This is a genomic window from Thermococcus argininiproducens, from assembly GCF_023746595.1.
In the GTDB taxonomy this organism is placed as follows: Archaea; Methanobacteriota_B; Thermococci; order Thermococcales; family Thermococcaceae; genus Thermococcus_A; species Thermococcus_A argininiproducens.
This window is the reverse complement of record NZ_CP080572.1, coordinates 115,031-172,701: the sequence shown is the minus strand read 5'-3', so window position 1 is coordinate 172,701 and position 57,671 is coordinate 115,031. Positions and strand designations below refer to the sequence as shown.

General features: G+C 38.7%; 55 protein-coding genes and 1 pseudogene (2 of these 56 running past the window's edge). 15 read left to right on the top strand and 41 right to left on the bottom strand.

Translation table 11 applies throughout. The features are described 5' to 3' along the window. Together K1720_RS00855 and K1720_RS00850 are read left to right on the top strand one after the other, a co-directional pair. On the top strand, positions 1–137 hold the 3' portion of the coding sequence (locus K1720_RS00855; RefSeq protein WP_251949343.1) for a lipoyl domain-containing protein. The gene continues 97 nt to the left of window position 1, outside the view; only the last 137 of its 234 coding nucleotides appear in the window; its start codon lies off the left edge, out of view; it ends in the stop codon at positions 135–137. Between the two features lie 42 nt (positions 138–179). Continuing rightward, a complete protein-coding gene (locus tag K1720_RS00850; RefSeq protein ID WP_251949341.1) occupies positions 180–962 on the top strand; it encodes a lipoate--protein ligase family protein in 783 nt (260 codons plus the stop codon). Between the two features lie 2 nt (positions 963–964). Here the strand turns inward: K1720_RS00850 and K1720_RS00845 are convergent, their stop codons facing one another. Genes K1720_RS00845 through K1720_RS00830 form a run of 4 tightly spaced genes read right to left on the bottom strand, consistent with a single transcriptional unit; the run spans position 965 to position 3,389 of the window. Next, positions 965–1,945 carry an NAD(+)/NADH kinase gene (locus K1720_RS00845; protein ID WP_251949340.1) on the bottom strand — a complete coding sequence of 327 codons (981 nt, stop codon included), beginning with the start codon at positions 1,943–1,945 and terminating at the stop codon, positions 965–967. Then, positions 1,945–2,316, bottom strand: a complete 372-nt coding sequence (locus K1720_RS00840) for a Lin0512 family protein (protein ID WP_251949338.1) — start codon at positions 2,314–2,316, stop codon at positions 1,945–1,947. The genes K1720_RS00845 and K1720_RS00840 overlap by 1 nt, the downstream gene beginning before the upstream one ends. After that, the gene (locus K1720_RS00835; RefSeq protein ID WP_251949336.1) at positions 2,309–3,127 is read right to left on the bottom strand and encodes a dihydrolipoamide acetyltransferase family protein; all 819 of its coding nucleotides are present in this window, start codon (positions 3,125–3,127) and stop codon (positions 2,309–2,311) included. Before K1720_RS00835 ends, K1720_RS00840 begins: the two co-directional genes overlap by 8 nt. A gap of 1 nt (position 3,128) precedes the next feature. Next, positions 3,129–3,389: a biotin/lipoyl-containing protein gene (locus K1720_RS00830; protein ID WP_251949335.1), complete on the bottom strand. Its 261-nt coding sequence runs from the start codon at positions 3,387–3,389 to the stop codon at positions 3,129–3,131. Between the two features lie 164 nt (positions 3,390–3,553). Here K1720_RS00830 and K1720_RS00825 point away from each other — a divergent pair, with 164 nt between their 5' ends. Together K1720_RS00825 and K1720_RS00820 are read left to right on the top strand one after the other, a co-directional pair. Continuing rightward, complete coding sequence (locus K1720_RS00825) at positions 3,554–4,552, top strand: thiamine pyrophosphate-dependent dehydrogenase E1 component subunit alpha (protein ID WP_251949333.1); 999 nt, start codon at positions 3,554–3,556, stop codon at positions 4,550–4,552. Continuing rightward, on the top strand, positions 4,540–5,523 hold the full coding sequence (locus K1720_RS00820) for an alpha-ketoacid dehydrogenase subunit beta (protein ID WP_279347054.1): 984 nt from the start codon (positions 4,540–4,542) through the stop codon (positions 5,521–5,523). The genes K1720_RS00825 and K1720_RS00820 overlap by 13 nt, the downstream gene beginning before the upstream one ends. A 25-nt stretch (positions 5,524–5,548) precedes the next feature. On the opposite strand, the gene K1720_RS00815 is transcribed toward K1720_RS00820, so the two are convergent. The 3 genes from K1720_RS00815 to K1720_RS00805 all read right to left on the bottom strand — a co-directional run bounded on the left by K1720_RS00815 (position 5,549) and on the right by K1720_RS00805 (position 9,396). Beyond that, positions 5,549–5,971 (bottom strand): PPC domain-containing DNA-binding protein, encoded by a 423-nt coding sequence (locus K1720_RS00815; RefSeq protein WP_251949331.1) that lies wholly within the window; start codon positions 5,969–5,971, stop codon positions 5,549–5,551. Between the two features lie 49 nt (positions 5,972–6,020). Continuing rightward, a complete protein-coding gene (locus K1720_RS00810) occupies positions 6,021–7,850 on the bottom strand; it encodes a PEP-utilizing enzyme (RefSeq protein ID WP_251949329.1) in 1,830 nt (609 codons plus the stop codon). A gap of 112 nt (positions 7,851–7,962) precedes the next feature. After that, positions 7,963–9,396 (bottom strand): Tm-1-like ATP-binding domain-containing protein, encoded by a 1,434-nt coding sequence (locus tag K1720_RS00805; protein WP_251949328.1) that lies wholly within the window; start codon positions 9,394–9,396, stop codon positions 7,963–7,965. A 110-nt stretch (positions 9,397–9,506) separates the two neighbouring features. On the opposite strand from K1720_RS00805, the gene K1720_RS00800 reads away from it, so the two are divergent. Further along, a complete protein-coding gene (locus K1720_RS00800) occupies positions 9,507–10,394 on the top strand; it encodes a malate dehydrogenase (protein WP_251949327.1) in 888 nt (295 codons plus the stop codon). Positions 10,395–10,410: 16 nt separating this feature from the next. Here K1720_RS00800 and K1720_RS00795 read toward each other — a convergent pair whose 3' ends face one another. The 12 genes from K1720_RS00795 to K1720_RS00740 form a co-directional block, all read right to left on the bottom strand. Beyond that, on the bottom strand, positions 10,411–10,809 hold the full coding sequence (locus K1720_RS00795) for a cupin domain-containing protein (RefSeq protein ID WP_251949325.1): 399 nt from the start codon (positions 10,807–10,809) through the stop codon (positions 10,411–10,413). A gap of 14 nt (positions 10,810–10,823) precedes the next feature. Beyond that, entirely contained in the window at positions 10,824–11,714 is an 891-nt protein-coding gene (locus K1720_RS00790) for a hypothetical protein (RefSeq protein WP_251949324.1), read from the bottom strand. Beyond that, positions 11,715–12,956: a LeuA family protein gene (locus K1720_RS00785; protein WP_251949323.1), complete on the bottom strand. Its 1,242-nt coding sequence runs from the start codon at positions 12,954–12,956 to the stop codon at positions 11,715–11,717. Positions 12,957–12,980: 24 nt separating this feature from the next. After that, positions 12,981–13,751, bottom strand: a complete 771-nt coding sequence (locus K1720_RS00780; protein WP_251949322.1) for a DUF169 domain-containing protein — start codon at positions 13,749–13,751, stop codon at positions 12,981–12,983. 23 nt (positions 13,752–13,774) lie between these two features. Continuing rightward, the gene (locus K1720_RS00775) at positions 13,775–15,580 is read right to left on the bottom strand and encodes an aldehyde ferredoxin oxidoreductase family protein (RefSeq protein ID WP_251949321.1); all 1,806 of its coding nucleotides are present in this window, start codon (positions 15,578–15,580) and stop codon (positions 13,775–13,777) included. A 39-nt stretch (positions 15,581–15,619) separates the two neighbouring features. Continuing rightward, positions 15,620–16,102: a 4Fe-4S dicluster domain-containing protein gene (locus K1720_RS00770; protein WP_251949319.1), complete on the bottom strand. Its 483-nt coding sequence runs from the start codon at positions 16,100–16,102 to the stop codon at positions 15,620–15,622. Next, positions 16,099–18,045, bottom strand: a complete 1,947-nt coding sequence (locus tag K1720_RS00765; RefSeq protein WP_251949318.1) for an aldehyde ferredoxin oxidoreductase family protein — start codon at positions 18,043–18,045, stop codon at positions 16,099–16,101. Before K1720_RS00765 ends, K1720_RS00770 begins: the two co-directional genes overlap by 4 nt. Positions 18,046–18,199: 154 nt before the next feature. Next, a complete protein-coding gene (locus K1720_RS00760; RefSeq protein ID WP_251949317.1) occupies positions 18,200–19,009 on the bottom strand; it encodes a cyclase family protein in 810 nt (269 codons plus the stop codon). Positions 19,010–19,237: 228 nt separating this feature from the next. Next, a complete protein-coding gene (locus K1720_RS00755) occupies positions 19,238–19,531 on the bottom strand; it encodes a MoaD/ThiS family protein (RefSeq protein ID WP_251949316.1) in 294 nt (97 codons plus the stop codon). Between the two features lie 15 nt (positions 19,532–19,546). Continuing rightward, entirely contained in the window at positions 19,547–20,596 is a 1,050-nt protein-coding gene (locus tag K1720_RS00750; RefSeq protein WP_251949315.1) for a PEP/pyruvate-binding domain-containing protein, read from the bottom strand. Between the two features lie 200 nt (positions 20,597–20,796). Next, a complete protein-coding gene (locus K1720_RS00745) occupies positions 20,797–21,324 on the bottom strand; it encodes a DUF1097 family protein (protein ID WP_251949314.1) in 528 nt (175 codons plus the stop codon). Between the two features lie 265 nt (positions 21,325–21,589). Next, positions 21,590–22,891: an acetamidase/formamidase family protein gene (locus K1720_RS00740; RefSeq protein WP_251949313.1), complete on the bottom strand. Its 1,302-nt coding sequence runs from the start codon at positions 22,889–22,891 to the stop codon at positions 21,590–21,592. Positions 22,892–23,039: 148 nt separating this feature from the next. Here K1720_RS00740 and K1720_RS00735 point away from each other — a divergent pair, with 148 nt between their 5' ends. From K1720_RS00735 to K1720_RS00725, 3 genes are all read left to right on the top strand, one after another. After that, positions 23,040–23,564 carry a class I SAM-dependent methyltransferase gene (locus K1720_RS00735; protein WP_251949312.1) on the top strand — a complete coding sequence of 175 codons (525 nt, stop codon included), beginning with the start codon at positions 23,040–23,042 and terminating at the stop codon, positions 23,562–23,564. A gap of 84 nt (positions 23,565–23,648) precedes the next feature. Next, on the top strand, positions 23,649–24,833 hold the full coding sequence (locus K1720_RS00730; protein WP_251949311.1) for a CGP-CTERM-anchored Cys-rich protein: 1,185 nt from the start codon (positions 23,649–23,651) through the stop codon (positions 24,831–24,833). A 493-nt stretch (positions 24,834–25,326) separates the two neighbouring features. Beyond that, complete coding sequence (locus K1720_RS00725; protein ID WP_251950424.1) at positions 25,327–26,631, top strand: TrpB-like pyridoxal phosphate-dependent enzyme; 1,305 nt, start codon at positions 25,327–25,329, stop codon at positions 26,629–26,631. Between the two features lie 7 nt (positions 26,632–26,638). On the opposite strand, the pseudogene K1720_RS00720 reads toward K1720_RS00725, so the two are convergent. Next, positions 26,639–26,776 (bottom strand): annotated as a pseudogene (locus tag K1720_RS00720) (EVE domain-containing protein); the annotation flags it as partial. 114 nt (positions 26,777–26,890) lie between these two features. Here K1720_RS00720 and K1720_RS00715 point away from each other — a divergent pair. After that, positions 26,891–27,340 (top strand): plasmid mobilization protein, encoded by a 450-nt coding sequence (locus tag K1720_RS00715; protein WP_251949310.1) that lies wholly within the window; start codon positions 26,891–26,893, stop codon positions 27,338–27,340. A 194-nt stretch (positions 27,341–27,534) separates the two neighbouring features. Further along, positions 27,535–28,551: a DNA adenine methylase gene (locus K1720_RS00710; RefSeq protein WP_251949309.1), complete on the top strand. Its 1,017-nt coding sequence runs from the start codon at positions 27,535–27,537 to the stop codon at positions 28,549–28,551. 15 nt (positions 28,552–28,566) lie between these two features. On the opposite strand, the gene K1720_RS00705 is transcribed toward K1720_RS00710, so the two are convergent. The 7 genes from K1720_RS00705 to K1720_RS00675 all read right to left on the bottom strand — a co-directional run bounded on the left by K1720_RS00705 (position 28,567) and on the right by K1720_RS00675 (position 38,564). Beyond that, the gene (locus K1720_RS00705) at positions 28,567–29,472 is read right to left on the bottom strand and encodes a DpnII family type II restriction endonuclease (RefSeq protein WP_251949308.1); all 906 of its coding nucleotides are present in this window, start codon (positions 29,470–29,472) and stop codon (positions 28,567–28,569) included. Positions 29,473–29,477: 5 nt separating this feature from the next. Beyond that, positions 29,478–30,728 (bottom strand): hypothetical protein, encoded by a 1,251-nt coding sequence (locus K1720_RS00700; RefSeq protein ID WP_251949307.1) that lies wholly within the window; start codon positions 30,726–30,728, stop codon positions 29,478–29,480. A gap of 130 nt (positions 30,729–30,858) precedes the next feature. Next, positions 30,859–35,661 carry a DEAD/DEAH box helicase gene (locus K1720_RS00695; RefSeq protein ID WP_251949306.1) on the bottom strand — a complete coding sequence of 1,601 codons (4,803 nt, stop codon included), beginning with the start codon at positions 35,659–35,661 and terminating at the stop codon, positions 30,859–30,861. A 107-nt stretch (positions 35,662–35,768) separates the two neighbouring features. Beyond that, positions 35,769–36,761 (bottom strand): TRM11 family SAM-dependent methyltransferase, encoded by a 993-nt coding sequence (locus K1720_RS00690; protein ID WP_251949305.1) that lies wholly within the window; start codon positions 36,759–36,761, stop codon positions 35,769–35,771. Positions 36,762–36,807: 46 nt separating this feature from the next. Beyond that, positions 36,808–37,269 carry a hypothetical protein gene (locus K1720_RS00685; protein WP_251949304.1) on the bottom strand — a complete coding sequence of 154 codons (462 nt, stop codon included), beginning with the start codon at positions 37,267–37,269 and terminating at the stop codon, positions 36,808–36,810. A 37-nt stretch (positions 37,270–37,306) separates the two neighbouring features. Next, a complete protein-coding gene (locus K1720_RS00680; RefSeq protein WP_251949303.1) occupies positions 37,307–37,744 on the bottom strand; it encodes an EVE domain-containing protein in 438 nt (145 codons plus the stop codon). A gap of 172 nt (positions 37,745–37,916) precedes the next feature. Beyond that, on the bottom strand, positions 37,917–38,564 hold the full coding sequence (locus tag K1720_RS00675) for an MBL fold metallo-hydrolase (protein ID WP_251949302.1): 648 nt from the start codon (positions 38,562–38,564) through the stop codon (positions 37,917–37,919). Positions 38,565–38,698: 134 nt separating this feature from the next. Between K1720_RS00675 and phr the strand changes: the two genes are divergently transcribed. Next, positions 38,699–39,304 carry a heat shock transcription regulator gene (gene phr / locus K1720_RS00670; protein WP_251949301.1) on the top strand — a complete coding sequence of 202 codons (606 nt, stop codon included), beginning with the start codon at positions 38,699–38,701 and terminating at the stop codon, positions 39,302–39,304. Here the strand turns inward: phr and K1720_RS00665 are convergent. After that, complete coding sequence (locus K1720_RS00665; protein ID WP_251949300.1) at positions 39,301–39,504, bottom strand: 30S ribosomal protein S17e; 204 nt, start codon at positions 39,502–39,504, stop codon at positions 39,301–39,303. The two genes, phr and K1720_RS00665, sit on opposite strands and share 4 nt — an antisense overlap. 103 nt (positions 39,505–39,607) lie before the next feature. Here K1720_RS00665 and K1720_RS00660 point away from each other — a divergent pair, with 103 nt between their 5' ends. The 3 genes from K1720_RS00660 to K1720_RS00650 all read left to right on the top strand — a co-directional run bounded on the left by K1720_RS00660 (position 39,608) and on the right by K1720_RS00650 (position 41,981). After that, positions 39,608–40,033 carry a DUF371 domain-containing protein gene (locus K1720_RS00660; protein WP_251949299.1) on the top strand — a complete coding sequence of 142 codons (426 nt, stop codon included), beginning with the start codon at positions 39,608–39,610 and terminating at the stop codon, positions 40,031–40,033. Positions 40,034–40,074: 41 nt separating this feature from the next. Continuing rightward, positions 40,075–41,415: a glycerate kinase type-2 family protein gene (locus K1720_RS00655; protein ID WP_251949298.1), complete on the top strand. Its 1,341-nt coding sequence runs from the start codon at positions 40,075–40,077 to the stop codon at positions 41,413–41,415. A 230-nt stretch (positions 41,416–41,645) separates the two neighbouring features. After that, the gene (locus tag K1720_RS00650; protein ID WP_251949297.1) at positions 41,646–41,981 is read left to right on the top strand and encodes a hypothetical protein; all 336 of its coding nucleotides are present in this window, start codon (positions 41,646–41,648) and stop codon (positions 41,979–41,981) included. On the opposite strand, the gene K1720_RS00645 is transcribed toward K1720_RS00650, so the two are convergent. From K1720_RS00645 to K1720_RS00585, 13 genes are all read right to left on the bottom strand, one after another. Then, the gene (locus tag K1720_RS00645) at positions 41,978–43,252 is read right to left on the bottom strand and encodes an ATP-binding protein (RefSeq protein ID WP_251949296.1); all 1,275 of its coding nucleotides are present in this window, start codon (positions 43,250–43,252) and stop codon (positions 41,978–41,980) included. The two genes, K1720_RS00650 and K1720_RS00645, sit on opposite strands and share 4 nt — an antisense overlap. A 148-nt stretch (positions 43,253–43,400) precedes the next feature. Then, positions 43,401–44,396: a [LysW]-lysine hydrolase gene (locus K1720_RS00640; RefSeq protein WP_251949295.1), complete on the bottom strand. Its 996-nt coding sequence runs from the start codon at positions 44,394–44,396 to the stop codon at positions 43,401–43,403. Continuing rightward, complete coding sequence (locus tag K1720_RS00635; protein ID WP_251950422.1) at positions 44,389–45,471, bottom strand: acetylornithine/succinylornithine family transaminase; 1,083 nt, start codon at positions 45,469–45,471, stop codon at positions 44,389–44,391. Before K1720_RS00635 ends, K1720_RS00640 begins: the two co-directional genes overlap by 8 nt. 5 nt (positions 45,472–45,476) lie before the next feature. After that, a complete protein-coding gene (locus tag K1720_RS00630; RefSeq protein ID WP_251949294.1) occupies positions 45,477–46,199 on the bottom strand; it encodes a [LysW]-aminoadipate/[LysW]-glutamate kinase in 723 nt (240 codons plus the stop codon). Positions 46,200–46,208: 9 nt separating this feature from the next. Further along, complete coding sequence (gene argC, locus K1720_RS00625) at positions 46,209–47,201, bottom strand: N-acetyl-gamma-glutamyl-phosphate reductase (protein ID WP_251949293.1); 993 nt, start codon at positions 47,199–47,201, stop codon at positions 46,209–46,211. Then, on the bottom strand, positions 47,198–48,019 hold the full coding sequence (gene lysX / locus K1720_RS00620; protein WP_251949292.1) for a lysine biosynthesis protein LysX: 822 nt from the start codon (positions 48,017–48,019) through the stop codon (positions 47,198–47,200). The genes argC and lysX overlap by 4 nt, the downstream gene beginning before the upstream one ends. A gap of 43 nt (positions 48,020–48,062) precedes the next feature. After that, positions 48,063–48,224, bottom strand: a complete 162-nt coding sequence (gene lysW, locus K1720_RS00615; RefSeq protein ID WP_055283971.1) for a lysine biosynthesis protein LysW — start codon at positions 48,222–48,224, stop codon at positions 48,063–48,065. Positions 48,225–48,332: 108 nt separating this feature from the next. Then, positions 48,333–48,740, bottom strand: a complete 408-nt coding sequence (locus tag K1720_RS00610) for a hypothetical protein (protein WP_251949291.1) — start codon at positions 48,738–48,740, stop codon at positions 48,333–48,335. A gap of 440 nt (positions 48,741–49,180) precedes the next feature. After that, positions 49,181–52,339 (bottom strand): carbamoyl-phosphate synthase (glutamine-hydrolyzing) large subunit, encoded by a 3,159-nt coding sequence (gene carB, locus K1720_RS00605; RefSeq protein ID WP_251949290.1) that lies wholly within the window; start codon positions 52,337–52,339, stop codon positions 49,181–49,183. After that, entirely contained in the window at positions 52,320–53,480 is a 1,161-nt protein-coding gene (carA, locus tag K1720_RS00600) for a glutamine-hydrolyzing carbamoyl-phosphate synthase small subunit (RefSeq protein WP_251949289.1), read from the bottom strand. Before carA ends, carB begins: the two co-directional genes overlap by 20 nt. After that, positions 53,465–54,826 carry an argininosuccinate lyase gene (argH, locus tag K1720_RS00595; RefSeq protein WP_251949288.1) on the bottom strand — a complete coding sequence of 454 codons (1,362 nt, stop codon included), beginning with the start codon at positions 54,824–54,826 and terminating at the stop codon, positions 53,465–53,467. Before argH ends, carA begins: the two co-directional genes overlap by 16 nt. Positions 54,827–54,834: 8 nt before the next feature. Continuing rightward, positions 54,835–56,067 (bottom strand): argininosuccinate synthase, encoded by a 1,233-nt coding sequence (locus K1720_RS00590; RefSeq protein WP_251949287.1) that lies wholly within the window; start codon positions 56,065–56,067, stop codon positions 54,835–54,837. A 150-nt stretch (positions 56,068–56,217) separates the two neighbouring features. Beyond that, positions 56,218–56,901, bottom strand: a complete 684-nt coding sequence (locus tag K1720_RS00585) for an ACT domain-containing protein (RefSeq protein ID WP_251949286.1) — start codon at positions 56,899–56,901, stop codon at positions 56,218–56,220. 226 nt (positions 56,902–57,127) lie between these two features. On the opposite strand from K1720_RS00585, the gene K1720_RS00580 reads away from it, so the two are divergent. Then, positions 57,128–57,671, top strand: the 5' portion of a protein-coding gene (locus K1720_RS00580) for an aspartate kinase (RefSeq protein ID WP_251949285.1). The gene runs 512 nt beyond the window's last position; only the first 544 of its 1,056 coding nucleotides appear in the window; it begins with the start codon at positions 57,128–57,130; the stop codon falls past the right edge of the window.

Genomic DNA, 57,671 nt, shown 5'->3' with positions numbered 1-57,671 from the left:
GTGAAGAGATAGCAGAGATCATGATAGAGAAAATAACCGAAACAATAAGGGCACCAGCCAGTGGAAGACTTAAGATATTGGTTCCTGAGAACGAAGAGATCGCCCAAGGGCAAGTAATAGCCCTCATAGAGGTTTAGTTTTTTCAAAACTTTTAATTATTTTTCTTTCCAAAAATGATTATGCCGTTGAGAATCTTGATTACTGAATTTTCAGATCCATACTTGAATTTAGCATTTGAAGAAACTCTTGCAAGGGTTAGGGCAAAGGATCTAATTGGAGATACACTGAGGATATGGCGAAATGAAGAATCCGTAATCCTTGGGCGTTTTAGGAAAGTTGAAGAGGACGTTAACTTAAAAAACCTCAAGAGGTTTAAGGTTCCTCTAATAAGGCGGTTTACGGGTGGAGGAACAGTTTATCATGACAAGGGCTGTTTAAACTATTCTTTGGTAATTAAGAGGGATGTAAACTATCCATTGGAGTACCTTTACGGTGTTCTTCTGCGCGGAACTTTACTTGCTCTAAAGAAGCTCGGTTTGAGGGGTTATTTGAAGAACACTAATGATGTTGTCGTAAATGAAAGAAAAGTTTCCGGAACTGCTGCAAGTATAAGATGGGGGGTTCTTTTTCTACATGGTTCTCTGTTAATAAATTCTGATTTGTTGAGACTTTATTCTTTCCTTAAGATTCCAAAATGGCACAATTTTGATCCAGTTAAATATAGGGTTGCCAATCTTTCCACTTTTGTGAAGGGAATTAAAATGGAAGATGTTGTAAATGCATTAATATGGGGCTATTCTAGGGTGTTACTGGAAGATCTCACCTTTGATGATCCATTAAAGGAAGAATTAAAGATAGCTAAGATCCTTTATGAGGAAAGGTATTCAAAGAAGGAATGGAATTTGAACTATCCTCCCCGGGTGAATGAAAGGGAGATTAACGAGAAAATAGAAAAAGTGTAGTATTAATCACTAAAGAAGCCTCTTTCTGCTGCTATCTTCAGGGTCTTTTTGTAATCTATAACCCGAGGGCCGTTTCTCGTTATTTTTGCTGTTATTTTTCCTTTTATCTCGGTCTCCCTTTCTCCATCAAGGGCTAAAAGAGATGGAGATGTTTTTAGCTCGATTTCTTCGTTTAGTTCCAGAGTTCGTACTTCTTTGACTTTTATGCTTCTAAATACCCCTGGGGCTATAGGGGCTTTTAATGATCGCCCTTCACCAAGCTCTACATATATTCCCAAATCATCTCTTTCTGTTATCTCCATTATCATTCCCGGGATTGAACTTAGTCCAATGTTGTGGGGTGAGGAAACACTTGCCACGACTTCTTTTAAATACTCTGGCTTCCAAACAGCTTTGGAGCCTTTGAAAGAGTGCAACGTTGCAACAGCATCGATTAATGCTATGTCTCTAAGCTCCTCATTTTCATAAAGCTCAATTCTTTTTGTCTTGTATGTACCTTCTTTGGCCTTGACTGTACCAGTCGCTATGGCCGAAACAGCTGCTCCAGCTATTGTGGCCTCTATCATGTACGGAAATACGTTATTTGTCCCTGTGGATATGGGCATTAAAGGAGTCTCTCCAGAGGCCTTTGCTACTACTCTGTTGGTTCCATCTCCTCCAATTACAATTATGACGTTCACTTTATCTCTCATGAGCTCTGTGGCTTTTAAGGTGTCTCTCCAGTCTCCAAAAACCTTCATTGGAAGCAACTCCACCTCTAGAGAGAGCCGCTCCCCTACGGCATGCAATGCAGCTGGTACTATTCCAAATGTTTCGGGCATTGCTAAAACCTTCTCAACACCCAATTCTTGCATTATGAGCAGAAGTCTTTTCACTATGTTGACCTTTTCCATATTGTCAAATACACTTGCATGGGCTATCAAACGCCTTATATCCCTGCCAGATTCAGGGTTTGCTATGATTCCAACTGTAATTTTTCTCATCAGGTTCCTCTCCTTACGTAGATCGTTATAAATGCTACAGCGATTAGAATCTCATCTGTTTTATCTCCAAATTCTTTTAAAGCTATACCTGGCCCTTTCAGGCCCCCTTCGATAATATTAACATCCTTCTTGCATTCTAGAGGAATTGCAGCTTTCACCTTCTCTATCTCCACACGTTCAGGGTAAGGAACACCGATAATGCTTTCTATCCTTATGTTCTGGGGATTGAGATCAAAGAGTTCTACAAGTCCAACGGCACAGACCCTGCTTATTGCATCCTTTACTGCTTTTATCGCAGCTTTTGTTGGATCTTGTCCATGTTGATCTATCCCCATTCCCATCTCAATAACGTATCTTTTCCATTCACTCACTCTCAAACACCTTCTCTGGATTTTCCATGTAGTATTTGACTCTTCCTAAGAATCTTGCTGCAGGTGCTCCATCTATAGCCCGGTGATCAAAGGTGAGAGAAAGCATCATTGTATTTGCTATTTTGATTTCTCCATTCTTGACTATCGGTCTTTGAACTATTCTGTTAAGGCCCAGAATTCCAATTTGGGGTGGGTTAATTATGGGAGTAAAGGAATCAACTCCAAGCATTCCGAGATTTGTAATGGTGAATGTCCCTCCAACAAAATCTTTTTCCTTAAGTGCACCTTTCTTTGCTCTTTCAACAATGTCTGCATAATCTTGTAGGAGCTCCTCAAGTGACTTTTTATCGACGTCTCTGATCACTGGAGTTATTAAACCTATTGGGCTATCTACGGCCACGTTTATGTTTATGTTCTCGTAAATTACTATTCTTCCTTCTTCCATTGTTGCATTAATCTCTATAAAGTCCCTAAGGGCTTTTGCAATACATTTGAGCATTAAAACGGTATATGAGGGCTTTGTATTGAGTTTTTCAGTAAGCTTTTTTCTCATCTCGATGAGATTGTCCATCTCGGTTTCCATATTTAGGGTCACGTGAACAGCCTCTCTGTAGCTTTTTGAGAGTCTCTCTGCTATGACTTTTCTGATTCCAAACACTCTTCTTTCTTCTTTTACTTTTGGAAAGAAGTGCTCTTTTATGTATTTTTCGAGATCTTCGAGTGTAACCTCCCCATTGGGCCCCGAGCCTTGTATTTTTGAGAGATCAATGTCATATTGCTCAGCAATCATCCTAATCTCTTCCGTCACCATTTCAACTCCCCTCGGTTTCTATTATTGCTATAACCTCCCCCACAGGAACTTCCTCACCAACATCGTGAAGGATTTTTACTAAAACCCCAGAGGCTGGAGCCTTCACTTCTCCGGTTAACTTCTCAGACTCCACTATGGCAATTATTTCCTCTTTCTCTACCTTCTCTCCAACCTTCTTTTTCCATTCCACGATAGTACCTTTTTTCATAGTCATACCTAATTTTGGCATAATGATATTTACGCTTGACATATATATCACCATATCGCTATTTTAACTGAATCTTAATAAAGTTTTGGAATAAAAATAGAAAAGTATATATACTTCTTCTTTAAGAAAGTCACAATGTTTAGTTGTATTGTGGTCCAATAACCTCATCACAAAATAAGCTCTTCTTTAAATCTATAAATGATTAGAGGGGAGGCGAGATGGCTGAGATTCCAAAAGAAAAGCTGTTGTGGATATATGAAGCAATGGTTAAGATAAGAGAACATGAAGAGCGGGTTGCAGAACTTTTCGCTCAAGGCAAGATACCAGGGTTTGTTCACTTATACATTGGAGAAGAAGCAGTAGCAACGGGAGTAATGGCTCACCTAAGAAAGGACGATTTTATAACGAGTACTCACAGAGGGCATGGACACTTTATTGCAAAGGGAGGCAATATTAAGGCCTCAATGGCAGAGCTATTTGGAAAAGCTACTGGGATATGCAAAGGAAAAGGAGGATCAATGCACATAGCTGATTTGGATGTTGGCGAGCTAGGGGCAAATGGTATAGTCGGTGGTGGAATTCCCCATGCGGTAGGCGCAGCATTAGGGATAAAGCTAAATGGTTTAGACAATGTTGCTGTGGCGTTCTTTGGAGATGGAGCATCTAACCAGCAGAACTTTCACGAGGCAATAAACCTCGCCGCGATTTGGAAGCTTCCGGTTGTATTTGTATGTGAAAACAATCTCTATCAAATTTCTCTTCCATACTCAAAGCAGCAAGTGATAAAGAGTGTTGCTGAAAGGGCAGCAGCCTATGGAATTCCTGGAGTTAGTGTAGATGGCCAAGATGTTTTTGCGGTTTATGAAGTTGCTAAAGAAGCAATAGAGAGGGCTAGAAGGGGAGAAGGCCCGACTCTAATAGAGGCAAAAACCTACAGGTTCAGAGGACACTTTGAGGGGGATCCCGAAATATACAGGTCAAGAGAAGAGGTAAAGTGGTGGAGGGAGAACAAAGATCCCATAGTGATTTTTGAGAGAACAGTTTTGGAGAAAGGTCTCTTGAGCAAAGAAGAACTTGAGAAAATTAAAGAGAAAGTTAGGAATGAAATTGAAGAGTCTATAAGGTTTGCTGAGGAAAGTCCATGGCCCAAACCGGAAGAAGTTCTTGAAGATGTATTCTCAACCCCAACAAAGGGGGTGTTAGTATGGCAGTGGTAAGGGAAATAACCTTTGCAGAAGCTCTTAATGAAGCGTTAGACTACGAGATGTCCAAGGATCCAAGGGTTGTTGTGATGGGTGAAGACGTGGGAAAATATGGAGGTATCTTTGGCGTTACAAAGGGACTTATTGATAAGTATGGGGAAGAAAGAGTTAGAGACACTCCAATAGCAGAAAGCGGATTTATAGGAACGGGAGTAGGAGCCGCTGCAGCCGGTTTGTTAAGGCCTGTTGTGGAACTGATGTTCATAGACTTCCTCGGTGTTGCATATGACCAGATTTACAACCAGGCGGCTAAAATGAAGTACATGTTTGGAGGAAAGGCCAAGATTCCAATAGTGATTAGAACGGTCTCTGGAGCAGGAGCAAGCGCTGCAGCACAACACTCTCAATCATTGCATGCGCTCTTCATTCACGTTCCAGGATTAAAGGTAGTTATGCCATCCACTCCGTATGATGCCAAAGGGTTGCTAATATCTTCAATTGAGGATGACGATCCAGTGATTTTCATCGAGCATAAGATGCTTTACGGAATTAAGGGACCTGTTCCAGAGGAAGCCTACTCGATTCCTCTTGGTGAAGCAGATATTAAGAAAGAGGGAAAGGATGTCACAGTTGTAGCAACAGCTTTGATGATCCACAGAGCCCTAGAAGTTGCAAACAAACTTGAAGAAGAGGGGATAAGTGTTGAGGTCATCGATCCAAGAACTCTTGTGCCGTTAGATGCTGAAACTATTCTCAATTCCATAAAGAAAACTGGAAGGCTTGTTGTAGTGGATGAGGCCTATCCAAGGTGTGGCTTTGCTACGGATATAGCAGCCTTAGCCGTTAGTAAAGCCTTTGAGAGCTTGAAAGCTCCAGTCAGACTTGTTACAGCTCCAGCAACACCAGTTCCTTTCAGCCCAGCCTTAGAAAAAGAGTGGATGCCAAGTACGGAGAAAATTGAAAAGGCAATTCGGGAGGTTCTTTGACTCTTAATTTTATCTCATGGGCATTTTAAACCTCGTATACCTCTGTTTCCATCCTTTTTGCTTTTTCCACATAAACTCTTCTGAAGCTTAGCTTATTGCATGAAATAATTGCTATGATTGCATAGGGATCGCATTTTCCACCAAGCAAGTGCCCTCCATAGACGTTATTATTTTTATCAGCAACGCTTATGTGAATGTGAGCTCTGGGAGCAGTTTCTTGGAGATATCCCGTTATTGAGACTATTTCATAAATTCCTTCAAATTTTTTCCGCTGGTATTTAGTACCCGTGTAATATCCCATTTCTAGATCTTTTAACATTCCAATACCTGAGATAATCATCCCGGCTTTGATGTTTTCTCTTTCTGCAACTTTTGTTAATCCATTTAGAAGATCTTCATCTCTTTCTAGTTTTACTATCAAGTACTCATTATCTCTCTTAATGTACATTATAGAAGCCCCCTAAAACATAAATAAAAATAATAAAAATTCAAAAAACTCATTCTTCTTCCAAAACAGTCACTATACCATTTATTCCATCCAAACGCACTTTCATGCCGTCTTTGAGCATCCTGGTGGCTATTCTTGTGCTCACTACACAGGGGATACCAAATTCTCTTGAAACTATTGCTGGGTGAGAGGAGAGTCCTCCACTGTTTGTTATCACTCCCTTTATTTTTGGATATACTGAGATCCATGCTGGACTCGTTATGTCACAAACAAGAATGTCTCCTTCTTCAACTTTGTCGAATTCATGTGGCCCCTCTACAACTTTAACAACTCCTTCTATTACCTTTGGTGCTCCTGCTGCGAGACCTTTTAAGATTTTGGCCTTACCAGTCTTTGCAAGTTCGTATGTTTCTTTTTCTTGTTGCAGCTTCTCAAGGCTCCATCCCCATAATCCCTGTTTATATGGTTCTTCTTTGATAGACCATTCTGTAATTGTACCTACGTAAGGAGCTGGGATAATTTCTTTAGCCTTTTCTCTCTCTTCCTTCCTCTGTTTGACTAAAGCTTTGGCGTCAATTTCTGAGGGATCTGCAAATAGTGTTCTTATCTCATCATACTTCAGGTAAAGTATGTCATAGGGCTCTTCTAACAGGCCTTCTTTTACAAACTTCTTTCCTAACTCTCTAAGTACGTATTTTGCAGCTGCATTTGTTTGTTGATCGATGTAGAAGTGGTGGTTTGGTGTTAATGGTGCCATTTTAATAGCTCTCTCCATTTTTTCTTTTACTAGTTCTTTCTTATCTTCGGGTATCATTTCCATTAGTTTCTCTATTGCTTCTTTTTGGTCTGTTATGATCCACTCTTTATCTGCGTAGAAATCGTAGTCCATTGCAAGGTATGTTCTTAGCTGGGCAATGACTGTGGGTGGGTATTCCTCCCAGGTAGGAAGGTCATACTCGTATACATACAATGACTTCCTTCCATATTCTTTTAGGAATTTGACGATTCTTTCATATATTTCTTTGCCTTCCTCTAATTTTTGCAGTTCTTCCCAAACCTCTTCGTCAGTCTTTGGAGATTCAAATAGTTCTCTTACCGCAGAGTTGCCCTTAACAGCTTCCTTGATCTCATATAATATCTTTAGAGAGTCCCAATTGACGTCATCTGTGGAAACTAATATTCTCGCAAGTAAGTCTTGGACCTCGGGAGTATTGTATTTCTCATCACCAAGTATCTGGCGAACGGTTTCTCTAAAGTCTAGGAAGGATGCGAATTGAGCGAAGTTCAATATCCAGTGAAGCTTCCAATGTCTGTCGTAAATGTCTATCATCTCTTCTAAGAGCCACATAAGCTCCCCTAAGGAAGCTTCTTCGTAGGGATAGTTGAATATAAACTCCAAGTTCTTCTTGATTTCGGGGAGATACCTTTTGTCCCACTGATCTAAGAAGATATCGGCATATATTGGCAAGATTTTCATGAAATATTTTCCGGAGATTCTTAGCTCGTCAGGATCGGTTCGGGGAATTATCGTAGTATAAACATACCCATTAACTACTTTTGCTGGCCATGCTCTTCCTGTGGGAGACCAGAATCTTCTATACATGTATTCAGTGCTTTTTATAAGCTTTGAGTCCCACCAAGTGAAGAGTTCCATTATTGGTAAAGCTGGATGTGGATTGTGCAAATCGCTTCTCCACCAGTGTAGATCCTTTTCATGTTCTTTCAAAACAGTTACCCATTCGACATTTAGATCTTTGTCCCAGTTCTCACCCCACTTCACTGGAAAGTAGTCATCTCCTAGAAATTTTTCTATAACTTTGGACCCAAGTGCATACTCTTCCTTTTTCTCTTCTTCCTTTTTTCTAGAAAACAGTCCCACAATATACACCTCCAAGAGAGATTCTCATTATGCAATATGATACTTTACACTTAAATAGTTTATGGTATATAAACGTTATACACATATCAAATTCAAAATTGAACTTTATGTATCATTTTTTGTTATTTTTCATCTTAAAATAACCTTTATAATATGATACCAATGCTTGAAACTTAGGGTATGGGTCATTTATGTATAACTTATTGTTTTGGTATTTCCGCCCTTTCCATTTATCTTTTATAGTTTCTATTAGAATCTGTGTAACAAAATGTACAAGCTCTGGATCATTGATATGGGCATCCAATGGGATGATGGTTACATTTGGGTTTGTTAGGTCTATATTTTCCATTATTCCTTTCCAGAGCATCATATCAGAATGGGGATCCCACCATGGTATGGTGGTTTGTACTAATTCACAATTTTTGATTTTTTGGCAGTAAACTCCCGAGGAGTTGGGAAGAAGAGGGTCTTGGTCATAGGCACTGAACCCACGTATTGGAATTATGATTATTACAGGAGCTTCAGCATCGTTGACTCGTTCTGCAATCAATTTTCCTGATTGATACATTTCTCTTTCATTTGCTCGCATCAAGGTTACCATTCCTCTACTATGTTCGTAAAAAAGGCGTTTTCTGTATTTACGGGGAATGGTATCGGGAGGCCCAAAAACAATTTGATCCAGCCCTCCTGGAAGGATTATATGAGGGATCTTTCTTTCAATGGCAGCTCTTAGTCTTAGTTTTCCATCATGACTTGCTATTAAAATTCCACCTGCAATCTCATCTATTATCTCATGGGTTGTTAGATCATAAACTGCAACTACTCTTTCTTCACCTCTAACAAACTCTTCCATAGTATATCCACCAGAAAGTCCCACAGCATGGAAAGAAATCACTTCAAACTCATTTTCTAGGATACTTTTGCCCATCAATAAGTGTTGTGTTGTGGTTCCAAACTGGGTTGCTACAATAATTGGTTTTCTGGGAATCTCTACTGGTTTTGCTTTTAGTTCTCCCATAATAGCAGCTGCAACTTGATTAAGCACTGTTGCTTCTATAGTGTTTATTGAGTCTCCTCCAGAGATGTCTGAGACAGACCACCAGACCCTAATGTCGCTTCCAGCGATCTTGGAGGAAACTTCTTGAGGTAACGTGGTTATTAAATATTTAGGAATAAATAAGGGTAAACTTTTGAGTATCTTGATACCCATGCCTGTCCCCACTGAACCTCCAAATGCGATAACACCATCTATTTTCTTTTCCCTTAGGAGATTATTCAGTATCTTTACAGCTCCTTTGATCATAATCTCTTGGGCTTCTATTCGATTTTTCCTAGAAACTTCCTCAATTGTACTGCCCCCTTCTTGGGCCACAGTGTAGTTAGGGATATCAGGGGATACTATGGAGGAACTGTGTTTTTTGAGAGAAATGTCAATTAAAATAGGCACTCCGGCATAAAGTTTTATTCTCTCTTTCAAATACTTGGCTTCTATACCTTTTGTATCAAATGTACCAATGACACATACCCTTGTCCCACTTATTTCCATAACATTTGTCACCTCTGTAATAGAAATATATCAAAAATATGTTATTAAGAAATATTTAAATATCTTTCTTTCTATTTTAATTTTGTAAAAAATATCTTGAGGTGATTAAGGTGAAAATTGGATTTGTGGGTACAGGTAGGGTGGGCTCAACAATAGCGTTTACTTGTATTCAACAATTAGATGTGGATGAAATTGCCCTCATCGATATCGTTGAAAACTTGGCTATTGGGGAAGCTATGGATTTAAGCCATGCTGCAGCTGGTCTCGATAAATATCCAAAAATTATAGGAGGGAGTGACTATAAACTCCTTAGAGGCAGTGATATAATAGTAGTAACCGCAGGATTGGGAAGAACACCTGATATGACAAGACTTGATTTAGCTACAAAGAATGCAGGTATCATTAAAGGTGTGGCGAAGAAAATAGTGCAGAATTCTCCTAAAAGTAAAATACTGGTGATAACGAATCCTGTTGACCTAATGACATATATTATGTGGAAGGAGAGTGGAAAATCACGAAATGAAGTCTTTGGGATGGGAAATACACTAGATTCAATGCGTCTTAAAAGGATCCTCTATGAATTTACTACTAAAAAGATAAAAAAAGCTTGGATACTGGGAGAACATGGAAATAGCATGTTTATATCGAAAGGTTTGATAGATGTTGAGAGCTTCCCTGATTTGGACAAAATACTCTCTAACGTCAGATTTGCAGCAGCAGAGGTTATAAGAAAAAAAGGAGCCACATTTTACGGTCCAGCAATCGCAGCATATAGGATGATAAACGCTGTTCTAAATGATACAAAGGAAGAAATACCTGCTAGTGTAGTGCTAGATGGGGAATTTGGGCTTAAGGATATTGCAATAGGTGTTCCTATTATTCTCGGGAAAAATGGCGTGGAAAAAATTGTGGAATATGAGCTTACTCAAGAGGACTTAGAAAACCTAAGAAACTCTGCAAATTTGCTAAAAGAAAAATTAAAAGAACTAGGATATTAAATAAAAAAGAAATAAGCTAAATCTTATCGCTAAGGAACTCCTTAGCCCTCTTTTCGGCCTCTTCAAAATATCCCGATGCCTTTAGTGCTGGTACGTAAACACAGATCAATTTTAGTGTTTCGTCGCTGGTGTTTTTCATCTCGTGTTTTACTCCTGCTGGGGCATATACGAGCATATCGGGGTGGACTTCTACTTCACCTTCTTCTGAAATTGCTACTCCATGTCCTGAGGCAATATACATGTATTCATCTACATCGTGTGTGTGGGCCCCAGTAGTGCTGTGTGGGTATATCAGGGATACTAATAGAGTAAGATCTTTGTTGCCGACATTGGGAGAAAACAGTACTTTTAGTACTCTTTCATTTGGTTTTGGAACAGTTACTCCCGGAACCTCCCAAATTTTTATGGCAGCCATGCCTTCTACCTCCTTCAAATAATTTTTTCAATTTCATCCATAATAATTTGCGGGTTTTTGGCCCGAATTAAATATACATCCAGCTCATCTGCAACTTTCTTAACAAATCTCAGCCTTCTTTCCCGTAGTTCTTGATAGTCGATAAGTGGGAATGGCCGTTTACTAGAAAGCATATAATGGGCCATGAAATAGGTTTCTGTAAGGCATATGAAGGTCTGATACATTTTCTCGTAAGTGTCGAGTTCTTTGACAAATGTGTCAAAATTGCCATCGATATCTGGAATTATTATGAGGTCTAACTTTCCAAACTCTTCTACCCATCTCCATTCTGGTAGTTTATCAAAGAACTTCCATACTCCCGCGGTTGCAGGAGGTAAGTCTGATCTTTCTGTGCCCTTCACTCTCTTTGTTATAAAGACATCCCGACTGCCTTCTACTACTTTTAGATCTTCGTTAACTAATACACTCTCCGTGCCTATAATTGCGCCTCCTCTTCTGACGGCTTCAATTAAACTCATCGTCTTTCCGTGGTTTTCTTCACCGGCCATAAAGAGTATGTTTTTCCCTTTGTAATTCACGGCTGTAGAGTGGAAATTGTATATGCCATTCTCTTGGAGTTTTCTGACTATCATTGCAAGCATTAATTTTTGTATATCTCCCGGTGGCAGTTGTCCGTATAACATCAAAACCTTCCCATTTGGGTTATAACTGATGTCTATTTTTTCTACATCTGCATACCACACTATATCTGGTTGGATTTCTTTTATATCTTGAACCTCCTTTAGGCCTCCAAGTCTGTATTGAATAAAGCTTAGATCTCCAATAAGATCTTCTTGAGTTCTTGAAATTAGGTCTACTCTTAACCTAACACCTGCGGTTTCAAATTCGCGAATCTTAACTTCCATTTACTTCCCCTCCTTTTCCAAAATTTCCCTTGCAATTTTTATCAATAAAGAGTCTGGTACAGTACTTTTTAGGGTGTTAGCAGTCTCTTTAACTTTATATGCTATTTTTCTCATAACTTCGGGATCTTCTACTGTAATCCCCAATTCTGTCAACCTTTCTGCAACGAATGAAGTTCCACTTCCTTTTGAAACTACATATTCCAATTTTCTTCCAACTGCTTCAGGCATGAATGGGAGCATTCCCGTAAGCTTGCCTGCTTCTCTTGCTTTTCTGTGCATCCAAGTGATCCATCCAGCTGTGTATTTGAATTGATTTTCCCCAACTATAGGTTTGTTTACTGCGACTTTTACTTTTGAGATCTCTTCAACGATTTTCGAGACTTCATATAGTTTTTCTAGCTTTATGTTTGTCTTTACACCAAGTAGAAATTCTAATGCAACTGCAATTTCCTCGAGTGATAACAAACCGACTCTCTCACCAAGTCCATTAACTGTTACATGAAGCCCTTCCACCCCAGAAGCTACGGCGACTAAAGCACCAGCAGTTGCCAATCCAAAGTCATTGTGTATGTGTAGTTCTAAGGGAGTCTTGCCAGCAGCCTCTTTAAGCCGTTTCATCACGTATTCCATGGCCCAAGGAAGAGCATCTCCATATGTGTCGCATATGGTAATTCTGTCTACATGGGCCTCTACTAATGCTTTTACGTTCTTTTCTACAAAGTCTAGGGGAGCCTTGAAATCATCCCAAGGCATTGCCACTACATAAAGGCCATGGTCTTTTGCGTATAATGCGGCGTTAAGGCCTCTCTCGATGATTTCTTCTGGCTTTAAATTCCAAAACACCTTTCCTTGCCAGGGATTTCCAACAAAATCTAAGACAATTCCCTCTAGATCAAGTTTTAAAGCTAAATCTGTGTCTTCTTTTTTCCAGCTTACAAAGGAGAGAAGTTTTGCATTGAGCCCCATGTCTACTAACTCTTTTGCAGCCTCTTCGTCATCCTTTGAAAGGAATGGAATTAATTCTATCCTGTCTATGCCAAGCTCATCTAGGGCCTTTGCAATCATCACTATCTCATCTCTCTTAAAAGCAACTCCAGGCATTTGTTGGCCTTCTCTAACTGTGGCGTCATGTAGTACTACTCTTTCAGGGGGGGTTATTTTGGATCGTACTTCCTCAATCCAATTGTAAGGGGTCAGCCAATATTTTTCGGTATCCCATTTTTCTTTATTTGGCAAATCCAATCTTATCACCTCCATAATACAATTCTAAATATCATCCTTTCCGAGCAATTTTGTCCATGGATGATGTGGATGAGGGCCGGCCGTGAGTAGGGGATATATTTGGGGAGGATACTTTGCATCGATTTCTTTTATCCTAGTTAGTGCACTTTCTAACTCCTCGACACTCATTCCAAACCAAATTTCATCATCCTGGACATGTGCCATAGCCCTTGCTCCTCCGCAAGGAATATTGATCCAGGGATGATCTCCTAAGACAAGAGCCGCTACAATCTCACATGCGGCATGGCCATTGAAAGCAGAAATCGGTTTTTTGAACTCTGAGTCATAATAACCTCCCAGAAGTAGATAAGCTTGGGTAGGATTAATTGTTAGTATAACACCATCTGGACTAATCTTTAGATGATAGAAATCCCTTAATGGTCCAAAAATGGCTTCTTGATATTCTCCATGTGGGAGGTGTATAATATCGTTTATCATTTTTTCGTAACCTTCTTCAGTATATTTCTTGCCTAAAAGCCACTTTGCTTTTAATTTCTCAGGAAGTTCTTCGAATCCAAGGATATAAGGCCCAAAAACACACGCAGCTAAGCTTCTGCTATCGACTCTATATGTCTTTTCATGTATTGCCACTAACTTTAAAACTTGGCATAGGGTGAGTTTCCGTCTTAGTTTTTTGATGGCTTTGTATTTTGGGATCTCATGAGTCTTTACCATCTTAAATGCTATGGGAGCACCTTTAGGTTTGATCCGATGTTCAAGTTCCTCTGAAATCTCTTTTATGTTCGTATCTTTCACCTCCTAATAAAAAGAAAAAAAGCTCAGTCGATCTCTTTTACAACTCCATCTTCAGTTAATCCTCTTAACTCGTAGTATCTCGGTAGCCATTTTTCTATGGGTGGGACTTGTGTATCCGTCCTGTTTGCATGGGGTGTTGCCATCCTGAGGGGCAACTTATCGTCTTTAGCAGTTATGCCAAGTTCATTGTTTATTTTCCTCTGTACTTTCCATATTCTATTTGCGATTTCCATTAATTTTTCAGGAGTGTATTCTTTTCCTGTAACAAAGTAAAGAAGCTTTATTATGTCTGTTACAGTCAAACCAGCGGCAAATGCATATTTGCAGATAATCAACGAGTCGTAGATTATCATTAAGTTTTGCATTTTTATCACAGTTTCAATTAATTCATCGCCATCGATGTATCTATTGTCAAAGGCTTTTATGCCAAGTTCAGGCACAGAAATGCCTTTAAATGGCATATGGGGCCATCCTAAATGGTCTGCACCACGATTCATAGTGACGTGACTTAGTCCATGGGACCAGTAGGCTCTACCATCATGGGCAGGCATTTCTAGACCCTTTATTTCTACCGCAAGTTCGGGAGCTCCTAGTTTCTCTGCAGCTTTTTTGACGCCTTCTGCTAGGATATCTCCTATTCCTTCCCTGTAGGCAATTTTTTCAATTAGTTTGTGCACTGTTTCTGCATTTCCCCATTCTAGTGTGAGGCCTTCAAGATTCTTGTCTACTATTCCTCTTTCTGCTGCATCAAAAAGGAATCCAATGACGTTTCCGGTTGAAATAGTATCTAGTCCTAATCTATCGCACATGTTATTTGCTTTTATGATTGCCTCTAAGTCGTCTACTAGTAAATTCGAGCCTAAAAGACCCACTGTTTCGTATTCTGGTCCTAACCCGACAAATTCTTTGAAATATTTTCCATTCTTTACTTCTACGAGTCTTTTACATGCAATTGGACATAATGTGCATGCGAATGGCCTCTTAAGGTAGTTTTCTGTTAAACTCTCTCCACTAATCTTAGCAACTTTATCATCGTCCCATTTACCCCAGAGGAAGTTTCTAATAGGGAGATTCCCAAGCACATGGTATCCTTTTACTCCTCCAGCGCTTCCATATCTTCTTAGTCCAGTTCCACCTTTTGTCAGCTTCTTTATCAATTCTTTTAGGAACTCTCTTAGTTCCTCTGGATAGGCAACAGGAACTGTCCGCGTCCCCTTTGCCACTATTGCCTTGAGGTTCTTTGACCCCATTACTGCTCCTAGACCGCACCTTCCTCCAAATCCCTCTTCGTTTGCTATAATGGAAATTTTAACCTTCTTCTCTCCAGCAGGTCCTATAGCTAAGGCCTTTATTGTTGAGTCGTTTAAATCCTTTCTGAGAGACTCTATTGTTTCGTGTATATCTTTACCCCAATATTTGCTCGCATCTCTAATTTCCACGTTTCTATTATGGAGGAATAAGTAAACAGGTTTCTCGGCTTTTCCTTTTACGATTATTGCGTCAAATCCTGCTTTTTTCATTTCAATCGCAAACCATGTTCCAATATGAGTTTCGCCCCATATCCCAGTTTCTGGAGAAATAGAGCCGACAGTTACTCTTCCCCCATTAGGGATTCCATCAATGGTTAAAGGTCCAGTAGCAAAAACCATTATGTTGGACTCATCCTCGGGATCTTTAATCTTTTTAAGATTCTTATGTATGATATGGGCAGCGTATCCAGTCCCACCCATATACTTTTCATAAACTTTTGGATCCGCCTCTAGAATATCGAGTTTGTTTTCACTCAAATCCACACTCAGTATTTTTCCAGTATATCCAAACCATTCCATCTTTTTCACCTCTTCTAAACAGAAAAATGAAAGCTAAAATCAAGGATCCTCAAGGATTTGTTTTGTCAATGTGATTATTGCTTTATTTTGTTCATGGGCTACTTTGCTGGCTAATGGATGCACGAATTGTATAGCCTCTGTTGGGCAGTATTTTGCACATTGAGGATCTCCATCACACAAGTCACATATTGTTATTTGGTTAAGCACTGGGTCTAGGATAATACCATTGTATGGACAAGCTCTGATGCATAGTCTACAGCGAGTGCATTTGTCATGATCCACGATTATAGCTCCAGTTTCAGGATATACAGATAATGCATCAAATGGACAAGCTTGAATGCAGAATTTCTCTTCACATTGGACACATACATTTACAACGTCTAAATTTTCTTGTTCTTTTCTCAGAACTCTGATCCTACTTCTGTCGGGATTTATCACGCCCAAATGGTAAGCTGAACAAACTGTAGAACAAACATTACATCCTGAACACTTCTCAGGATAGAAAACCAACATTCCCTTCATTCTTCTCCCTCCTTGATAAGACCCCTCTTTCTAAGATCCTCTTCAATTTCGTGGAGTTCCAGTTCTCTGAGAATCTGTGGTTTAGGTACTGTAGTCTTCGGATCGAGTCCTCTAAGTGCATAATATGCATCAAGCAGTTTCTCGAACTTCTCACGTGGGAAGATTTTGGTATCTCCTTTCTCATTTACTGGTAGAGGTTCTTCGAAGACCCTTCTTGGCAAGTAGTCATGTTCTCTGCGGAGCCCATATCTTACATTTTCTGCTCTCTCAGTTAGTATTGTTCTATGAGCTGCTTTTGCGAAATCTTCAGGAGTTAAATTAAGGCCCGTAGCGGCGTTGTATATCCTAAACATTCCTTTTTCTTTTACTTCCGCAATTTCAGGCGTAGAAGTGTATGAAGAATAGGCCCAATTACAGACTTCAAAGAGGTTAACTAATGTTACATAAGTCTCAAAGTGCACAAATACTCTCATTGCTTCATCTTCTGGAAGTTCGTCCCATTTCAAAGACCTTCCGCTACTTAGCACAGAAACTCTCAAGTGATCGGCACCCCTAGTGGCGATAGCATATCTCATGTTGTAGACATTCCCGGCTCTGGGATCGTTGGAGGGCATTGTTAATCCTTTTACCTCTAATGCATACCATTCACTCTCGGGCCCGAATTCTTTGATTAATTCTTTTGTACTTTTTGCAAAGAGCTCTCCAATCTTGCCTTTTCTGTAAGCTACACTCTTTATAATTTCCTCTATTGCTTCAAAATTCCCCCAAGTAAGTTCTAATCCTCCAACCTGTTCTTTTGTTATTATTCCATTTTCATACAGATCTATTGCAAAAGCGATGTTGGATGGTAATGTTGTCGCATCAATCCCATATGCATCACAAAGCTTGTTTAAGTATATACCTGCCTCAGTATCCCATCCACCTGCCCTATAGGTGAGAGATTGTATTGAATAATACTCTGGGCCTCTCCCTTTTATTATGCCATATTTCTCACTCTTCATGTGTATTGATCTGGTACATGCTATTGGACAAAGGAAACAAGATCTCCCTTTGACATGATATTTTAATATTGTCTCTGCACTTACCTTTTCAAGTTCTTCCTCAGTAGCATATCCACGGTGACCATTTTCAATAATTAGAGTCCCATGTGCAGAATGAACCCTATGAAGGAAATTGGAACCTAACAATCTTCCTACTTGAGATGTCATTGGATCATCTAGAAATACTTGTAACAGTTCTTCAAATGCTTCTTTCCAAGCTTCATAATCTGCTAATTTAATGTCTTTTGTACCACGCACAGAGATAGCTTTTAAGTTCTTGGAGCCCATTACAGCACCCATTCCGGCTCTTGCAGCTGCACGACTTTCAGTCTCTATTATGGCTGCAGTTGCCACTAAATTTTCTCCTGCAGGCCCTATTGTCACGGCTTTTATATTCCGATCTCCTTCTTTTTCTCTAAGGTGGTCAAATGTTTCATGAGTGGTTAGACCCCACAAATCTCTAGCACTTTTAATCTCCACATTATCATCTTGGATGGAGAGATAAACAGGTTCTTGGGCTTTGCCAGTAATTACTATGAAGTCATAACCAGCATGCTTTAGCTCCATGGCAAAATCTCCACCAGAATTAGAATCTCCATGGATTCCGGTGGCTGGAGATCTAGCTCCAACAGTAAATCTACCTGAAGCAGGAGCTATTCCTGATAGAGGACCAGTAGCAAATACCAAGGGATTTTTAGGATCTAAAGGATCTCTCTCAGGATCTACAAGATCAAAAAGAAGTTTTGCAACAAATCCGCGCCCACCAATGTACTTTACGGCAAGTTCAGGATCAAGGTCTTTTGTCAGAATTTTGTTTTTAGATAAGTCGACCCAAAGGGTCTTTCCTGCATATCCCCCTTCAATATGTATACTCATATAACCTTCCTCCATTAAAAATTTCAATATATGGTATACAAATTGAAATTCTTAAGCTTTTTGGTATAGACATTATGAAAGAAATTATAACATTATGTAAAAAGAAATTGGAATTTTCTTACTATATAATCCCCCCATGGTATAACACAAATGAAGTTAAAAGAAAAAAACTAACACTCTTTTACTCTTTTTCAACAATTGCAACGGCTCTGACCCATCCAGCACTTGCTTTCTCAATCTTTATTGGGAAAAGAACTACTACGAAACCTGTTGGTTTTGGTATTTTGTCTAGATTTGCCAGTCTTTCCAGATGGATATATTCTCTTTCCCTTCCAACATTGTGCGCTGGCCAGAGGACACTCTTATCTCCAGTTCTCTTGTATTCTTCTCCCATTACTTTGAATGCCCTGTCAAATCCAAATGCATCAATCCCCATGACCTTCACGCCTTGATCGATTATGTAAAGTGTTGCTTCCCTACTCATTCCGGGGTGAGCTTCGAAATATTCCCTAGTTCCCCACTTCTTGTCCCATCCCGTGTGAATCAATACGATATCCCACGGTTGGAGTTTGTAGTTTATCTTTTTCAAGGCTTCTTTCACGTCTTCTTCGGTTATAAGCTCTCCGGGGCCTTTATGTGTCATGTCTAAGACTACTCCGTTTCCAATGCACCATTCAAGAGGAACCTCATCGATAGTTTTTGCTTTCATTTTACCATTTTCAGTTGTGGGGAAGAAATGCCAGGGAGCATCCATATGAGTACCAATGTGAGTAGCCAGAGTTAATTCTTCCCAAGCTTGCGAATGATACTCATAAAATGGTGGTCCAGGGGGGAAGTCTATGGGGTTTATTCCTGTAGGTACTGAATTTAGCCTAGCACCTTGTTCATGGTCCCATTGAGTCATTTTTACATAGCCTACAATGTCGGGCATAAAAGGCTGTATTGGTAGCGTTAAATCAATTAACTGATATTTTTTTCTGTCCCAAAACAAGGTTTGCCACCTCCAAGTGTCTGATCACTTGGTATATTTCATGAAACTATTTAACTTTTTTGGTTTGACTTCCATGCAATTTGTAGGCCCATATCAAAAATAAATTTTAATAATATAAAACATTTTGATACATAGTTAACTAAGCTAATGGAAAGAGACGAGCATGCTTCATGATAATAAGTTATAAAAAAGAGCAAAATTGAGTCTAACGTTTCTAATGATAATAATTTATTTTGCACTTCCTCCATGTACTACTGGCAGGAAGAAGACCTCCTCCTTGTCTTCTAATTGAACCCTAGGCAAATCTTGGGGTATCAGAACCCTACCCCTTACAATGATAGTTGAGAACTCAAAGATCTTCTCAGGGTTATTTTCAAAAAATTCTGCCAATTGTGGATATTTTTGGAAGAGAATCCCAACTAACTCTTGAACGGTAAGAGACGACTTATCTATTTCGATCGTTTCCTTATGTTTTTTTATTTTTTCGTAAAATGGTCCTCCATAGGTCAAAGTTAGTCTCACACTTTACACCTCAATTCACATTTCGGTACTTTCTGCTTTTTGGATTTTTCCCTTTTTAACATTCCAAACTGTCTCGGCTCTAGCTTGGACAATTTTAACCTTTTCCGGGAAATTTTCGTATCTATCTATTGCCCATTCAATATCCATAAAGACTCCATAATGATCTTCAATCTTTTTGGCATATTCTACAAGTAGTGCTATCTCTTTCTCATTAATTGAAGGCATTTTTTTGAATTGTGGAAATACAGGAAGCTCTTTCACGGTTTGGGTGTAAGGATCCCAGTCGATTCTTATAGTCTTTTCTGCAATCTGCTTCTTTATAATCCGCTTAGTGTTTTTATCCACTACAAAATGATCTGGAATTACTCTTCCACTTACAACTGCTTCTCCAAGTCCCCAGCTTCCCTCAATAACTATTTCATTCTCATTTCCAGTGATTGGGTTCACAGTAAACATAACTCCGGCAGCTTTAGAACGCACCATAGCTTGTACAACTACTGCCATATACACATTTTCGTGGGGGATGTTCATCTGATTTCTGTACACAATAGCTCTCGGAGTGTAAAGGCTTGCCCAGCACTTTTTCACGTGTTTAATCACACTCTCTGGGGTTGAGACATACAAATATGTATCTTGCATGCCAGCAAAACTGGCACTTGGTAGATCTTCAGCAGTTGCTGAGCTTCTTATGGCCACTTTAGTATTCTTTTCTTTCTTTATCTCGCAGAGTTTCTCATAAGCTTCTATTATTTCCCTTTCTAGGTCCTTGTCTAGTTCAGTAGATACTATCATTTCCTGTATTTTTTCAGCGGTTTCTTTTATTTCAGAAGGCTTAGTTATGCTTTTGGTTTCTCTTAACAGACGTTGGATTTTATCCCAAATGTTGCTTTCATACATAAAGTTTTTGAAAGCCGTTGAAGTTACTACAAACCCTTCTGGAACTCTTATTCCTATGGAAACTAGTTCTCCAAGATTGGCCCCTTTCCCGCCAACTATACTTAAATCATCTTTACTTATATCTTCAAACCATAGGATATTTTGTTTATATTTTCCAGAGGTTGACATATTCCCAACTCCTTGTGTATAACTACACCTATTTGTATGTAATATATCAAACTTTTTAAACCTTTTTATATACAGAATGTTATAATAAAATGCATGTTTTGTAAAAATATGGACAGAATGCTCATCTCATTTACAATATACCCTTTAGAATGTTGACAATTTATGTTATATAAAAATAAAAGTACAAGGAAACTATGGTCTCACTCTTCTACAGTCTGTGGGAAGGTTATTGTAACGTTGAACCATCCTAGAAATGCCCCAAAATATCCTGCCACTATTGTCCAGAAAGCTGCGACGAAAGTAGCAGCATAGGGCCCAACGTCTACTGGAGGCAATGCTCCGGTGAAATATACAGCAAGCGTCATGGAAATTCCATTAAATATTGCTAGAACCGCCTTCCCTATACTGGGATACTTTAGGGTATACACTACAATACCAACCCAAATGAAGTTCGTGATGATGAATGCAATGTCAAAGCCTAGCGATGGTGCCAATGCAAGGGATGATGCTAGCCAAAAGGCCGTCATAATGCAGCCATAGAGAAAACCATAGCCTATCATTTTCAATGCTTCTACATTTGCTCCGAACACAAAATACTCAGCCCAAACAATAAAGCTAATCCACACGGGGAGCCCCCAAGTCCCCAATCTCGTTGCAAAGGGTGTTGCTACCGCTACAGTTATAGGGGTGGCTATCCAAAGGGGTATCCTTTGTTTTACAACAGCCATGTGAACTCACCTTTAACTACTATGTGTCCTACCTTTATATATTTTGTGTATATCTTGTAATTTTTCTTTCTTTTTGTTTATTATTACCTGTACTTATTTCAACAAAAATTTTATATTTTTAAGACAAAAAGTACGGCTTGTTTTTTATCTTTTCCCTTAGTCTGAGGAATAAATGTAACATTGCTTTACAATTTTTAGGATAATATTTTTAGACGTTTTAATATTGAACCATTTTAGAACAAAATTTAAAAGAAAATAGTTTAAACTAGAAGGGTAATTTGTAATGTTTGACAACTAGTTCATCTATACCCATCTTTTCAAGGGCACTTAGGGGTACTTGCATGGAAACTTGCACTATTCCTGGGAGTCTACCAATCTCTACAGCTCCACTTATGGTTACCCTGTTTCTAACTTCCTCAATACTCATCCCAAATAGCTTTGCGGCCCTTTCAAAACCTCTCATTGCAGCTTCATTTATTGTAGGTCCAGAACCTATTATCTGTACTGGTGCAACCGGTTCGGGTTCAATTCCAAACTTCTTAGCTAAAGTTTGCACCCTTTCCCATTCGTCTTTTCTCCAAGGTTTAACCAGTGGTGGTAAGTCCTCTTCTGGAGGTAATAGAATTGGACCTTCTAGGTTAAGGTTCTTAATGACTGAGACTTCTATAACACTCTCGGCACTTATGTCTGTTGTGTGGCCCGCTACTTCTCCATCTCCCTGCATTGCATGAGCATCTCCAGCGTATACTCCTCCTCCATCGACTTTTACTGGGGCTATTATTATTGCTCCTTCTCTAACTGCATCGATATCCAAGTGTCCATCTGTGAGCTTGGTTTCGTAGTCCTCTTTAGTTATTGCATAGGGATGGGGTGCGTTTATCAAGAACGAACCAAAATCGCCTGCATTGTGTGAATCAGGTATATCAACAGCGGGGACAGTTCCAAACTGTCCTAAAAATGGCCTTATTCTTGAGGGAACGCCAACTATATCGGCTTTAGCAAAGATCAGAATTGGTACTTGCTTTGAGTTTTTAGGTAGGGCATGCCATTCCCAAGCTTCTTGAGCTATCATTTCAGCCGTTTCTTTGTTTACCGTAACTCCTACTCCAAGATTGGAGTCAAGCACCATAGTGTATCCGTTCACCATCTTAAATGGGGATGCAGGGGAGCCACAGTGTTTACACCTTATGGCATCTTCTCCAATTCCAATTACTTCGAACTCGGGCCAGGGATCGTTACATGAAGGACATTTTTTGGCCACGTAAGGATCACCGACAAAAGCTCCTTCTCTTACTGTATCAACGCCCGAAGAAGCCGCTTTTGAGAGCACTTTTATGCTCTTTATCCTCATCACTAGACCGTCACCAACTTTCGCGCCATCGACAGCTACAGGGACGTTGACTTCGTGCCCTCCTCTAATGGTTGGCGTTATCATTGGGCCCCAGCATCCGGGGGCTGTGACGAAGATTATTCTCCCTCCATCTGCCACAGGCCCGAGCATTTTGGAGTGGGGACCGATAATTCCGTTTGTTTGTAGCTCGTTAAAAATTTCTTCTTCAGCAACCATTGCAAATCACCAAGCATTATTTTAATTATGAAATATAAAAGCCTTTGTATACTTGGTAAATTAATAGGCAAAATTAGATAAACCCACCTCCACAACAGACTTTTTAATCACTAATTAAAGATTTAAAATTCTAAAACTTAGATAAAGTATGGTGGTGAGAGTGTTTGGGTTTGGTTATCATTCTTTTTTGAATGAACACATAAAAAAGAACAAATGTAAAAGATTAATGGAAATAGGAGTATATGATGGTGAAAATGCAAAGAACATGATTGAAGCAGCTAAGAAGAACTTTCCTCCGGAAGAGATAGAATACTATGGATTCGACTACTTTGAAAGTGAGGCTCACTATCAGAAAGTCTACAAAAAGCTGAAAGAGACAGGCTCTAAATTTAAGCTTTTTAAAGGGGATTCTAAGGTCACCCTTCCTCAGCATATAAATGAGCTTCCAATAATGGATCTTATATTTATTGATGGTGGAAAATCCTATGAAACTGCAAAAAGCGACTGGGAAAATTGTAAAAAACTACTGGGAGATCATACGGTAGTTTTTGTTCATAATTATGGGTTTCCTGGAGTTAAACGGGCCATAGATGAAATTCCACGGGATAAATATGTGGTAGAGATAATTTATCCCCCAAACGACTATGTGACCGCACGGATTAGGAAAAGATAGTTTGCCAACGAATAACTTCAAATGGGTTTGAAGTTCTCGATAGGCGTATATACTTTGAACTCTATACACTTACGGTGTATGAAAATGCGATGGTCACTGCTCATTGGGATTTTACTTTTCTTCGTGCCTTTCGCAAATGCGTGTTATAACCCAATGGATTCTCTAGCAGTTGAAGTTTATCTCAACAAACCTGGGATTACTTATGATTTAACCCCATTGAAATCTGCTCAAAATGTGATAATCGAAAATGATAGCATAATCTATCGTTCACACCATGATGAAAGCGTTGCGGTAATTTTAAGTGAGGATAATGGCTTTCTTAGGGTTAGGGTCCAGATACCGGCAAAGAGTTTTAGCTCCACCTATGCTCATGCTTCACTTGTAACTCCTTTGCTAATTTCTGAAGAGATGGTTGAGAAAGCCAAAGAGCTTGGATGGGAAGTTGAAGGGTTTACATTCAAAAAGAAGAATCTGCTTGTGCAAATAAATCTATCAAGGGGAGATGAATGTCAAAATGACTCGGAGTGTGCTACAGGAGGATGCTCTGGAGAAGTTTGTACTACTAGAGATAAAGCAAAAGAAGTAATCACCCCATGCATATATGCGGAATGGTATGATTGCTTAAGATTAACTCAATGCGGCTGTGTCAATGGTTTCTGCACATGGAAATCAAATGAGGAATTTGAAAAGTGTTTAAGAGAGCACAACATGGACCCATCAAAAGTTGTTAAGGTACCAAATGCTGAGGTCTGGATAGCAGACTATGGGAAAGAAAAGCCAAGTGAAGAGGATTTGAATGAAATGAAGGCCCTTTTTGATGTTTTTGGAATCTCGTGCATGCTTGAAAACTTGAGTTTCGAAAGCGAGACTGTGGAAAGTCCTACAGGGGTGGTTGATCCTTATTCCTTTAACTTCACCGAGGCCCTTAGAACAGAGCTCGTGTGGCTTAGGGATAATGGGATAGTCAGGATCAACGAAGAGGACATTGAAATGATTGCAAAGGTTGCAAAAATGGGAAAAGCGGGTTATAACTCCCATATAGGCTGGTACGAGAAAGATGGGAAGTATTCATGGGTTGCTTATGACGAAAGTGACAGTCCACTTTTGTTGAGGTGTGTTGGCCAACCTTTTAAGCTTAAGCTTCCTCCGAGCCAGGTTGAGCTTCCTCAAACTAGTACAACTTCCACAACATCACAACAAACAGAGAGTGTCTGTGGGCCAGGCCTTATCTTGGGTTTGCTATTGATGGTGAGGGTTTTTAGGAAATGATCTTTTACTAGAGGTATCCCATTATGGGGTACCTCCCATATGAATCTTGCGGAAAATCTCGAGGAGCCTATGGATAGTCACATTTTTTTGAAAGCCTCTCTCTTTGGGGTGAGGATGCAGGAATTCTAAAATTTAGTCCTCAAGTAGAAATCTTTTTAAACTCTTGCAACGTAATAGGATCTCGAAGAGGCCACCCCAAGGGCAACCTTTAGTGAGAGTTTCACTCGTGTCCCCCTGCATGGGGGAAGACGCCGTTAGGCGTCCTTTATAATACCACCGCTGAGGTGGTTGAAACCTTGAAGAGTGGCCTCTAAAACGATAACCCCGAACCGCTTTGCGGTAGGGGTAATGGGCCTAAGACCGGGCCCGCGGGCTGAACTGAAACCGGCAACGGGAGTAAGTGATGGGCCCGCAAACCTCTCCGCCACTGGCGAGGGGTTAATTCGTTGGAACCCTCGTTGTTCACGGCGGGGAGGAGGTCAGGGATGGAAAAATACCTAGGGTTTGGTACAACATCCTACCAGACCTCCCGGAGGCTTTGGCGCCTCCCTTAGATCCGGAGACAGAGGAACCAATAAAACCTGAAAAGCTCTTGAGAATTTTCGCGGGAGAACTTGTGAAGCAAGAGATGAGCAAGGAACGTTATGTTGAGATTCCAGGGGAAATTAGGGAGCTCTATGCAAAGATAGGTCGACCCACACCGTTGTTCAGGGCCACAAACCTTGAGAAAAAGTTAGGCACCCCGGCAAGGATATACTTCAAATACGAGGGTGCAACGACAACGGGAAGTCACAAGATAAACACGGCCCTAGCACAGGCGTATTACGCTAAGAAACAGGGTATTGAAAGGCTAGTAACGGAAACTGGAGCAGGCCAGTGGGGAACGGCCCTTTCGCTTGCTGGAGCCCTGCTTGGCTTAAAGGTTCGTGTTTATATGGCAAGGGCCAGTTTTCAGCAGAAGCCATATAGGAGAGTCTTAATGAATGTCTATGGAGCGGAGGTCTACCCCAGCCCAAGTAATAGGACTGAGGTAGGTAAAAGGTTTCTAAAGGAGGACCCAAATCATCCCGGTGGCTTGGGGATAGCAATAAGTGAGGCCATTGAAGATGTTTTGAGGAATGAAAGTGCACGCTATTCCCTTGGCAGTGTGTTGAACCACGTCCTTATGCACCAGACTGTCATAGGCCTTGAGGCTAAGGAACAGATGAAGGAGTTTGAGGAGCCGGACGTTATAATTGGATGCGTTGGTGGAGGAAGCAACTTTGCAGGTTTAGCTTATCCATTTGTCAAAGATGTTCTAGATGGTAAAGCAGAATATGAGTTTATAGCGGTTGAACCAAAAGCCGCTCCGAGCATGACATCGGGAATTTACACATATGACTACGGAGATTCAGGAAAACTAACTCCAAAAATGAAAATGCACACTCTAGGTCATACATACTATGTCCCACCCATTCACGCTGGAGGCTTGAGGTATCACGGCCTAGCCCCCACACTCAGCGTGCTCCTTAACCATGGCATCGTTAAACCTGTAGCTTATCACCAAACAGAAGTTTTTGAAGCCGCTCTAACATTTGCAAGGAGCGAAGGAATAGTACCGGCCCCTGAGAGTGCACACGCAATAAAGGCCGCAATAGATTTAGCTCTTCAGGCAAAGGAGAAGGGAGAAGAGAGGGTTATACTATTCAATCTAAGCGGCCATGGTCTCCTTGATCTTAAGGGGTATGATGACTTCTTGGAGGGAAAACTGCAGGATTACGAACCTGAAGAGATTCCGGCGTTGAATGGGATGATATGATCTTCTTTTATTCTTTTATGAGACTTTCAATTAGTTTGTAATCGTCTTCTGGAATTTCTCTCATAGCTTTGCCCATTAAGTGGCCGCTCCACTTCTTTTTGTTTGTGATGAAGTTTAGTTTTGGAATTAAGGGTTTAAATTTCATTTACTCGCCTATGCTCCTTGGAAATCTACAGAGTAATAAAAATCATAGTGCAACATAATTTATTTAAATGGTGAAACATTAAAATCAATTAAGAACAGACTAGGTGAAGAAAAAATGTTTGAGAGTATTCTCAAAAAGTTGAATGAAGTGAATGCTCCAGTAATTGGGAAATCTAAAGTCCCTGCAGCTGGTATAAAGGCATTTGAAGCAATTCTCAAGTATAAAGGGTTTAAAGAATGGAATGAAGCAGTTAAAATAGCACTTTCTGAATTTTTGAGGTATAATAATGGAAATGAAGAAACACTTCAAGAGTTTAAGGAGATACTTGAGAGAGAATTTTCAGGATTTACTAGAGCAAGGATTATTAAAACTAAAGCTAAAGCCCTAAAGGCGCTCTGGGAGGCAGAGGCTAAAGCCCTCTTTGGTCCAGTAAAGAGAACTAAATGGATATCAATTAGAGTAACTGAAGAAGAGTATAACCGAGTTCTTGAAGAAGCTACTAAAGAAGGTCTTGACATTTCAAATTATATCAGAAAAAAGCTTGGGCTTAGCTATGGGGTTTGATCTCCCGTTTAGTACTTCTTATTCCAACTTCTCCCTTTGGATATGCAATTATAACGAGGCATTAAGCGTATGCCCACAACAAATTGTCTAAAATACCATTTTTACTCACTATGTGCAAAAAATTAGTTTTTGTGTTGCACATTATCTTCACATAATGTTGCACCAAAAAGCTTAAATAATATTGTTGCACACAAATGTATAATAACTTTATTAAGCTAAAGAGAATTGAATATGGAGAGGATGATAAAATGGCCGAACCTGTGTTAAAATGGGCTGGAGGAAAAAGACAGATATTGCCTCAAATAGTAGCACTAATGCCAAAAGATTTCAAAGAGAGAACATTCCATGAACCATTTTTTGGAGGAGGAGCAGTTACTTTTTGGCTAGAGCCAAAAAGAGGAACAATCAATGACATTAATCTTAAACTAATAAACTTCTATCTTGTGGTTAGAGATTATGTTGAAGAACTAATACAAGATGCAAAGCAGCATAAAAATGAAAAAGAGTATTACTATAAGGCTAGGGAAGAGTTTAATAAGATAATCAGAGAAGGTTTCAGACCTCCACACATAAGGCTTGCAAGCTTACTTCTGTATTTAAATAAGACAGGATATAATGGCCTCTATAGAGAAAATAGAAAAGGAGAATTCAACGTTCCTTTTGGTAGATATAAAAATCCAACAATAGTAGATGAAGAGAGACTTAGAAAAGTCAGTGAAGTTCTGAAGAGACTTGAAATTTACAATGAAGACTTTACATATATCCTAACTGTTGCTCGGCCAGGGGATCTAGTATACTTCGATCCCCCGTATCATCCAATTTCCAAAACAGCTAACTTCACTAGCTACTCAAAAGATGACTTCACTCAAAAAGATCAAGAAAGGTTAAGAGATGTGTGTATTGAATTACATGAAATGGGAGTTTACTTTATCCTGAGTAACTCTCATGCTCAGCCAGTTAGGGAGCTATATGAAGGAATCAAAGAATTTGAGGTTATTACTGTTTATGCTAACAGAGCCATAAACTCAAAAGCAGATAAAAGAGGAAAAATAGCAGAAATATTAGTCACCAATGTGCCAAAAGAGCTTAGAGTTGGTATCTCAAAAGCAATTGAATTAACAAAAAATGGAAACGGAACAAAAATGATGTCAATGACTAAAAGAGAAATTAAAAAACAAATAACTATAGCAGAGTTTCTTGTAAAGGTGTAGTTTCATCTCCTCTTTTTAAATTTCCCAGTTAATGGAGTTGAAATATTGAATAAGCTTCTGAAGTTGGAAATAATTAACAACCCACTCAATTTCTTTCATTCCTCTCATTAATGGCTCCCTCATCTTTTTCCACGCTGGTCCGTCTGTAACCCACACAAAGGCAATTCCTTTTTCTTTGGCTGCCTTATTTAGAGTAATATAACTCCCAACAATCTCTATCGGTTTACTTCCTGTAACATTGTAGAAATTGACTTCTATAGCCATAATAGGAGTTTCTTCTTTATACAATACGAAGTCATGCCTTTTAGCTTTCTCCTTTTTAGTTCTTCCAATAGTCTCATAGAGAGAAAACCTTCTATCCTGAGGAATGACTCTTACATATTCAGGCAAATTTTTCTCAAGGAATCTTTTTACCATTTTTTCAAAAAGTGTGCCACTTCTCCCTTTCCTAGCGTTTGTATCAATCCCAACCTCAACCCCAAATAGGTAATCTCTCAAATTTTGAACACTAATCAAGACATCCAATAGTCCCGTTTTTTCACAAAATTCAACTATTTGATTAATTTCGCTCTCTGTTAAAAAGTGCGACTTAAAATTAAATTCTACAAATTGCATTTTATCTGGGTCATAAATACTTAATAATCCTTTATCAGTTCTTTCAGCGATTAGAGCGGGGATAAGAGGCAGTATTGTTGGATGCTCTTGTAGCAATAATTTTAATCGCTCTTTAGCTTTTTTAGGTTTCAATTCGTACAATTGTTTTAACAGAGCCAGCTCTTTTTCATATTTCAAAACGACATTCTTCACTTTTTCCCAATCAACAAAATATTCATAAGTCTTGTTTGTTGAGAGTAAAGTATCAATAAAGTTCTCAAAATATTCTTCAAATGTTTTATACCTTAATTCCAAATACTTAACCATATCCTCTACCTCCTTGTATGTTGTAGAATAATATCTCTGTACTTCCTCAACACATACTCACGAATTCTTACTATTGAAGAAGCTCTAACTAAAAGGTTCCACACTCCCTTCCCGTATTTTTTTCTATATTTCTCCTCAAATTGTCTCTTATATCCTAACAATTCTACAATGCTAGCATTACCTTTTTTCTGTTGAATTTCATTATACTCCTCTAACATGCTAAATAACTCTTGAAGCTTTTTCAATAGGAAAATATTATCTTCATGCCCTTTTTCGAAAAATATTCTTCTAAACATATGTGCCAAAAAACCTGGATTTATGGCTCTTACTGATAAATGAGTCCCATTTTCTTCAATATTAAAGAATGGATAGAACTTTGAAGAGATAAGATCTATCCATGCTCCATGTAGATATATAGAAGCCGATCTCTTAGACAAGACTCGCCTTATACGCTCTACGTTTGCTCTATTAAAGTTAATTCTCCATATTAATTTGCCAATTTCTTGGGATTCCATATACATTACCGATAATCCCAATAGAATATCAATTGGATAAAGGGGCATGATATTTTCAACAATATTTATCATCTTGTTATTCCCGCTAGTATTAACATCAAGAAATGAAAAAGCATAGACAATATAATATTCCCCACTACCCTCAATCTCAGATAAAATGAATTCTCTAGATGGATGATCAACAAAATGTAATGGGATATTCAAAATATGAATATTACCAGTAGGAAAAAACTCTAAAGCTGTTGCTTTTATTTCATAAAGGGTCATAGGTAATGGCAAAAATACTTGCCTTTTTTTAATATTTTTTAGGGCTTCTTTCTCAATATATACTGGGAAGACATTTAGAGAAACTTTTGTTGAAAATATCCGAGTATGTGTCTCAGTAGATAACAAAGCCCACCTATTTGGGGATATTAATTTATTTCCAAGAATGATAGACGGGGTAATCCTCAGACTAAAATTAACTAAGTAGTAAAAACACTGGTATAAATCTCTAAGCTTTTTCTCAAAAACATAAGACTGTATATTACCCCACGTAACAGCTCTATTTTCCTTGTTGAAATTATACAATTTAGCTTGGAAAATTAGCTCTTTGGCACTCCTCAACCCAGAATACGCAGAAAACTCAGAAAGGATCTTTTTATTAAGCTCATTACTAGAAACATCCAAGAATATCATGTAATCAATTTCTGGAAGATATACTGGGTAGGAATATAATACATTATGTACTTCTACAGGCATCCTTTTTCTTGCCTTAATGATATGTGTACTAATTTTTCTAAATAAAGTATAATAACGAATAAAGGGGTTTATTAAGTAAATGTTACTATTAATTTTGCTCGTTTCCAATGTGATTAAAGTTTCCATATTATCAACCCTCTAATAAAATCTCGATTGTAATATTCTCTTTCTTTTCAAACAAACTAGATGTATTCAAGTTTACCGAACCAGAAAGTCTCACCACTGTGTTATTCTGTCTTAGCGTGTAAATTTTGGAGTGAAAATCCTCCTGAATTGTTATATCAACTTTATCTGAAATATCTGGAGGTATAAATTTAAATGTGTCAGACCTTGTAACAAGATTTATTTTAACTCCCTTTTCTAAGGCCTCTCGGAGTATATCAATACCACTCTTGTCAACAAATGGAACCTTAATCTCTACTTCCTTGGAATTCAGTAGAAGTTTCCTGAAATACTCACCAAACCCTTTAATATCTAACAGTGAAAATGACCCTGACCTTAAAACCTTTAAAAACCTCAAATATAGCTGTTTAGACAAGGTAAACTCTTGTACAAATGGTTCATTACACCCTCTTTCAAATATCAAACATGCATTACAACCATCATAACATAAATGTGGAACTCCTAAGCTCCCTTGAACCAATGATAAATATGGTCTTTTCTCAGAATTAGTTATTCCTCTGATAGAGTTTAGCAGTAAATATCTATACATAGAGTATCCCAGAAATTCTACCGGAATTATATCTGAAATTCTCTGATTAAGTGCCTCAATATCCTCTTTTAATTCTTGGATCATTTTCTTTTTAGTTGATAAATCCCTGAGATTCTTAGAATACTCTTTTTGAATCTTAACTCTTTGAGAGTTTACATTTTTCTCATGTTTATCAAAAAATAGCATTTCCTTGGTTATAAATTCATTAAGGATATTTATCCATCCTTTTTGAATGTCTTTTTCAAAAGTCTCTACTATTCCCAACCCATCACTCTTAGCATTTTCAATGATGAAAATCCTACCTTTTTTCACATCTAACTGATACAACAACTTGGACATTTCAACTCCATATCTAGAACTCAAAAATACAAGGAATCTATGGGCGAAAGTATGTAACAATATCTTGATAGTAAAGTGTACCAATTCTTGATCTGATATATTGGTCTTAAATTCTCCAAATTTCTCAAGATCATTTACAGTTATATTCCAAAGTGGCATACGAAGCATGTAATCATGCATGAATTTCTTAAATAAAATTAATTCCTTGATTAACCCATCCGCCAATAAGAATCTAGAAATAAGTTCGAGTAATGTGATGTTAAATTCAATCAATATCATTGAAGTTATAGCATGATATCCGATTTTTTGAATGTCAAATTCTCTAATTCTGTAATCAGAAACAAAAGACACTGGGACTGGAAATGAAACAGAGTCATAATAGAATACCAATGGATTATTCTCAATTTTGTGGTATTGAATAACCTTAAACCGCATAAATAATGGAGAAATATCTTCCTCAGGCAATACTTCCTTGGGGATTTCCACTTTTTTCTGTACATAGATACGTGGGAAAATATTTCTAAAAGTATTCCAGAATTGTTTTTCATCACATTTCTTTTTCTTAAACACTGGACATTCCCTTCTAATTAGTTCTGGACACACAATATCCCAGGGATCAGTAGATATTGCATATCCTAAGTCACAATACGAAATATAGTTTAACATTATCCCAGGATAAGGAAGGCTTTTGCTTTTTTCTTTAAGTTCCTCTAGTTTCTCAAGTGTAGCTCTGAGGGTTATATCATAATTTTTCCATTGTCTCCCAAATTGCTTAAGTTTTTTAACATTGTTACCTAGCTGATAAACTCCTCTCCCAGCAAATATTTTAGCATTAGTAATTGAGTTGGAACCATACTTTATGAACAATGGACGATTATCCTTACAAATAATTTTCAAGATAAGTGGAGAATTTTCTAAAAGGTCCAACAAAACTATCCTTTGAGGGGTAACAAAATCGGAGTACTTAGTAGAAATACCATCATAAATACCTTCATTTCGTAATATGTTCTCAATTGTCTGACAATCTGGAGCATATATTCTGTAAAATTTGGGACGTACAAACCATACATATCTTCCTCCGACATAGCTTGTTAGTTTAGACTGATCAGGTTCATCATACGGATAACTCCTAACTTCAAAAGGAGGAACTCTAGCTATAATGGAAGTTAAATATTCTATTACATCATCTCTGTTAGAATTTTGATAATTAAGTCTAACTTTTTCTTCTATAAAATCAATCCCTAAAAACTTAAACCCCATCAGTTCTTCAATGACATTAATTATGTGAACATACCCACGTCTATCTTTTGCAGAATTAAGCCTATCCAGAAAGTCACAGGCAATAGTTAATAAAGGGGGTATCCTATCTTCCGACATTGAGACAATGTCACCCAATCCAAGTAAGAATTTATTTAATTGAATAATTCTCTCTCTAATCTCTTCTAGATCTCTTACCAGTTCCGAAGAAATCAAAACTCTAACCAGATAACCCTCCATTTCTGATAGCTTCTGATCCAAGTACAACAAGTGAGAATGTACCCCCTTGATGTCTTTTGGCAATTTTTGTTTAAGATATAATTTAATATCAGTTATTATCCTCTCTAAAATTTTCCTGTCAATAGAAATTGATCTGCTGGTCTCTTCCACAGTTTTCAAGAGATTATTTATTTCAATTTTTATTTCTTCAAATTCAGAAAACAAGTATTCTATCCTAGTTCTTTCTTTATACTTATCACATTTAGAACCAATATCGGGTTGTTTAATTAAGTCGAGGAGCTTAGTAACTCTAGCTTCCAATTTCTCGGGGAATTCTGGAAATCCCAATCGTTTTTGAATCTCACTCTTATTGGCAAGATAGTACATCCATAGATCTTCTATTGCTGAAACTAGAGAATCCTCATCCCCCACCCTAATTTTGTTTTTCATCCCACGTCTACTTAAATCAAATGCCGAGTAAAGTAATGCCGAAAACAATATAACAAAATGATTATTATAAGAGACCGGAATCTTAGGAGCTTTACTAATATCCAACAACTCCTCTAAACCTGTGTACAAATAATAATATTCTAATGGATTATTACGAATAATCACTATACCTACGGCAGTATTTAATGTATCCTTACTGTTTCTTCCAGCTCTCCCCATTCTTTGAATTATACTTTCTTTAGAAAGAGGTATCCCAGCATTAACTACAATAGATACAGAACTATAATTCACTCCCAACTCAAGAGTATTAGTAGCATAAATAACATCAATGTCTTTACGTTTCAATCTTTCTTCAATTTCGTATCTATCTGCCCTACTCGAATAATGATGCTCAATCTTCTTTTCCAACTCTTTGATTATCTTTTCTAAACTATTTTGATCATCCACTATATTAGGATTATATATCCAATAGACAAACGAGTCTTCTGGATTGGAATGCATTTCCTTGTTTAAATGGGGGAGAATACGGTCATCAGCAAGAGTTATAGCTTGGATAGTCTGAGATTTAAGCCTATCAATTTCTTTTATAGAATCAATGAAAGTAATTGTTTGTAATTTGGACTTTTTAGCATATTCATAGAGCCTATTCAATATAGCAAGATATAATGCCAACTCATATGTATAAGTTCCCCAGTGAATTCCTGGAGAGATCCCGAGTAAAAGATATAGCTCATACTTATAGAAATCAATCCCATGAATAGACTCACTATAAACAGCTTTTGCAAATTTTATATATGGATACCCTGTAATCTCTTCAACAAAATCTTTTATTTTCGGAATTGTAGCGGAAGATAATATTAACTTTGCCCGAGGAGAAATTAATGACATAATAGAGCGAATAAAGTATCTAAGAATCCCTGCTCCAATACCTCTATATGTATGTACTTCATCAAATACAAAATATTTAATCTTATCAGAAAGATATCCCTTCCAATATCTTCTATCCACTAGTTTATACTGATAAGCCCAAATATTAGTAATTAGGATATCAGGAGGATTCTCCCGGATAGAATCCTTGTCAATAAGAATCCAATCAACTCTTTTTCCATTTATCTCAACAAATGCTTCAGAGGTCGTTTTTTTAATTTTAAGTTGTTCTCCAGTTATAGGGTCCCTAATTCCTCTAAATAATTCCCCCTCTTCTATCTTATCTAATCGTTTTGTGTTGCCATCATCAATAGCTATAGTTATTTTCCCAATAGAATCCGGAAGGATTTCATTAAGGTGATACAGAACAGATATCATCTCACTCATTTGATCTGATTCAAGTGTCTTCCTCGGATAAAATAGAACGGCCTTTGGCCCAGGAATATTATCTTTTTTTGCCTTTAATGCCTCAACCAATATTGGAACAAAATAAACAAATGTTTTTCCAAAACCTGTGGGTGCTGAGACAACTACTGGAGAGTTACTACTCGTAAGAATTGTTCGAATAGAATCAAACTGATATTTTGACAATCCTCGAATGTTCCCCTTAACCAGACTATCTATCAAAATCCTTACTAATTCCTCATCATGAATAATGCTCAAAAGAAGTGTAAAAAATGTCTTATACCTTGGATGCTCAGAATTCGTTAAGTCTAAATAGTCTCTCCGTAAAACAGGTACTTTTCGGCGTAATAGTTGATATTCCAAAATACGCTTATTCCCAAAATAACTTGATCTAACATCAACACTCCTAACTGCAATATCCATATGAATAGTTCTATACTTGTTCTTTCCTAACTTAATAAGAAATCCTCTCGACAAAAGTTCTAAGATAACTTCATCTGGATACCTTTTCAAATCCGCCTCCTCAAGAAATGTATCATTTAGATGTTTAGTGGACTCATATTTATTATATTCAATCTCCAATAATGCATGATAAATCTCTCTTAATTCCCCAGTACCTGTCATTGAGTATCCCCACTATATTTCTTTATTGAACGAAACGTTAAATATCTTACGTCTTATTAAACTATTTAATTATCAATTCTAGTAATTACTAAAACATAAATTAATTACTAACCCATCCACCATTTTATACTTTCTTTAAATTTTCTAACGTTTTCTCCTTTTCCTGGCTTTCTAAATATAAACAAGTGCTCATGAGCGATTAAATGGAAATCCCGATGCCATTTTTTCCAAGGAATTGTACCAATCATATTGTGTTGCAACTTTATAATGTCTTCTTTCAATATAAAACCCACTTCCAAAAATGCTTCCATAACTCTAAAAGCAATAGGCACATAATGCCTGTGCCTTCTTGTATCTCCCATAAGTATGGCAGCATGCCTGCCAGGTTTTAGAACCCTATAAAACTCACTAGCGACTTTTTGCATTTCATCAACAAATTCATCGACTGAGACAACTTTAGAAAGATCCCCTTTAACTTCTAATTTAGCTTTTTTACTGTAACTAATAATATTGGCATAAGGTGGATGGGTAGCTATCAAATCTATACTTTCATCATCTATTTTATCGAGATTTCTGGCATCCCCATGATAAAGTTTTATTGTAGGTTCGATCCACTCTTTTTCTTCTTTTTCTTCTTTTCCGTGAAGAAATGCACTTAAATCTGCTTTCTTCTCTAATTGGGGAGTATATGTGAAATTAAGTCTATCCCATGCTACCATTAGAGCTTCATAATTAATGTCAATTCCGATTCCATGTCTTCCTAAAAGCTTACATTCTATCAACGTTGTGCCACTTCCTAAAAATGCATCTAACACTACTTCTTTAGGCTTTGTATATTTTAAGATCAAATTCCTTGGCACTTGAGGGGCCCAATTCCCCCTGTATTTAGCATTAGCATAATGAGTGGCCCATTTTCCTCGGTCAGGAAAACTCCACACAGTGGAACTTTCCAACTCGAACTTAGAGGGTTGGAAGGTATTTATATGAAGGGATTTTCCAATTGTAATTTTTCTGTTCTCAATAATCACATGATCATGTGTTTTTACATATTCCAGATATTCGTCAAATGGAACTTCTCGCATTGGGACATATCTGTCCATAACTTCTCACCGAATTTATTGCTATTCTAAAGCTTTAAAAATTATTCTATATTCTAAGTCCAGTTTTTTTCATTGCATTTACTGGATGTATGCCATTCAAAACATCTTGGAACATCTGATATGGTTGTTGTCTCCCTTTATATCCTTCAGAACGTGGATAATTAATGTCTTCTTGCTCAAAAATCAACCATAATGTGTAGAGAATATACTCTATTGGGTAACCAGGTGCATTGTTAATCTGTTTAATATCATCAGGATTCATATCAGTTAGAACCTTCTCAGGAGATTCTCCACTATAAACTTTTTTAATTGCATTAAATAATTTCTTGGCAATCTCTTTATTATAACAAAGTTTTCCGTAGAAATCGATCACAAAATGGGCGTGTTTGGGGGTAAAAAGACGCTTATTTCCCCGAAATTTTGCTTGTATTATAAAATCATTTGGGCTCTTCTTTCCGTTTTTTGTAGAAATTTTAAAATCATTTATTTCAATTTCTGCTGCTATCACATACCTACCTCCAGTATAATTTAAAAGAAATAGGAAATTAAAGGAGTTTCTCAATTAATTTATAATCTTCTTCTGGGATCTCACGCATGGCTTTTCCGAATAAGTGTGTTGACCATTTCTTTTTGTTCTTGATAAAACTTAATTTTGGAATTAAAGGCTTAAATTCGATTTCGCCGGACTTAATGAGTTTAAGTTTAATTCTCCAGGGATATGTTTCATTACTATTTTTTGGAGCTTTAAACACTTTTTTAGAGTCCTTGAATGGTTCACTGACAACCTCGTAAATAGCAACAATCTTTGGCTCTAGAGTGTTTCCCTCCTGGTCTTTTTCTTGCTTGATATAGATGATCACTTTATCCTTAGGTTTAACTTTTAGGAGCGTATTTTTGTGTCTCTTCTCTGGAACACCCCAGATATTATTGTTCTTTATTATTTTCCAATTTTCTCTATTTGTTATACAAAGCCAATACGGCATTATTGATCACCAATGATCTCTATCTCAAAGTAGTATTAAAATATTTCTCTTTACTTTATCATATTAGATCGATTTATTTCTCTGGGAATAAATTAGAAAGATTAACAAAACTTAGACAATAATTAGTGGATTTTTATATTTTCTTTTCATAGAGTTTAAGTAAAACTCAAAATTAATCACTCTTTAAAAACCTTTCCACTAACTCCCTCAACTTCTCCTTCCCCTCATTTAAGACAGGATTTCCATGACTCGGCAGCAAATGGTTGAAATCAATCTCCAAAAGCTCCTTTATAGCTTCCCTGTTCTTCATTGGGTCAATGGAATAATGATGTGGAACCTCGTAAAGCTCCCCCTTTTGCTCCACAACTAAGTCACCGACAAATAGGGCCTTTGTCTCTAGATCAAGCAAACAAATGCTTCCAGGAGTGTGGCCGGGAGAGTGAATAACTTTAAGCCCTTTAATTTCATCCCCATCTTCTAGAGAAATCTCGACATCAACAGGCTCTGAAACTGGTGTGTAGCCTTTTTTGAAAACTTTCTCCCCATTTATGTATGGGATCTCCTCCTTATGAGCGGCAACCTTTGCTCCCGTGGCTTCTTTAAGGACTTTCAGTGCCCCTATATGGTCATAATGAGCGTGAGTGGCTATAATAATCTCCACTTCCTCCGGAATTCGGCCAAGGCTGTCTATGTATTTTATTATTTTCTCATACTCTTCTGGCAGGCCGGTGTCTATTATTATGAGCTTGTTATCTCTCACTATGAGATAGACGTTTGCAAACGTGTTATCCACAAGGTGAATGTCTCCTATAACTTTCATAATGAAATCACCATTTTTGCTATTGGACTTCATTCTTAAAGTGGTTTTTGGTCATAATGCACCAAAAGATTTAAGTATGAATTTTATTCACATTAAGTTAGATAAGAGTCACGATCATCTTGAGGTGGGAAAGAATGGAGGAGCATGGGAGATTGCTCGATGTCCTCGGAAACGAGACTAGGCGAAGGATATTATTACTGCTAACTAAAAGACCTTATTTCGTGAGTGAGCTTTCCAAAGAGCTGAGAGTTGGTCAAAAAGCTGTTTTAGAACATCTGCGGATTCTTGAGGGGGCTGGTTTAATAGAGGGAAGAGTAGAGAAAATCCCGAGAGGAAGGCCAAGAAAATACTATCAGATCAAACGCGGCATCAGACTTGAGGTACTTTTAACCCCGTACTCCTTTGGAACTGAGATGTATGAGCCAAAGATTCCAAGGGTCACTAAAGAGTACGAGGAGGTAAAGCAGCTCATTAAGTCTAGGGAGCCCATAGAGATAAAGATGAAGGAACTTGCAGACTTTCTAAATGAGATTGAGGGGAGGATAGAAGAGTACATGAGAATTAAAAGCGAGCTTGAGGAAGTCAGAATGCTTGCCGAAACTTATATGCGGAATCTCATGCTAAGAGTTGCCAGAGAAAGCGAGAACCACTTTGATGAGCTCTTACGAGAATTTGAGGGTATACTCCCCAGAGAAATAATTGAAGATCTAAAAAGGATAAAGAAAGAGTTCCGTGTTTAAAGGATCTTTCCTTCTTCTTTAAGCCTTACAAGCCTTGTAACGTATCCTGCTATCCTGTTTCTTATGGTTTTGCTTGTGATATTTGTGAGCTCTTCAACCTTTTTCTTGTTGTGCTCGAAATCTCTTGTGAATTCATTTGGATATCTGTTAAAGAGTTCTCTCCCAGTTCTCTTAATGAAACGTTGCTTAATGTTTCCCATTCCTCATCCCTCCGATAATCTTGAATTACCACTCCCAACTCAAGTGAGGCTGTTTTAAACTTTTCCCAACCAAATTTATAAAGCTTCCCTTTAAGGATTATACATGCTTAGGGAGAGGATTATCTGCTATGGCCATGAGAATGTGAGGGCTACTCATCGCTCGACACTAGAAATAACCAAAGAAGACTACCTGACTCCCAAGGGCGATTGTATAATATGTATAAGGGCCAATAAAGGGTTGAATGAGTTGAGTGATGAATTAAAGGAAGCTCTGAAGAGGGGAAAGAAAGTTAAAATCCGAATAATTGTTGATGGGCTTGTTGATGAACTTGAGGCTTTTGGGGATGAGAGACTGAATTTTGAGAGCGAAGTTTCAATGGTAATAAGAAAGAGCACCTACATCGATGGTAGGACCCTAGCAATTAGGGCAAACAAAGCGGCGAAGGATATAAAGCGAGATATCGTGGAAAAGCTGAAAAACCCAGAGCAAAAAGTTATAATTGAGTTGATAGTGGATGATGAGCTTTAACTTTTATAATATCCTAAGGACAATTAGTTCTGGTGAGTCTTATGGTAAATCGGGAGGAGCTTTTATCCTACGGTGATGTTAAAGCTAAAGCGATTGCCTTGACCCTCATGAAAGATGCTATAAGAAGTGCGGACCCTTATGAGGCTGTTAGAAGAGTGCTGAAATTTGAGAATGAGAGAATTATTGTCAAAGGAGAGGTGTTTCAAATAAAAGGTAAAATCTATGTTTTGGCCTTTGGAAAAGCGGCCTGTGCAATGGCCAAAGCAATTGAAGATGTTCTTGGTGATAAAATAACCGAAGGAATTGCCATCACGAAATACGGCTATGCTTTGCCAATGAGCAAAATTAAGGTTATCGAAGCAGGGCATCCGATTCCTGATGAGAACTCCATGAGAGGAGCCCAGCTTGGGATTGAGCTTGCGAAGAAAGTTGAAGAGGATGATATTCTTCTTGTTCTAATATCTGGTGGTGGAAGTGCCCTTTTTATGCTTCCAGAGGAGGGAATAAGTCTCGAAGATAAAATGAAAACCAATGAGCTCCTCCTTAAAAGCGGCGCTAAAATCTATGAAATAAACACCGTAAGAAAGCATATTTCTAAGGTTAAGGGTGGCAAATTGGCCAAACTCGTTAAAGGCACTCTGATAAGTTTAATTCTATCTGATGTTGTTGGCGATCCACTTGAGGCAATAGCCTCTGGCCCAACGGTCAAAGATCCAACAACTTTCCAAGATGCTTATAGAATATTAAATCTCTACAACGTTTGGGATAAACTTCCAGAAAGCGTGAAAAGGCACATAGAGCTAGGAATAAGAGGGGAGAAGGAGGAAACGCTTAAGGAAGACTTGCCCAATGTGCACAACTTTTTGATAGCGAGCAATGCCCTGGCATGTGAAACTGCAAAGAAAAAAGCTGAGGAGATGGGAATTAGTGCTCACATCTTAACAACCACACTTGAAGGAGAGGCCAGAGAGGTTGCCATAGTTTTTGGTTCAATAATTGAGGAAATTTATCATAGAGGAAGGCCTTTTGTGAGGCCTTGTGTCCTAATAGCCGGAGGGGAAACAACGGTAACTATTGAGGGTGAGTCAGGCCTTGGAGGACCAAATCAGGAGTTCGCTTTAAGTATAGCTAGAAAGATTTCTGGACTTAGGGGTGTAGCAGTTTTGGCAATGGATACAGATGGAACGGATGGGCCTACAGATGCAGCGGGAGGATTAGTGGACTCTTACACACTGGAGACTTTGAAGGAGAGAGGCATTGATGCGGAAGAGTTTCTTAAGGCCCACAATGCATACGAAGCATTGAAAGAAGCTAAAGCTTTGCTATTAACAGGCCCAACCAGAACGAATGTGAATTCGATAATTATTGCTGTTATTCTCTAATTTTATATTGGCGATACGCTGACCTCCTCCCCGCCCTGAAGGGCGAGGGCTCCTCTCGGGAGTCATAACCCTCACCCTTCAAGGCTTTCATTGGTTTGCGGGCCCATCACCTATTCCTCTTGCGAGTTTCGGTTCAGCCCGCGGGCCGGGTCTTCGGCCCGTTACCCCTACCAGCCCGAGCTGGCTCGGGGTTATCGCCCCAAAGGCCACTCCTTAAAGTTTTAAACCACTTGAAGGCGGTTTTAAGGGGACGCCTAACGGCGTCTTCCCCCATGCAGGGGGACACGAGTGAAACCCTCACTAAAGGTTGCCCTTGGAGTGGCCTCTTCGAGAGCTTATTACGTTGTAAGAGTTTAAAAAGGTTTCTACTTGAGGATCGAATTTTAGAATTCCTGCATCCCCGCCCTAAAGAACGAGGCTTTCACGAGGTAAAGGATGGTTTTTTGGTAGAAAATTACAAAAAGGAATACGGAAAGGATTTTGAGTTTATGATGATTGGCAGGGATGCTAAAAACGTGAATGATGCTATAGAGAACTTGTTAAATCTCTTCAAAAATAAAGCTTAAGGCTGAAGCAACCACTTCCAGAGAGGCATTATTTTGACTCCCTCTTTCGTGGTATCTTCCTGATCCCATGTTATGAGTAGCAACTCCTTGCACTTCAACTCTTTTGAAGCCTTCAGCAGAGATGCAACTTCTCTCTCAAAGTTTTCTTTGTTCAGTTCATACGTAACTTGTATTAACTGTGTAACTTTGTTTTTGTTCTTAACGACGAAGTCTACCTCTCCTTTAGCGTCTTTCCAGTAATAAATCTCATCGTCTGAGAATTTGTAGCTTCTCCTTCTCAAAAGTTCCAAAAAAACAAGGTTTTCCATCAATCTACCAATGTTTTCGCTGAATTTAAACGAAACAGTATTTATCAACCCAGTATCAACGGCATAGACCTTTCTTGGAGATAACATCTGGCTTTTTAGTTTAAACGAGAATCTTCTAACTTGGAAAATTAAATATGCTCTCTCCAAGTATTCAACATAGTTTTTCACCGTATGCACGTCCTTGATGTTGATTAAATTCTTCAATTTGCCGTAAGTTATCTCTTTAGAAAAGTTTGAGACGAGATATTTGGCTAATTCCCTCAGAGCTTGAATATCCCTTATTTTATATCTAAACAGTACATCCTTTTCCACTATATCCCTGTATATGGTCTGAAGATAGATCCTACCAAATTTCAAGGCTTCCGGAAAACCACCGACTTTGATGTATTCTTCCAGCGCTTTCTTGACCTTAGCAGTCTCTTTTGTGGAGTACATCCAGTTTTTTTCCAACTTTATTCCTCTGAATTCCAAAAATTCTTTAAAGCTAAAGGGATAAAGTTCAAAGCTCACATATCTACCTGTTAGGACTGTTGAAAGCTCGCCAGAGAGGAGATTTGAACTGCTTCCAGTGATTATAACTCTCTTTGAAGTCCTCACCCTTGAGAGGAATCTCTCCCAACCTTGCACGCTTTGTATCTCATCAAACACGAAATAATCTAGGTCCCCGTAGAGCTCATGGAATGCCTGTACAAGCTTTTCAAAATCCTCTGGTGAAAAGCCGAGCAATCTTTCATCAAAGAAGTTTATATATCCAAATCTTTTGCCCCTCATCAAAAGCCAGCTTAACACGGATTTTCCAGATCTTCTAACTCCAAGAATTGCCAGAATATTTGGATATTGAAGGAACTTTAGCAGTCTTTTCTCATCCACTTCTCTTTCAATAAGTCTTTCTCTGTTTAAGAATTCATCCATTTCTTCCCGCTGTGTTATGATAATCCTTTTCAGTTCTTCAACACTAAGCATGTGATTATTATTCACAAACTCTTATAAAAATCTTGTGGTTTACAACCACATATCTGCCCTCAAGTTCACCAATGAACTCTCAGTATTCTCTTGCTCATAAAAAATAAATATTCTTAACGACCTTTGTAAAGCTAATTAGGTGTTTATATCACTCTTTGGGGGGTTGTAAGATTTTAATTTCCTCCAAAGCCGTTTTTAACACTTTTATCGCTTTCAAGTATTCTTCTAGGTTTAACCGTTCATGGGGAGTATGATCCAATTTGGAATCGCCGGGGCCATATGCTACAGCATCAACCTTAAACTTAGGAGCTAGGATGTTCATATCTGCAGTTCCGCTCTTCTTTTTAAGCCTTGGCTTTATGCCATTCTCTCTTATGGCTCTAACAAAGGTCCTAACCAATGGACTTTTTACGGAGACTTCGTAGGCAGGGACAAAATCTAAGATTTCTCCTTTAATCGGTGGTTGATAATCAATCGGTGTTCTAATATTGACTATCATTTCTCCATAAAAGTCAAAATCTCTCTCATAGGCCTCAAACCTTAAAATCCTCCCATTTGGCTTATCAAAGCCTTCGTTGAAATCCTTGCTTATTTCAAACCACTTTTCAATTAGCTTTTCTGCAGCACCTTTTGAACTTAGACTTCCATGGAATTTCTCAACTTTTTCTATAAACTTCATCGTCAAGCTTCCTTTATAACCGATTGTAACTCCATCAAAGCCGCTTGGCTCTCCAATTATTATAAAATTCGGCTGTGGAATACTCAAATTTTTAGCACCCTTTGAGAATCCTTCCTCATCCACAAGGGATGCAAATATTAGATTTGCCTTGCTCTCAATGAATGCGAAGAAAAAAGTTGCCAAGGGCCCTTTAGCATCAACACTACCCCTTCCCCATAGATAGTTATTTTCAATCTTAACTGGAATTACCCCTTCAACCGTGTCCATATGGCCTGCTAAGAGAATTCTATTTCCCTTACCCTTTTTCTCAGCTATGACATTACCCACTTCATCAATATATGCATCGACTCCAAAGCTCTCGAAACTCTCAACTAAGAACTTGGCAACCTCCTCTTCCTGGCCGCTAGGGCTGTAAATACTAACTAGCTCCTTTAAAAACTCGATTTTTTCCTCTTCACTAACCATTAAGAACACCTTCAATGGTTTCCTTGACCCAAAGCATCTGTTCTTTTGTGATTATTAATGGAGGTAAAAGCCTGATTACTTTATTTCCAGCCGTGTTTACCAGTAATCCTCTCTCTTGAAGCTTTTCTACGTATTTCCCAGCGTTCTCCTTCAAAAGAATCCCAAGCATCAGCCCTTTTCCTCTAGTCATTATTACTTTGTCACCTTCTATACTTATGCTCTTTTCCTCAGCTTTTTCTATGAGTTTTTCTCTTCTTAAGATCTTTAATGTTGTTTCCATGGCCTTGCAGGCAAGAGGGTTTCCTCCAAAGGTTGAACCATGTTTTCCTCTTGGGACATCAAAGTTGGTTAGTGTTAATCCAATTGGAATTCCATTTGCTAGTCCTTTTCCCATTGTAACTATGTCGGGCTGGATTTTGTAGTGCTCTATTGCTAGGAATTTCCCACTTCTAAAAGCACTTTGAACCTCATCAACTATTAACAGGGCTCCGTTATCTTGAGTTAAATCTCTTAAAGTTTTGATGAACTCCGCTTTTGCTGGAATTATCCCGCCTTCTCCTTGAATCGGCTCAACTATCACAGCGGCAGTCTCTTTAGTTATGGCATCTTTTGCAGCCTCGACGTTGTTGAATGGAATGTGTTTAAATCCAGGAACTAACGGTTCAAAACCTTCCCTATATTTTTTCTTCCAAGTTGCGCTTAGGGAACCAAAGGTCCTCCCATGAAAGGCTTTTGTCATCGCTATTATCTCTTTTTTGCCGGTATAAAGGCGGGCAAATTTTAAAGCTGCTTCAACGGCCTCAGTCCCAGAATTTCCAAAATATGCATATTCAAAGCTTAGGAATCTGGAAAGCTCCTCTAGAGCTTCGTCCTTCTCTTCGTGGTGAAACATAGGGCCAGCAACTACAAGCTTTTTCATTTGCTCGTTTATTGCACTCGCTAACTCTTCATTTGAATGTCCCAATATGGCTACGCCAATTCCAGCTATCGCATCTAGATATTTGTTTCCATTTTCATCCCAAACATAGACCCCTTCTCCTTTAACGAGCTTTAGTCTTTTCTTGTAAAGGCTCATTTCTCTCATTCAATCACCGTCCTGCCATTTAGGCCTTGAATGGTGACCTTTTTGACACCACCTTCAAGTGCAGTCCTTGCCATTAGCAGTTTCCTCTTCATACCTCCCTCGGCAAAGGGAAGAAACTCTTCAAGTTCCTCAGCCCTTATCCTGTCTACAACCTCTCCATTGACTAAAAAAGCAGTGTCCGATAGGAAAGTTAATTCATCAGCTTCTAGGCTTAGAGCTATCTCTTTTGCGAGTTTATCTCCATCAACATTTAGGGGTTCAAAGGTTTCACTCATCGCTATTGGTGCTATAACGGGGATTCCAAGATTCATTAACTCGATTAGAGTGCTAGTATCGATATTCTCGATTTTTCCAGAGTAATCATCCCTGATCACAACCTTTTTACCATCTATTACGGCCTTGATTATTCTTTTTCTCTTGGCTTTTACAATCCCAAAGTCGAGACCGCTCAAGCCTACGGCATTGATCCCCCTACTTTGAAGATGGGTCACGATATCCTTGTTGGCTTTCATTACAGCCATTAAATAAACTTCCAGAACTTCCTTTGGGGTGTATCTAAACTCCACTCCAGATGGGCTTGTTAGTTTCTTAATCTCAATTCCAAGCCTTTCACATAGGGCATCAACATAATCCGAGCCACCATGAACGATTAAATCTGCTTTAAGTTCAAATTCTTCGAGTTTATTTAAAACGCTTCCTCCGATTTTAAGGATATTCATCTTTCCCACCTAAACGGGATAAACCGGTAAATAGTTTAAGCCGAGAGTTTCATCTAATCCAAAAGCTATATTCATGTTTTGCACCGCTTGTCCAGCACCACCTTTAATCAAATTGTCTAGTGCTGAAAAGAGAACCACCCTTTGATTTCTCTCATCGTAAGTGAAGCCAATATCAGCGAAGTTGCTCCCTATCACATATTTTGGATCAGGTAACCTCTGCATTCCTCCTTTTTCCTTAACTATCCTTACAAATGGCTCTTTTAAATAGCGGAAATATTTTTTATAAAGCTCTTTTTCATTGATCTCCATCTTAAAGTAGATCGTTGCTAGAAGCCCCCTTATTAGATCAACGGAATGTACTGTAAACTGGGCATTAACTTTGGTTTCTTGTCTTACTTCTGCTTCGTGCCTATGGTGAGATGGTTTGTAAATCCTAACAACGTTACTCCTTTCAGGATGAATGCTTGCTACGTTTTCCCTTCTTCCTCCGGCGCTTGAACTAACCTTTAAATCCACTATGGCCTCACTAATTTCTCCTTTAAATGGATACAACGCTAAAATTACGGCTGTTGCATTGCAACCAGGATTTGCGATAAGTTCTGCTCTTCTGATTTCCTCTCTATGAATTTCTGGCAAACCATAAACGAACTCATCTATAAGCTCTGGTTTTAAATGCTCTCCATAATACTCTTTGTAGAGATTTAAGCTTACTCTAAAATCTGCGCTTAGGTCAATTATCTTAGCACTCTCCACATAATCGTCTATTATTTTCATTGAAGTTCCGTGTGGAACGGCTAAAAATACCACATCTGCATCAAAGTTGTAGTTATTGGTAAACCTAAGGTCTAGTCCTCTTAAATTTGGATGAACTTTGTGGATTTTCTTCCCATTGTGGTGTCTTGAGGTTACTGCACTTATCTCAACTTCTGGGTGCATGGCCAAAAGTCTAACTAGTTCTCCTCCAATGTAACCACTTGCACCGATAACAGCTGCTTTTATCATTTCTTAGCCACCTCAACGGCATATTCAACGATTTTTTTAGCTACATCAACACCGGTAACTCTCACCACGTTTTTGAACTCCATGGCAGGATTGACTTCATTAACGAGCAATCCTCTATCGCTCTCAAATATGTCTATTGCCAATGCCCCCTCTCCAAAAGCTTCCCATGCTTTGATTGAGATCTCTTTAACTTCTTCATCTTCACATGGAATAGCTTTTCCTCCTCTTGCAGTGTTAGTTACCCAATGGTCAGAATACCTGTAAATAGCGGTTACGAATTCTCCTCCGATAACATGGCTCCTGATGTCTCTACCAGGTTTTTCAACGTATTCTTGGATGTAATAAACTTTGTAAAGGGGATTTCCCATCCATTGTCGATGTTCGACAATTCCTTCAGCTGCATCTAAATCGTTTATTTTGCTAACCATCCTTCCCCAGCTTCCAAAGACAGGTTTTATGACCACAGGATATCCAATTCTCTCCATTGCTTGTATTGCACTTTCTTTATCAAATGCGGCAGCCCATCTTGGCACTTGGACTTTTTCGCTAAGTTTTAGTGTTGCAAAGAGTTTATCGCCGGCTTCAAGAATTATATTGAATGGATTAACCGTTGGGATTCCATGACTTTCAAAAAGCTTTGCCATGTACAGAGCTTTGAAGTGGCTAACGTTTCTTATTATCACGACGTCTAGGTCAAAGTTCTCTGGGAATATCGTTTCTCTATCGTGAAGCATAAAGACTTCTCCATATTCTTTTGCTCTATCTCTAAGCATTATTTCCTCTTTGCGCATTATTGTGTATGTTATGCCTATTTTCATTGTTTGGCCTCCAAGACGGTATGAAAGCTTTAATTTGGGAATGTTACTCTCCCCAGTCTTCTTCCACCTCAGGGAGTTCCTCTAAGATCACCGGTTCTAAACTAACCACTTCAAGTTCTGAACTGCAAACAGGGCATTCAACTATCTCATGTATTTCCACACTACCGATTTCCAGTTCAACTCCACAAACAGGGCATTCAATCATTTTTCCACCTCCATTTTCTATCTCTTTAATTTGCACGAGATTTGGAAGATTTAAATTTCTTTTGTAACATCTAATTTTAAATTTCTATATTCTGTTCTAAATATAACATCATTTCCTGAATAACGTGGGAATGGTATTGATTCTTATCTCCTCGACCCAGAGTTCATCCCACTCTATTGGGTCAATTTCTGGGATTACTCCATTTGCAACGTTCGTGTTCATTGTGTCCACCTCCAGGTTAGACGCTGAATTGCCCTCTTTACTCGATTTTTGACGGCATTCCGGATTACTCCTATTTAGGCCCGAATAATCCAAAAGAACGGCATCATTCAAAACAGCCCCGGTTATTCTGCGCTGTTGGTTTATTCCATTTGAAACGTCTCTATATACTGCTGGAGAGTCTAACTCCACAAAACCAACGTTAAAACAGTCAAAAACTATAGTTGTCTCTGGTCTCTGAGCTAGATTAAAGCTGACTGTTGGTGATTGCTCTTCCTCTCTTAGTGTTGGATCCAAAAAGTGTATTTGAGCGTTCCTTAATAGGCATCACCAAGCATAAATTTCAAGAAGGGTATATAAATCTTTCGGAAAACTTAGGTATTTTTCGAAAATCTTTTCTTAAACTCAGTCAAATGTAAATAATATTTCTAAATTCTATACTATTGTTTCGAAAATTTTTTCGTACACTTAGACTTGAAGTTTCACAGTGCAAGAAAAAATTGATGAATGTGAACTGCCCCGCCCTTGCGAGTGGGGCTTCGTGAGAGTTCACCGGGACAATCCTCACTCTCACGGGCCGGTTCACACGGCCACTACCGGCTATCCCCCTAACGGGAGAATCGCCGGCTACTTTTCAAATTGTTGAACTACTAATTACTATTGGCAAGAGTATTTAAACTTTTCAGTGCTCACTTTTTAGAGTGTTTGCATCCCCTCCCTCTCGGAAGGATTCTTCCCTAAAAGATAACCTCTTTTAAAGGTTCGCTAATAGTCTTTTGCAATTTTGGAGCATAATACTCAGAAACTTCTTTAACCTCAAAGCAATTGTGTTTGGCCCAAGCAAAAGCTTTTGAAAGCTCATAAGCCAAGTTTGCATCTAAGACAATCGGGATATTTAAGTCTACTGCAGTCCTCCTAACAAGATAATCTTTCTCCTTTGCATGGCCAGAAGTCATGACCAGCTCAATTTTCCCTGATTTCATTAAATTTATCGCCTTTTCTTTGCTTAAAGTATTTCCATAAATTAGGCTATCCTCTAATGTAAAAACATTATATCCCAAGGTTTCGAGAAGTTTTGCAGTTTCCAATAATGTTGGTAAGTCTTTACCGTAACCATAGACCAAGATATTTGACTTTGGCATTTTGTTTGGTTTTACAGAGAGCCAGCTTTTTAGCAGAGCATCCTCAAAGTCGAATCCCAGACTTGCAACTTCTCCCGTTGATCGCATTTCTGGTCCCAAGAAAGGATATGCATTTTGTAGCTGGGACCAGGAAAACTGAGGGCTTTTAACAGCAAAGGCTTTTGCTGGGACTTCGTAATACTCGTAGTCATTTCCTAATGGGAGTTTCCCACCAAAGACTGCATGAGCTGAAAGCTCCATCAAGTTAACTCCCCTAGATTTACTTGAGAAGGGCATAGAGCGACTCGTCCTCAGATTTAGCTCAAGCACATAGACATCATCATTGACTAGGAATTGTATGTTAAAGGGCCCCTTAATCCCTAAAGCCAATGCAAGCTCTAGGACTATTTCATGCATCTTTTTCACATGCTCCTCCTTTAGATAGCGATAGGGAGTAACCATTGTGGCATCTCCGCTGTGAACTCCCGCTTTTTCTATATGCTCTAATGTAATTCCAACTACCTTTTTTCCATCTGAAACAGCATCTATCTCGGCTTCAATTGCGTTTAAGAACTTTGAGACCACAATGGGGTGTTCTGGAGAAACGTTTGCTGCCAAAGAGAGGTACTCTTTTAGTTCCTTTTCGTTGTAGGCAACTTTCATGGCAGTTCCGCTCAACACATAACTCGGCCTTATCATTAAAGGATAACCCACTTCATCAGCAAAATCTAAGACTTCCTTAATGCTTTTAGCTTCAATCCAAGGCGGTTGTTTTATATTGAGCTTTTCTAAGAGTTTTGAGAACTTTGCTCTATTTTCGGCTATGTCCACACTGGTTCCTCTTGTTCCCAGAAGCCTAACTCCATTTTGTTCAAGCTTTTTAGCCAAGGAATTTGCAAGCTGTCCACCGGCGAAGGCAACGACACCCTCGGGGTTCTCAAAATTGTAAATATCCAAAACTCTTTCAAGAGTTATCTCCTCAAAATAGAGCTTGTCGTTAATGTCCCAGTCTGTTGAAACTGTTTCTGGGTTGTAATTCAAAACTATGACCTCATAACCCATCTTTTTTGCAGCATTTGCGAAATTTACAACAGCCCAGTCGAACTCCACACTAACTCCAATCCTAAACACGCCTGCACCCAAAATTAATACCTTTGGCTTTTCTGTGTAGGGGATGTCGTTTTCTTGTGCATCATAGGTCATGTACAGATAATTCGTCCTTGCAGGTACTTCTCCAGCCAAAGTATCTATTTGCTTGACAAATGGAAGTGTATTTTTAATGACACTGCCAGATAAGGCCTTTATTTGTGCATCACTAAATCCAAGCTTTTTGGCCTCTATTATTGTTTCTTCGTCTGGATTTTTCAAAGCTTCTGCGATTTTAACGAGATCCTCAATTATGTAAATGTAAAACTTATCTATTCCAGTAAGCTGGTGAATCTCGTCGACACTTGCTCCCAATTTCAGAGCTTTTGCAATATGCATGGGCATATAAGGCTCGTAATTCTTTATCCTGCCCATAACCTTTTCCAAGGGTTCTTCACTCTCGTAGTACTTTCCTATAAGCTCATCTCCAATCCCTACCATTCGGATAGCTTTTTGGAAGGCCTCATGGAGATTCCTTCCTATTGCCATGACTTCTCCAATACTCTTCATCTCGGTGTTTATTTTCTTGTTCGCGTTCTCAAACTTCTCTAAATCCCACCTCGGCATTTTAACAACAACATAATCTAGGCTTGGCTCAAACAAAGCGGTTGTAACTCCCGTCACTCCATTTGAAAGCTCATCCAGGGTATGGCCTAAAGCTAACTTTGCTGCTATGTATGCTAAAGGATAACCCGTTACTTTACTTGCTAAAGCTGAAGAGCGGCTCATCCTTGGATTTGTCTCGATTATGTAAAACTTTTCTGATTTGGGATCTAAGGCTAACTGGACGTTGCACTCTCCAATAAGCTCTATGGCCTCGGCAACTTTTATGGCCGCACTCCTCAGGAGTTGATATTCTCTGTTTGTTAGAGTTTGGGAGGGAGCAACAACTATGGAATCTCCTGTATGAACTCCCATTGGGTCAAAATTCTCCAAACATGCTACAGCAACGGCATTACCTTCTTTATCCCTCACGACCTCGAATTCTATCTCCTTCCATCCTTTCAGGTACTTCTCTACCAAGACTTCACCAATTTCACTTTGTGCGAAGGCCTTGATTATATATTCCTTAAACTCTTCATCATTCCAAGCGACAAAAGACCCCCTTCCGCCTAAGTTAAAGCTAACTCTAACCATGACTGGGAACCCTATCTCTTGGGCCACCTTTAGGGCTTCTTCAACGCTTTTGGCAGCTTTACTGGGGGGTATTGGGAGATTATTTTTGATCATTGTTTCCCTAAATTTTTCCCTATTCAGGGCTTTCTTTATTCCCTCTACAGGAGTCCCAAGAACTTTGACGTTGTACTTTTCTAGAATCCCATAGTCATGTAAGGCCACACCCAGAGATAGAGCACTTTGCCCCCCAAATCCTAGCAAAATTCCATCTGGTTTCTCTTTTTTTATAATCTCTTCAACAAATTTAACCTCAAGAGGAAGGAGGTAAACTTTGTCTGCCATCTCGTGGCTCGTTTGAATTGTTGCGACATTAGGATTGATCAGGATTGTTTCTATTTCTTCTTCTTTTAAGGCCTTTAAAGCTTGGCTCCCACTGTAATCAAATTCAGCAGCTTCGCCAATTTTTATTGCCCCAGAACCCAGAACAAGAACTTTAGAAACCATGAACCTCACCTTCAATCATCTTTGAAAAAACATCAAAAACCCATGTTGAGTCTAAGGGACCGGGAGATGCTTCAGGGTGGAATTGAGTTGCAATTATTGGTTTGTTTGGATGATAAATTCCTTCAACACTCCCGTCATCGATGTTAACCATCCAGACTTTAAATTCATTTAAACTTTTGGGTTTCACGGCATATCCGTGATTTTGAGTTGTAACAAATGCTTTTCCGCTCTTTAAGTCTTTGACTGGCTTGTTAATTCCCCTATGTCCATACTTAAGCTTATAAATTTCTCCTCCGTCTGCCAAGGAGAGTATTTGGCTTCCCAAACAGATCCCCATTGTCGGAATGTCGTACTCAATGACCGCTTGAGCTTTTTTTACTAACTCTTTAAGCAAGGCAGGATTTCCAGGCCCATTGCTAAATAAAATTCCATCTGCACTGAATTCCTCTAAGACGTCAATCGGATCGTAATAATAAGGAATTCTTATTACATCAAATCCCCTTTTCAGCAATTCCCGTAGAATTCCATATTTAATCCCACAATCGACTATAACAATACTCTTATTTGAGTTTTTGGACTCATGAATAACTATTTCTTTTGGAGTAACTTTGTCTATGAAATTCATCTCATCGTAGCTTAGCTTCTTCACTTTCTCCGTGACTTTATTAAGTTCATAATCCCCCACAACCAAAGCTCCCATCATGACTCCTTTTTCCCTTATTTTTTTCACCAAAGCCCTTGTATCAATCCCTTCTATTCCGGGAATACCTTCCTCTTCGAGCCATTTATCTAAACTCTTTTCACTTGCCCAGTGATTGCTTTTCATGAGTTTTGAAACTACGAATCCTTCGACCTGTATCTTATCTGATTCATAGTGAATAGGAACTCCATTTTCTGCTATTTTTTTGCTTGGAACGCCATAGTTTCCGATTAGTGGATACGTCATGGTTAGAATCTGCCCCTTGTATGAGGGATCAGTCAGCGATTCTGGGTAACCTACCATTCCAGTTGTAAAAACAACCTCCCCATACTTCACGCCTTCACTTCCAAATCCTTTGCCTTTAAAAATACTGCCGTCTTCTAGGACTAAGTATGCTTCTTTCCCGCTCTCTGGCCCTTCCTGAGTTTCTGCTGTCAAATATGCATGCATGTGGTCACCTCCTTCAACTTGAGAAGATCTTCTTTGAGGGCCGTTTTTGCCAATTTAATGTATTCCTTGACCTTAGTTGGATTTGGAGAACCTAAAACTGGTTTCTTAACACCCTCCTCTAGGTTTGTTTTGATCCCGTAAAGTTCTTCAACTTTAGTATAGAGCTCCTCGACACTCTTAGAATCTTTTATCAGCTTTGCTATCTCTCCATAGACTTCTCTATATGGTTTTCCTTCTTTTAGAGAAACTTTTTCGGCTATGTCGGTTGCTAAAATTGGGAAAATCTCTGAATCGATCAACAACTTTTTCTCATTGACTCCAATCTTTTTGAAAAAGTCTGAGAAAATTTTTAACGTTTCTAAAGTCCTCTTTAAGATTATTAATGCATGTTTATTTGCTTCTTGCATGTCTAGATTGTAACCGGTTGGAAGGGCTTTTAGGATTCCTAGCAAAGCTGTTAGATATCCAATGCTTTCAGCACCCCAAGCCCTAGCTATTTCCATGGTTACTGGATTTTTCTTCTGGGGCATCATGCTGCTTGTTGCCAGATGCTCTTTGGGTAAAACCAAATAGTCAAATTGGGGTGTTGAAAAGATAACAATATCTTCAGCTATTCGTGATAGGAATACTGATAGGTTAACATCTATTGACGATGCTATACTCAGAAAATCCCTACTGCTTGTTGCCTTAATTGAATTAATTACTATCCCACTAAATAGCTCATTGGCTAGGGCCTTCCTGTCCAGAGGAACGCTTGTTCCACCAACTGCACCTCCTCCTAAAGGAGAATTATCGGCTATCTCGAGGGCAAAGAACAAGGATTTTGTATAATCAGCCAAGACCTCTTCTATATAACATAGGTAGTGGGCAAAAGTTGAAGGCTGCGCTGGTTGTAAATGAGTGAAAGCCGGCATTATTGTATATACATGCTCTTCTGCTTTCTCCAGAAGGACTCTCCTTAGAGTTATTAGTTCTTTCAGCTGCTCAATTAAGAGTTTCTTTACCTTTAACCTTAGGGCCGCTGAAACATGATCGTTCCTGCTTTTTCCCAAAGCTAAATATCCCTCATCATCCCCAAGCTTTTCTTTCAAATAAATCTCAACAGCTTCATGTATATCTTCAGAATTAATGGAAAATAACGGTGATGGATTTTGAAGGAGTTTTTTGAGTTCTTCCAATATTTTATGCCCTTTTCCCGCTGGAATCAGGCCTTGGGTAGTTAACACTTTTACATGGACGATTAGACTTTCAATGACTTCACCAACTATCTCCTTATCCTCCTCCATTGATGAAGTGTAAGTTAGAATATTAAAGTCAGCATCACCTAGCAGGTTTTTCCTATACATAACACCACCTAGCTAACTACCTTTTTTGCCTTCACTGGTGTTGAGGGAGTGTATAGAGAGTTTATCTTGTGTTTTGTGCTGTAAGCTAAAACACTCTGCAATCCAAAGAGCTCAATAAAGCCAACTGCAAGCCTTTGATCAAAAGTACTGAACTTTTCATAGGTTGCAAGCTTTGTATCGTAAAGAGCATTCTCAGACGACCTTCCAACTATGCTGATACTCCCTTTGTAGAATTTTACTTTGACAGATCCAGTAATATTTGTTTCAACTTCATCTATGAAGGCATCTAGAGCCTCCCTAAGTGGCTCGAACCAGAGACCATTATAAATGAGCCATGCCCATTTTGAATCAACGATCTCCTTAAACTCGAGAACCCATTTTGTGAGAATCAACTTTTCTAGGTCCTTATGGGCCTTTATTAGGGTAATTGCTGCTGGGGCTTCATAGACTTCCCTGCTCTTTATTCCAACGGCCCTATCCTCAATGTGATCTATCCTGCCGACTCCATGCTTTCCTGCTATGAAGTTTAAGGTTTCTACAAGTTCCACGGGATTCATTTTCTTTCCATCTAGCCCTATAGGAACACCATTTACGAAGTCTATTGTAAGGTACTCCGGTTTTTCTGGTGTTTTTTCAGGAGAAAGAGTCCATTCAAAAACCTCCTCTGGAGGCTCCTCAAAAGGATCTTCTAAAATTCCTCCTTCTACTGAGCGTCCCCAAAGATTTTCATCAATGCTGTAGATCTTGTCCTTAACCGGTATCCCATTTTTCTTTGCATATTCCATTTCCCAGTCCCTTGTAAGATTAAGCTCCCTAACAGGAGCGATTATTTTAATTTCTGGGTAGAGGGCTTTAATTGCCAAATCAAACCTGACTTGATCGTTTCCCTTTCCAGTACAACCATGGGCCACTGCATCAGCGTTTTCTTTTTTAGCTACCTCAATAATTTTCTCTGCTATTAAAGGCCTGGCTAATGCTGTGGCTAATGGGTAGGATCCTTCATAAAGTGCATTTGCCTTTATTGCTTTGAAAATGTATTTCTCGACAAATTCTGCCTTTGCATCTATAGTATAGTGTTTTAATGCACCAAGCTTGAGTGCTTTCTCCTCGATCTTTTCAAAATCGTCCTTTTGTCCTACATCTACAGTAACTGTAATCACTTCGGCATTCATTTTCTCCTGCATCATCTTTAATATAATTGAGGTGTCCAGACCTCCCGAATAGGCCAAAACTATTTTCATACAGATCACCAAAGTGGAGATAAAGAGAACGTTTTTATATTTTTTGTAACTAATATATTAAAATTTACAAATAATGTTACAAATATAACAAAATTCGGACTCAGTGAATCATGATGTGGGACTTAGCAGAAAGAAAAAGATAGTCTAGAGTTATTTTGAAGTCTTTCTCATCTTTAGGATTATGTCCTCAAGTATCTGGTATGCTTTTGGAGCATCCCTACGGTTAAGAACAAATATTGTATCTTTGTGACAGGATATTACCTGTGTTATGTTCACTCCGCTTGATGAAAGGGTTGAAGTCATGATGGCGATAATTCCAGGGGTCTCAATTATCTCTTCTGGGCTTATTAGAATTATTGCCGTCTGTTCCTCAATAAGATCAACTATGGCCTTTGGTTGTATAATCTCAAGTACTTTCTCCTTTTCTTCGCTTGAAAGGACTAGTGTAAATGTCTCAACTCCCTGAGTAAGTTGGAAAAACCGTGCGTTTTCCATTACTTTGAAGAGGTGTTCAAGATTATTTAATACAGCTCTCCGTTCGGCAGTTATTACTGTTAGATCAGATTGGAGCTCAATAACGGTCTTTGCAACCACATTTTTGATTTTCTTTTCAAAGAAAGTTCTCTCTTTCTTTAAGTCCTCTCCTATTCTTATCAAAGCCATTTTTACAGCTCCGGCTGAGGTTTTGATGTTTTCTTTTTCCAGTTCTTTTAAAATAACTCTTGCTAGGGCACTGTAATTTATAACATCTAAAATCAAGCATTCTTTGATTGCTGGGCGGGAGAGGACGATCTCTTTCACAATCTTTGCAACACTAACTTTTTCTTCTGCCATATTCTCACCTGGCAGGAAATATTATGTGATAATATATAACTTTTTGTGTCATTTGACACTTTCTTACCCAATTAAGGAGGTTGTCATGAATTAGAAAAACAGAAAGAAATCCAACATATTGTCTGTATTGGAAGATATGGCCCTATTATTTCCGTCTTACTGACAAAAAATTTGCAAAAAAAGTTATATTTGAGTTAAGAATCCTTGTATAGGTGGTCTATTATGGGTGATTTACAAACTCTCCAACAAGAGAATAGTCGTTAAATTTGGAGGAAGCTCTATCAAGGACTCTTTTAGGGAAGCTTTAGAGTTTGTTTTGAAGTTACACGAGGAGAATGAAGTTGTGGTTGTACTTTCGGCCCTTAGGGGAGTCACAGACGCTCTTTTGGGTTTAGCTGAAAGTAAGGATAAATCAGTGATTGGCAAAATTGCAAGGAAACACAGTATATTGGCTGATGAGAGCGGGGTTGACTGTGATATACTTGAACCTCTCTTTGTCGAGCTTGAATGTGTTCTGAAAAATGAGAGACGCTTCCCAAATAAGGGGGCTTTCATAGATCATGTTTTATCCTTTGGGGAAAGACTTTCGGTGATTATATTTGCAAACGCCCTTGAGAACTCAGGAATAAGAAGTGAAGTGGTAGACGCCTTGCACGTAATCAAAACGGATGATAACTTTGGGAATGCAGCAGTGGACTTCTCTGGGACGGCAAAAAGGATAAAACTCATTGAAAAGCTGTTAAACGAAGGAAAGGTTCCAGTTGTTACAG

Coding starts and splice junctions, on each gene's coding strand:
- K1720_RS00815 (WP_251949331.1), bottom strand. CDS start 5,971: ATGTACATTAAGAGAGATAATGAGTACTTGATAGTAAAACTAGAAAGA.
- lysX (WP_251949292.1), bottom strand. CDS start 48,019: ATGAAAATAGGCATAACATACACAATAATGCGCAAAGAGGAAATAATG.
- K1720_RS00635 (WP_251950422.1), bottom strand. CDS start 45,471: ATGAGCCTTTACAAGAAAAGACTAAAGCTCGTTAAAGGAGAAGGGGTC.
- K1720_RS00660 (WP_251949299.1), top strand. CDS start 39,608: ATGCTTAGGGAGAGGATTATCTGCTATGGCCATGAGAATGTGAGGGCT.
- K1720_RS00740 (WP_251949313.1), bottom strand. CDS start 22,891: ATGGTTGCTGAAGAAGAAATTTTTAACGAGCTACAAACAAACGGAATT.
- K1720_RS00845 (WP_251949340.1), bottom strand. CDS start 1,945: ATGAGAAAAATTACAGTTGGAATCATAGCAAACCCTGAATCTGGCAGG.
- K1720_RS00820 (WP_279347054.1), top strand. CDS start 4,540: ATGGCAGTGGTAAGGGAAATAACCTTTGCAGAAGCTCTTAATGAAGCG.
- K1720_RS00825 (WP_251949333.1), top strand. CDS start 3,554: ATGGCTGAGATTCCAAAAGAAAAGCTGTTGTGGATATATGAAGCAATG.
- K1720_RS00585 (WP_251949286.1), bottom strand. CDS start 56,901: ATGGCAGAAGAAAAAGTTAGTGTTGCAAAGATTGTGAAAGAGATCGTC.
- K1720_RS00805 (WP_251949328.1), bottom strand. CDS start 9,396: ATGGAAATAAGTGGGACAAGGGTATGTGTCATTGGTACATTTGATACA.
- K1720_RS00705 (WP_251949308.1), bottom strand. CDS start 29,472: ATGGTTAAGTATTTGGAATTAAGGTATAAAACATTTGAAGAATATTTT.
- K1720_RS00665 (WP_251949300.1), bottom strand. CDS start 39,504: ATGGGAAACATTAAGCAACGTTTCATTAAGAGAACTGGGAGAGAACTC.
- phr (WP_251949301.1), top strand. CDS start 38,699: ATGGAGGAGCATGGGAGATTGCTCGATGTCCTCGGAAACGAGACTAGG.
- K1720_RS00710 (WP_251949309.1), top strand. CDS start 27,535: ATGTATAATAACTTTATTAAGCTAAAGAGAATTGAATATGGAGAGGAT.
- K1720_RS00640 (WP_251949295.1), bottom strand. CDS start 44,396: ATGGTTAGTGAAGAGGAAAAAATCGAGTTTTTAAAGGAGCTAGTTAGT.
- K1720_RS00675 (WP_251949302.1), bottom strand. CDS start 38,564: ATGAAAGTTATAGGAGACATTCACCTTGTGGATAACACGTTTGCAAAC.
- K1720_RS00645 (WP_251949296.1), bottom strand. CDS start 43,252: ATGCTTAGTGTTGAAGAACTGAAAAGGATTATCATAACACAGCGGGAA.
- K1720_RS00830 (WP_251949335.1), bottom strand. CDS start 3,389: ATGGTGATATATATGTCAAGCGTAAATATCATTATGCCAAAATTAGGT.
- K1720_RS00750 (WP_251949315.1), bottom strand. CDS start 20,596: ATGTCAACCTCTGGAAAATATAAACAAAATATCCTATGGTTTGAAGAT.
- carA (WP_251949289.1), bottom strand. CDS start 53,480: ATGCATGCATATTTGACAGCAGAAACTCAGGAAGGGCCAGAGAGCGGG.
- K1720_RS00590 (WP_251949287.1), bottom strand. CDS start 56,067: ATGAAAATAGTTTTGGCCTATTCGGGAGGTCTGGACACCTCAATTATA.
- K1720_RS00690 (WP_251949305.1), bottom strand. CDS start 36,761: ATGGACAGATATGTCCCAATGCGAGAAGTTCCATTTGACGAATATCTG.
- K1720_RS00850 (WP_251949341.1), top strand. CDS start 180: ATGCCGTTGAGAATCTTGATTACTGAATTTTCAGATCCATACTTGAAT.
- K1720_RS00775 (WP_251949321.1), bottom strand. CDS start 15,580: ATGGAATGGTTTGGATATACTGGAAAAATACTGAGTGTGGATTTGAGT.
- lysW (WP_055283971.1), bottom strand. CDS start 48,224: ATGATTGAATGCCCTGTTTGTGGAGTTGAACTGGAAATCGGTAGTGTG.
- K1720_RS00770 (WP_251949319.1), bottom strand. CDS start 16,102: ATGAAGGGAATGTTGGTTTTCTATCCTGAGAAGTGTTCAGGATGTAAT.
- K1720_RS00695 (WP_251949306.1), bottom strand. CDS start 35,661: ATGACAGGTACTGGGGAATTAAGAGAGATTTATCATGCATTATTGGAG.
- K1720_RS00700 (WP_251949307.1), bottom strand. CDS start 30,728: ATGCCTGTAGAAGTACATAATGTATTATATTCCTACCCAGTATATCTT.
- K1720_RS00735 (WP_251949312.1), top strand. CDS start 23,040: ATGGTGGTGAGAGTGTTTGGGTTTGGTTATCATTCTTTTTTGAATGAA.
- K1720_RS00730 (WP_251949311.1), top strand. CDS start 23,649: ATGCGATGGTCACTGCTCATTGGGATTTTACTTTTCTTCGTGCCTTTC.
- K1720_RS00630 (WP_251949294.1), bottom strand. CDS start 46,199: ATGAATATCCTTAAAATCGGAGGAAGCGTTTTAAATAAACTCGAAGAA.
- argC (WP_251949293.1), bottom strand. CDS start 47,201: ATGATAAAAGCAGCTGTTATCGGTGCAAGTGGTTACATTGGAGGAGAA.
- argH (WP_251949288.1), bottom strand. CDS start 54,826: ATGTATAGGAAAAACCTGCTAGGTGATGCTGACTTTAATATTCTAACT.
- K1720_RS00680 (WP_251949303.1), bottom strand. CDS start 37,744: ATGCCGTATTGGCTTTGTATAACAAATAGAGAAAATTGGAAAATAATA.
- K1720_RS00655 (WP_251949298.1), top strand. CDS start 40,075: ATGGTAAATCGGGAGGAGCTTTTATCCTACGGTGATGTTAAAGCTAAA.
- K1720_RS00795 (WP_251949325.1), bottom strand. CDS start 10,809: ATGGCTGCCATAAAAATTTGGGAGGTTCCGGGAGTAACTGTTCCAAAA.
- K1720_RS00835 (WP_251949336.1), bottom strand. CDS start 3,127: ATGGTGACGGAAGAGATTAGGATGATTGCTGAGCAATATGACATTGAT.
- K1720_RS00790 (WP_251949324.1), bottom strand. CDS start 11,714: ATGGAAGTTAAGATTCGCGAATTTGAAACCGCAGGTGTTAGGTTAAGA.
- K1720_RS00715 (WP_251949310.1), top strand. CDS start 26,891: ATGTTTGAGAGTATTCTCAAAAAGTTGAATGAAGTGAATGCTCCAGTA.
- K1720_RS00745 (WP_251949314.1), bottom strand. CDS start 21,324: ATGGCTGTTGTAAAACAAAGGATACCCCTTTGGATAGCCACCCCTATA.